The following is a 57,671-nucleotide window of genomic DNA, read 5'->3' on the forward strand; positions in this document are numbered from 1 at the left end:
CGCGTTGTGACCGGGTCAGTGGAGGCGCATTATAGGGCCTTATCCGAAGCTGACAAGCCCTGATTTGCAATTTTCAAATCAACCGACGCTTTTTTGCTCAGCAGCGCCATCCAGCGTCAGTTTTTCGAGCGTTTTAAACCCATAACGCTGCAAAACGGGCGATAGCTGAGCCGTCTGAGGGGTAAACGCTATACAAAAAGCGAGGTTATCTTCGCTGGATTTAGCATCCGGCGCTTCGTGCTCCAGCAGCCAGGCGGTACGACGCGCAATTGCCGCACCGGAATCCACCAGCCGGGTACCTTCCGGCAGTACACTCAGGAGCTCTTCCTGAAGCAGCGGGAAATGAGTACAGCCTAATACCACCGTATCTGGTGGCTCCGGCATACGCAGCCACGGGCGCAAAATTCGCCGTAGCTCATCCAGGCTCACCGCTTCGCCATGCAGCTTGGCTTCCGCCAGTTCCACCAGTTCCGAAGAGCCCAGCATCTCAATACGGCATTCGGTTGCGAAGCGATCAATTAATTCGCGGGTATAAGGGCGACGAACCGTACCTTTTGTCGCCAGTAACCCGACAATGCCGTTCGCCGTCAGCCGGGCGGCAGGTTTAATCGCCGGCACCACGCCAACGACAGGGAATTCAAATTTCTCACGCAGGGCGGGAAGTGAAACGGTGCTGGCCGTATTACAGGCGATCACCGCCAGCGCCAGCGGATAGCGCGCCTGTACCGCGGTGACGATAGCTACAACGCGTTCGACAATAAACGCTTCGCTTTTTTCGCCGTACGGAAACGCCACATTATCAAACGCATAGATATAGTGCAGATCCGGCAGCAAATGCCGGACCTCATCATAAACGGACAACCCACCAACCCCGGAATCAAATACCAGGACAGTGGGGCGAGCCTCAGAAGGTGTAGCTGCCAGACAAGGTGTATTCCCGTCCTGCAGTTTGGTAGCCATAAACGGTCTCGTAGTCTTTATCGAACAGGTTAGCTATTTTACCACGAACCGTCAGGTGAGAGGTGACCGGATATGACACGGCAACATCCCACAAACTGACTCCGCCCAATTTTACGCGCCAGGAGGCAAAGGTATTCGGATCGTAGGCGGTATCATAGCGTGTCCCCAGATACCGGTAGGCCAGATTCCAGTCAAGATCCCATACCTGCCAGTCCAGTTGATATTTCACCTGCTGCTTAGAGCGGCGGTTGAGTATCTGATTGGTTTTCGCATTGCGAGGATTGACATAATCATACGAGATCTGGTGGCTCAAAATGCCAGTATCAAACTGTGCCGTCGCCTCAATCCCTTCGATACGCGCCTTGCTGACATTGTAATAGCGGAAAGTGCGCGGATCGCTGTCAATAAGCTGGCTAATGTCATTACGGTAAGCGGAAACATGCCAGTTAACCGGCCCGCTTAACCCTTCCACGCCCCCTTCCCACTGTTTACTCTCCTCCGGTTTTAGGGAGGGATTACCATAAGTCGCGCTATGGATCTGGCTCATGGTTGGCGCTTTATAGGCGGTGCCATAAGATCCCACCAGACGATAACCATCAATAAATTCCCACCCGGCGCTGGTCTGCCAGGTGTTATGGCGGCCAAAGTTCGAATTATCATCGCTGCGCGCGGCGGCTTCGAGGGTGACGCGATTAAACTGCTGCATCGCAGAAAGGAATACGCCGGTATTGCGCTGCTCATAGCCTTCCGTCAGGTAACCGGTACCTGGCTGCGTGGTCTGCTTTTGCCAGTCTAACCCAGCGCCAATATTTCCATGCCCGACAGTGAAGGTATTCAGCCACTGAGTGGTGTACTGTTTAACATCATCCATCGTGGCGGAATCAGCATAACGTCCTTTACGCGGGTCGTAATTGATATCCTTACTACGGCCATAGCCCGCAACCAGATGCGACTGATAAAACCCCTGGCTGAAGCGTAATCCCGTATCCCAGTTCTGGCTGTAAACCTGGCGGGTATCCGGCCGACCAATCACATTAAAGCCCTGGTAACTATCGTAGCCGTCATAGCCAGTACGGTTATCATAGCCAAACCCACGGAAAAAGCCGCTCAGGTTATCAGTGATCTGCTGTTCCACAGCGCCATACAGCGATTTGCTCATAAAGCCATCGCGGTCGGGCTGACGGGGTACATCCTGAGCTGCGATATCGAAGCCTCTGGTATAGGTGTAATTACCCGCAAGCGTGACTTTGGTGCCACTGAACTGTTGCTGAACCGAGCCTTCATAATTTTGGTAACCATTGCTCCCGAAACCCGCGGTAATTTCCGCTCCGGGCTGACTGCGACCGGTAATGATGTTCACCACGCCGCCAATAGCGTCGGAGCCATACAGAGCGGATCGCGGACCGCGGATATATTCGATGCGTTGGACCAGTGACGTGGGGATCTGGCTCAGGTCCGGCGCATTGCTGATACCAGCATTATTGAGGGGAATACCGTCGATCAGCACCAGAACGTGTCGGGACTCTGTTCCACGGATAAACATTGATGTCGTAGCCCCAAGGCCGCCGCTTTGCGCAATATCGACGCCGGGTAATCGTGTCAGCACTTCCGCCACACTTTTCACCTGCCAACGCGCAATATCTTCACGGGTCACGACGGAAGTCGATGCCAGAACCGTATTTATCGGTTGCTGAACGCGATTTGCCGTTACTACCAGGGTTTCCTGGCCATCCTGGGCCCAGCCGGAAAACGCCGTTACGGACAACACCGTAAACAGCGGGAGTTTCTTGTTGATCATTATGTAAGCATCCGCTTAATCAAAGGATGCCGCAGGGCCACCCGATAGCACGCGATAGATGGACCAGATGCGACGTGTCTCCGGCAGGTCTTCGGGCTCGGGGGTTTTGAAACGGACAGTGACTTCCCGCTCTGAATAAGCAGTGTCTGCATAATGCGACCATCCACCTTCCCTTACCGCTGCGCGTCAGCTCCAGATTCACACTGGATTCCCTTTTCACTCACAGGAGGCCGGAAACGCCATGCTACCTTTGGTTACCAATAGAAGTCCAGACTGCTATGTGACGTTATTCACACGTTGAAGCTGGACATCATGGCGCTATTCCCTACAATCCCCGCGTAATGTGCCACCATCCAGGAACGAGTCATGACTCCCGAACATCTCCCGACTGAACAATACGAAGCGCAGCTGGCTGAAAAAGTGGTGCGTCTGCAAAGTATGATGACGCCTTTTAGCGCGCCAGTACCGGAGGTGTTTCGTTCCCCGGTCAGCCACTACCGAATGCGCGCTGAATTTCGAATCTGGCATGACGGCGACGATCTGTACCATATTATTTTCGATCAGCAGACCAAAAGCCGTATCCGGGTAGACAGCTTCCCGGCCGCCAGCGATCTGATCAATGCCCTGATGCCGGCTATTCTCAACGGCGTTCGCGGCAACCGCGCGCTGCGCCAAAAGCTCTTTCAAATTGACTACCTGACCACCATGAGTAATCAGGCAGTGGTATCGCTGCTCTACCACCGCAAACTGGACGATGAGTGGCGCGAACAGGCGGCGACCCTGCGGGATGCGCTGCGCGATCGGGGCTTCAATATTCACCTGATTGGCCGGGCAACCAAAACCAAAATAGAACTCGATCGGGACTATATCGACGAGCGCCTGCCGGTCGCGGGAAAAGAGATGATCTATCGCCAGGTGGAGAACAGCTTTACCCAGCCCAATGCGGCAATGAACATCCGGATGCTCGAGTGGGCGCAGGATGTCACCCAAGAGTCAACCGGCGATCTGCTGGAACTGTACTGCGGAAACGGCAACTTCTCCCTGGCGCTGGCCGGCAATTTTAACCGGGTACTGGCTACCGAAATCGCCAAACCGTCCGTGGCGGCGGCCCAGTATAATATCGCCGCTAACCATATTGATAACGTGCAAATCATTCGCATGTCGGCCGAAGAGTTTACCCAGGCGATGAACGGCGTACGGGAATTTCACCGTCTCAGGGGGATTGATCTGAAAGGCTACCAGTGCGAAACGATTTTTGTCGATCCGCCGCGCAGTGGACTGGATGACGATACGCTGCGGATGGTTCAGACGTACCCGCGCATTCTGTACATTTCCTGCAATCCGCAGACCCTGTGCGAAAATCTGCAAACCCTGGCGCAGACACATCGGGTGGAGCGCCTGGCGTTGTTCGACCAGTTCCCCTATACCCACCATATGGAGTGCGGCGTACTGCTGACCCGCCGCTAACAACGCATCAGGGCGCCGATAGCGCCCTGACAGTTTATTCCGCCGCTTCGACCCCGGCTGCCTTTCGGGCGCGGAGCTTAACGCCAATCCAGAGCACCAGAATGACCGACAGCACGGACGGCAGGAAATTCGAGCCGATTTCCGGATATTCGGCCCGCACCACGGCGCTGTACAGCACGACGCCCAGCACAAAGCAGGCAGCGGCAATCGCCGGTAACCCCAGCGGCATGGTACGGTTCTGGTAACGCTGATGCAGGCAATACACCGCCAGCACCAGCGCGATAATAGGGAAGACAGAAAAAGAGACCATGGAACTGAATAGCGCAGAAAAAGAGGCATTCACCGACAACCCGGCAACAAATGCCAGTAGCAGGGTACCTCGCTCCTGAATCGTTTGTTTCATCATTAGTTATCCTTCACTTCTCGGGTATATGTGACATCGCCATTTTTTCCTGCTCACGGCGATACCAGTAATAAGCTCCTTTGGAGATCATCCGGAGCTGTAAAACTAACCGCTCTTCTAACAGGCGGCGTTGTTCCGCATCAACATCCAGTGCTTCCGCGCCGGCGCTGAAAACAATTGTGACCATGGCCTCGGCCTGCGCTTCAGTGAAGCTGCGCGGCATACTATTTTCCAGTTCCAGATAGTCGGCCAGTTCGGCGATAAAGTGCTGAATTTCACGGGCCACCGCGGCGCGGAACGCCGCAGAAGTCCCGGAGCGCTCCCGCAACAACAGCCGAAACGCATTGGGATTATTGCCGATGAACTCCATGAACGTGGACACCGAGGTGCGAATCACACTGCCTCCGCGGGCAATACGCTGGCGGGCCTGGCGCATCAACTGGCGCAGCATCAGTCCGCTTTCGTCCACCATGGTCAGCCCCAACTCGTCGACGTCACGGAAGTGGCGATAAAAAGAGGTTGGAGCGATACCCGCTTCCCGGGCCACTTCGCGTAAACTCAGGCTGGCAAAACTCCGTTCAGCACTCAACTGGCTGAACGCGGCCTCCACTAATGAACGCCGGGTTCTCTCTTTTTGTTGCGCTCTAACACCCATCATTTTGCCTGAATCCTTCCAACAGTAACCGGCACTATATCAGAAAATAAAGTTATCCGGTTCAGACTGGATTGTGAATGATTGTTTACAGAAGAAACCTCGCATCGTACTGCAAAACGCACAGAGAGAATTGGGTTATTTCAGCAAAGAATGTTACTATCCTGTTGCTTTTATGTATAAGAACAGGTCAGCCTTACCATGCCACATTCCTACGATTATGACGCTATAGTGATTGGTTCTGGTCCCGGAGGCGAAGGTGCCGCCATGGGGCTGGTAAAACAGGGAGCCCGGGTAGCCGTGATTGAGCGCTACCATAATGTCGGCGGCGGATGTACCCACTGGGGTACCATCCCTTCCAAAGCGCTCCGCCACGCCGTCAGCCGTATTATCGAGTTCAATCAGAACCCGCTCTATAGCGACCACACCCGACTTCTCCGCTCCTCTTTCGCCGACATTCTTAACCACGCCGAAAATGTCATTAACCAGCAGACCAACATGCGCCAGGGTTTCTATGAGCGTAACCACTGCGAAATTCTGCAGGGCGACGCCCATTTCCTGGACGAACATACGCTGGCGCTGGAATGCCATGATGGTACGGTAGAAACCGTCACGGCGGAGAAATTCGTTATCGCCTGCGGTTCACGCCCTTATCACCCGACGGATGTCGATTTTACTCATCCGCGCATTTATGACAGTGACTCCATTCTCAGCCTGCATCATGAGCCCCGCCACGTCATCATTTATGGCGCAGGGGTCATCGGCTGCGAATACGCCTCTATTTTCCGCGGTATGGACGTCAAGGTTGATCTGATCAACACCCGCGACAGGCTACTGGCGTTCCTCGATCAGGAGATGTCAGACTCCCTTTCCTACCACTTCTGGAACAGCGGCGTGGTCATTCGCCACAACGAAGAGTATGAAAAGATTGAAGGGGTTGAGAATGGCGTTATCGTCCATCTGAAATCCGGTAAGAAGGTGAAAGCCGACTGCCTGCTGTACGCTAATGGCCGTACCGGCAACACCGACTCGCTGGCGCTGGAGAACATCGGCCTGGAGGCCGACGGACGCGGGCAGCTCAAGGTCAACAGCATGTACCAGACTGCCTTGCCGCACGTTTACGCCGTGGGGGATGTGATCGGTTACCCGAGCCTGGCGTCCGCCGCCTACGATCAGGGACGTATTGCCGCCCAGGCGATGATCAAAGGTGAAGCCAGCGCCCACCTGATCGAAGATATTCCGACCGGTATTTATACCATTCCGGAAATCAGTTCAGTGGGCAAAACCGAGCAGCAACTTACTGCCATGAAAGTGCCTTATGAGGTCGGCCGCGCGCAGTTTAAACACCTGGCCAGGGCGCAAATCGTCGGGATGAATGTGGGGACGCTGAAGATACTCTTTCACCGGGATACGAAAGAGATTCTGGGGATCCACTGCTTTGGCGAGCGGGCCGCGGAGATTATTCACATCGGCCAGGCAATCATGGAACAGAAAGGTGGTGGCAACACTATTGAGTACTTCGTCAACACCACCTTCAACTACCCGACGATGGCGGAAGCCTATCGGGTAGCGGCGCTTAACGGGTTAAATCGCCTTTTTTAACGGGGCATCAAAGTGGCCGTCCATTTCACTACGGATGGCCTCAGCCAGTTGCTCGTAGCGGCTGCGCAGCGGTGAACCGGGACGATACACCAGGCCAACGGTACGCCGCGGCTCCGGCTTATAGCACGGCAGATAGACAACGCCATCACGCTTACGCTCCTGAGGCACCGCCAGCGCGGGCAACAGCGTGATGCCGCTGCCGGCGGCGACCATGTTGCGCAGGGTTTCCAGACTGGTGGCCCGGAAGTGGGTGTCTTCATCAGCGCCGGCTTCGAAACAGAACCCCATCGCCTGATCGCGCAGACAGTGACCATCTTCCAGCATCAGCAGCTTTTCCCCCGCCAGATCGGACATCGGGACCCGGTCCCGATCGGCCCACGGGTGATCTTCATAGATTGCCAGCATCATCGGTTCATCAAACAGCGGCACCTCAATAAAAGCTTCGCTCTCTTTGACCAGCGCCAGAATGGCGCAGTCCAGCTTACCGCTGTCGAGCTGGGCCAGCAGTTGATGGGTCTGCGCTTCATGGAGATACATTTCCAGCTTCGGGAATGTCTGGTGCAGCATGGGAATAATATGGGGTAACAGATAGGGTCCCACGGTTGGGATCAGGCCGATATGCAGCGGCCCCGACATGGCTTCGCCCTGCTGGCTTGCCATCTCTTTGAGTACTTTTACTTCACGCAGCACCGTGCGCGCCTGATCTACCAGCAGCAGACCCGCCTGAGTGAAAAGCACTTTACGACTGGTTCTTTCCAGCAGCATCACGCCCAGTTCATCTTCCAGTTTGCGAATCTGGCCGCTGAGTGTTGGCTGACTGACATGACAGGCATCCGCAGCACGACGGAAGTGACGATGTTCAGCAAGCGCCACCAGGTATTCAAGATCACGAATATTCATTATTCATCCTCCGGCGCCATGATAGTTCATGGCGATAGATAGAATAGCAACCAACGATTATCCCTATCAAGTCCGGATATGCATAATAGCACTCAACGGCGGAGGGATTTCCCAATAACCCCTGGAAACCTTCGCTAAGAGAATCTCTCTAAACCTGACTGAATTACTAAAGCCAACGTGAACTTTTAGCGGACATTATGTCCGCTCTTTTTTTATCTACGGTAAACGCTCTGGCGGCGCTTTATGACGTTATACCAGACGCTGCTTTGCATCGGCAATCGCCCGGGCAACCTGATCCGGCGCCACGCCGCCTTTTGCCGCACGTTTTTCAAGGCAGGATTCCAGTGACAGTACCGGGTAAACATCCTCACCGATCGCGTTACTGAATTTTTGCAGACTACTCAGCGCCAGCGCTTCCAGCGCTTTACCCTGACGAATCGCCTCAACGACGGCTTCCCCAACGATGTGGTGCGCTTCGCGGAAAGGTACGCCTTTCGCCACCAGATAATCCGCCAGCTCAGTGGCATTCGCATACCCCTGTTGAGCCGCTTCCTGGCAGCGCGGACGCTTCACCTGAATACCATCCAGCACCAGGGCCGCCATATGCAGGCAGTCCAGCCAGGTATCCAGCGCATCGAACAACCCTTCTTTATCTTCCTGCATATCCTTGTTGTAGGCCAGCGGCAGACCTTTCAGGGTCATCATCATGCCGGTTAATGCCCCCTGAACACGGCCGCATTTACCGCGAATCAGCTCCAGCGCATCGGGATTTTTCTTCTGCGGCATCAGCGAAGAACCGGATGTAACCCGGTCAGACAGCTCCACAAAGCCCGCCTCTCCGGAGTTGAAGAAGATTAGATCTTCCGCAAAGCGCGACAAGTGCACCATGCCGATAGACGCGTCCGACAGCAATTCCAGCACATGGTCGCGATCCGAAACGCTGTCCAGACTGTTGCGGGTGGCACAAGCGAATCCCAGCCAACCGGCGAGTTGCTCGCGGTCAATTTCATAGGCGGTACCCGCCAGCGCCCCGCTGCCCAGCGGACTGACATCCAGACGCTGTAGCGTATCCTGCAGACGGCTTTCATCCCGGGCCAGCATCTCAACATAGGCCAGGCACCAGTGGGCGAAAGTCACCGGCTGGGCGCGCTGTAGATGAGTATAGCCGGGCATCACCGCATCCTGATTATTCTCTGCGGTCTCCACCAGCGCCTGCTGTAGCTGACGGGTCGCACTCAGCAACTCGCTAATCTGCGCTTTACACCACAATTTCAGATCGGTAGCGACCTGGTCATTGCGGCTGCGCCCGGTGTGCAGTTTTTTCCCCAACTGGCCGACTTTGTCAATCAGTTTGCCTTCCACCCAGCTATGGATATCTTCCGCATCGCTTTCAAGAATCGCCTGCGGGTTAGTCCGTACTTCTTCGAGCAGTATATTCAGCGCCTGCTCCAGTTGCTGCTGCTCTTGCGCACTGAGCACCCCAACGGTAACCAACGCTTTGGACCAGGCGACAGAACCGACAATGTCCTGCTCAGCCAGCCGATAGTCGAAGCGTAATGAATCGTTGAACTGTTTAAAACGCTGATCCGCCGCCTGAGTAAAACGCCCACCCCAAAGTGCCATAGTCATGCTCCATAAAAATCAATGTAGTGATAAAAAAGCCCCCCGCTTCGCGCCGTGTCATTGCATACGAAGTGGGGGGATAACACAAGTCAGTATTATCAGTCCTTTCAGGAACGCTCCGGCTCCTGAGCCAGAATCCGGGTGCCGATAGCCACACCGTTAAACAGCGAAGGTAACTGTTCCGCATGGCGCCACGAAGCGATATCCACCGGACGTCCCAGGGTGCGGGCGGCATCCAGCGCCGCATTCACTTTGACCACCATGCCGTCGGTGATAATGCCCTGGGCGATCAATTGTTCCGCCTTCGCCGCCGTCATTTCCGCAATACGCTGGCCTTTACCATCGAGAATACCGCTCACATCGGAAAGCAAAATCAAGTCCGCCCCCAGCGTCGCCGCCAGCGCGGTCGCCGCCTGATCGGCGTTCACATTCATTAACTGCCCCTCATCGGTCACCCCGATGGAGCTCACCACCGGCAAGAAACCGCCTTCCAGCAGCATCGTTATCAACTTCGCCGATCCCGGTTTCGCCAGCCCGACGTGACCAAGCTCTTCATCCAGTTGCGTCACCTTCACGCTGTCGCCATCGCCGAGGAACAGACCAACCGCATCAATATGGTGTTTTTTCGCCCAGGCAAGCAACGTTTTATTTGCCGTCCCCGCCAGCGCGCCGGTAATGATGTCAATCTGATCGGCGGGGGTAACGCGCAGGCCGTTTTTCTTCTGCACCGGCAGGGCAAGCTTTTTCATCAACTCATCCACTAAGCAGCCGCCGCCATGCACAATCACCAGCGGACGCTGGTGAGACTGGCGATAATCAACCAGCGCGCCAAACAGACGCTCCAGCGCCTCTTCGCTATCGAGCAATACGCCGCCTAATTTAATAATTAACGGGTTCATCATCTCACCTGATTGTTAAATAAGGGACTGGGTTTCAGCAAAGCCGAAACGAATATTCATACACTGGATAGCCTGGGCGGCAGCGCCTTTCAGCAGGTTATCCTCAGTGGCGACCACGATCAGGTGTTCATCCTGAACCGCAAAGCCGATATCGCAGAATGGCAGACCGACGACGTTTTTCAGCGCCGGAACCCCTTTGTCATACAGGCGTACCAGCGGCTTATCGGCGTATGCCTGCTGATAAACATCCGCCACCTGCTCCCGGGTAACGCCCGGCTTCAGGCGGCAGGTAATGGTTTCGAGGATACCGCGCGGGAAATTACCGAGGTGCGGGGTAAAAATCACCTGTGCCCCAAGATGGCTGGCGATTTCCGGCTGATGGCGGTGCGTAAACACGCCATACGGCTGCAGGCTCACCTCGCAAAAACTGTTGGACAGCGCCGCCTTACGCCCGGCGCCGCTTACGCCGCTGGTAGCGTTGATCACCGGCCACTGGCTCAGATCCAGCAGACCGCCGTCGATTAGCGGCTTCAGAGAAAGCTGCGCCGCCGTCGGGTAACAGCCGGGCACCGCGACCAGTTGCGCCTCTTTCAACGCGCCGCTTTGCCACTCCGCCAGGCCATATACCGCCTGCTCAAGCAGATCGGCGTGCTGATGAGTAAACCCATAATAACGCTGATAAAACTCCGGATTATTCACCCGGTACGCGCCGGACAAATCAAATACGACGCAACCTGCCGCCAGGCACTGCGGCGCCAGATCGTGACTCACTTCGTGGGCTGTCGCCAGAAACACCACATCCACACCCCGGGCGAATTCGCTGATATCAGACATCGGCTGTAGCGGCAGATCGACAATGCCTTTCAACTGTGGATGGAGATCGGAAATCAATTTTCCTGCATCTGCACTTTGCGCGGAGACCGTTAAAGCGGTTATGTTCATATGAGGATGGCGATTCACATAGGCCGCAAGCTCTGCGCCGGTATAGCCGCTGGCACCCACAATCAGCGTGTTCAACATCGGGGCTGTCTACCTCTTAGTGTCATAAATTTGCCCAGGGCGGGCGTGCTGCCTCACCCATGTAAGCCGGCGAGGTGATAAATCCCGGAATTCAACGATTCCCTTTCGCTCAGCGTTATTGTATTTTTATTCACAATAATTGCATGAATATTGATACTATCCAACCTAAGGCATGTCAACAGTGAAGATGAAATTACCGCCTTTTATCGAGATTTATCGCGCGTTAATTGCAACCCCGTCCATCAGCGCCACCGACAGCGCGCTGGACCAGAGTAATGCGTCGTTAATCAATTTACTGGCTGGCTGGTTCCGCGACCTCGGTTTTAACGTCGAAGTACAGCCGGTACCAGGCACCAACAACAAATTTAATATGCTGGCCAGCACCGGCCAGGGCGATGGCGGTCTGCTGCTGGCGGGTCATACCGATACCGTACCTTTCGACGACGGGCGCTGGACCCGGGATCCTTTTACCCTGACGGAGCATGACAACAAGCTGTATGGTCTGGGCACCGCCGACATGAAGGGCTTTTTCGCCTTTATCCTTGATGCCCTGCGCGATGTTGACGTCAGTACTCTGAAAAAGCCGCTGTATATCCTCGCCACGGCGGATGAGGAGACCAGTATGGCGGGTGCGCGCTATTTCGCACAAACCGCACATATTCGCCCGGACTGCGCCATCATTGGCGAACCCACTTCCCTGCAGCCGGTGCGGGCCCACAAAGGACATATGTCGAACGCGATTCGCGTAATGGGGCAGTCCGGCCATTCCAGCGATCCTGAGCGCGGCGTTAATGCCATTGAAGTGATCCATGAAGCCATCGGCCATATCCTGGCGCTACGCGACGATCTCAAGACCCGCTACCATCATGATGCTTTCACCGTGCCGTATCCCACTCTTAACCTCGGGCATATCCACGGCGGCGACGCGGTCAACCGTATTTGCGCCTGCTGCGAACTGCACATGGATATTCGGCCGCTGCCGGGGATGACATTAGACGATCTTAACGGTTTGCTCAGCGATGCGCTGGCGCCGGTCAGCGAGCGCTGGCCAGGGAGACTGACCGTATCCGAGCTTAATCCGGCTATTCCGGGCTATGAGTGCCCCATCGATCACCACCTGGTGGCAGTGGTGGAAAAACTGCTCGGCACCCGAACCGAGGTGGTGAACTACTGTACCGAAGCGCCTTTTATCCAGACGCTGTGCCCGACGCTGGTACTGGGACCGGGCTCCATCAATCAGGCCCACCAGCCGGATGAATATCTCGAGACCCGGTTTATTAAACCCACTCGCGAGCTGATCACCCAGGTGGTTCGCCATTTCTGTTGGCATTAACAACACGTTTTCAGGGAGAGGCAACCTCTCCCCTTCTCCCTCGCAGTGTGCATTTCTATAAGAAATTCTTATCAGGCAGGCTGGCAATTAAATTTAGTAAATTCCCGCCGTTTACTCGTTTGCTGAAGCGATTTCGCAACATTTGACGAATGGGATCTAACGTGGCTTTATAAAAGACGGTGTTGAGCCCGCATGGGCGAAATTAAGTAAAAAATGAGATTGGGTGTCTGGGGTCATATGAACGAACAATATTCCGCTTTGCGAAGTAATGTCAGTATGCTCGGCAAGTTGCTCGGGGATACCATCAGGGATACGCTGGGAGAAAACATCCTTGACCGCGTAGAAACTATCCGTAAGTTGTCGAAATCCTCACGTGCTGGCAATGAAGCGAATCGTCAGGAGTTGCTCACCACATTACAAAATCTGTCCAACGATGAGCTGCTACCTGTAGCCCGTGCGTTCAGCCAGTTTCTGAATCTGGCCAACACCGCTGAACAGTACCATACCATTTCCTCCCACGGCGAAGCCGCCAGCAACCCGGAAGTCATCGCCCGTACGCTGAGAAGATTAAAAGACCAGCCGAATATCACGGAGGCCGACATCCAGCGCGCGCTGGAATCACTGTCGCTGGAGTTGGTGCTGACGGCCCACCCCACGGAAATTACCCGCCGCACCCTGATCCACAAAATGGTCGAGGTCAATAACTGCCTGAAGCAGTTAGACCACAAAGACATCGCTGACTATGAGCGCCACCAGATCATGCGCCGTCTGCGTCAGTTAATCGCCCAATCCTGGCATACGGACGAGATCCGTAAGCACCGCCCCTCCCCGGTGGATGAAGCCAAATGGGGCTTCGCCGTGGTGGAGAATAGCCTGTGGGAAGGGGTACCCAGCTACCTGCGTGAGCTCAACGAACAACTGGAAGAGCAGCTCGGCTATAAGCTGCCGGTCGACTTTGTCCCGGTGCGTTTTACCTCGTGGATGGGCGGCGATCGCGACGGCAACCCGAATGTAACGGCGGACGTCACACGCCATGTGCTGCTACTGAGCCGCTGGAAAGCCACGGACCTGTTCCTGAAAGATATTCAATTGCTGGTATCCGAACTTTCCATGGTGGAATGTACCGAAGAATTCCGTAACCGGGTGGGCGAAGAAGGGGAGTCGGAACCCTATCGCTACCTGCTCAAACAGATACGCACTCAGTTGATGACCACCCAGGCCTGGCTGGAAGCGCGCCTGAAGGGCCAGAAACTGCCGAAGCCGGAAGGGCTACTGACGCATAACGCCCAGTTGTGGGAGCCGCTTCACGCCTGTTACCAGTCGCTGGTGGCCTGCGGTATGGGCATTATCGCCAATGGCGAACTGCTTGATACCCTGCGGCGGGTAAAATGTTTCGGCGTACCGCTGGTGCGCATTGATATTCGCCAGGAAAGTACCCGCCATACCGAAGCGCTGGGCGAAATGACCCGCTATCTGGGTATCGGCGATTACGAAAGTTGGTCAGAAGCGGACAAACAGGCGTTCCTGATCCGCGAACTGAACTCAAAACGCCCGCTGCTGCCGCGCCACTGGGAGCCGAGCGAAGAGACCCGCGAAGTGCTGGATACCTGCCAGGCCATCGCTGAAGCGCCGCAGGGGTCCATCGCCGCCTATGTGATTTCAATGGCTAAAACACCGTCCGACGTGCTGGCGGTGCATTTGTTGCTGAAAGAGGCCGGTGTCGGCTTTGCTCTGCCGGTAGCTCCGCTGTTCGAAACGCTGGATGACCTGAACAACGCCAACGACGTGATGACCCAGTTGCTGAGCATCGACTGGTACCGCGGCTTTATCCAGGGTAAGCAGATGGTGATGATCGGCTATTCCGACTCCGCCAAAGACGCCGGCGTTATGGCCGCCTCCTGGGCGCAGTATCAGGCACAGGATGCGCTGATCAAAACCTGCGAAAAGGCCGGCATTGCGCTGACATTGTTCCACGGCCGCGGCGGTTCCATCGGTCGCGGCGGCGCGCCGGCACACGCGGCGCTGCTCTCCCAGCCGCCGGGTAGCCTGAAAGGCGGCCTGCGCGTAACGGAGCAGGGGGAGATGATCCGCTTTAAATATGGCCTGCCGGAAGTCACCGTCAGCAGCCTGTCGCTGTATACCGGGGCGATTCTGGAAGCCAACCTGCTGCCGCCGCCTGAGCCGAAAGCCGAATGGCGCCATATCATGGATGAGCTCTCCGCGCTGTCCTGCGAGATGTACCGCGGTTATGTGCGGGAAAATAAAGATTTCGTCCCCTACTTCCGCTCTGCGACACCGGAGCTGGAATTGGGCAAACTGCCGCTGGGTTCGCGTCCGGCGAAACGACGCCCGAATGGCGGCGTCGAGTCACTGCGCGCCATTCCGTGGATCTTCGCCTGGACCCAGAACCGCCTGATGCTGCCTGCCTGGCTTGGCGCCGGCGCCGCACTGCAAAAAGTGGTGGATGACGGCAAACAGGACAAGCTGGAGACCATGTGTCGCGACTGGCCGTTCTTTTCCACACGCCTGGGGATGCTGGAGATGGTATTCGCCAAAACCGACCTGTGGCTGGCGGAATACTACGATCAGCGCCTGGTCGATAAAGCGCTGTGGGGCCTGGGTCTGGAGCTGCGCAAACAGCTGGAAGCGGACATTAAACTGGTGCTGGATATCTCCAATGATGCCCACCTGATGGCCGATCTGCCGTGGATCGCCGAATCCATCATGCTGCGCAACATCTACACCGATCCGCTCAACGTTCTGCAGGCCGAACTGCTGCACCGCTCCCGCCAACTGGAGGATGCCGGTAAAGAACCGGATCCGCAGGTTGAACAGGCGCTGATGGTGACTATCGCCGGCGTGGCGGCGGGTATGCGTAATACTGGTTAATTTTATCAGTGCTTCCCGCTGATAGCGGGAAGCACTCTTCCTCCACAATACATGCTGTCACCATCAAACTGTTTTCGGATCCTCAAATAAGACAAAAATATTCATCAGATTTTTTCCGATTATTTCCAAAATAAATTCCCTCCATTTATTTCTCCTCCATAAAAAATCTCATTAATATGCCGCCAGCCGGAAAATAAGAATAAGCACAATAGATAATTCTTTTTACTCCTTCGAGAATTCCGTTTTGAAATAAATAAAAACAAGGAAAAGTTGCAATGAATAAAAAGCTGCTATTATTGCTGTCTGTTCTGTGTCTGGCGGCCTGTTCCTCCGGTGGAGGCGGCGGAGACGATGATACGCCGCAATCCCCAGCGCCTTCCGAAAACAGCCAGGAAAATAACCAGGAAGAGAGCAATCCGCCGTCGCCGGAAACACCTGTCGAAGCGCCGGCCAGTAAAGCGACGCTGGGCTCTGTTTCAGGATATACCTATATTTCTCCGGACGGTAAGGAATACACCTTGCGCGGCGGCGGTATCTCCGCTGGCGGAACCACCACCATGGCCTCAGGCGCCACTAAAACCAGCTGGTGCTGTGGACGAATGAGCTACACCAACTACGGTACCTGGTCCAACAGCGATACCAACCAGCATGGGGTGTTCTATACCGGTGAAGCAACGGCGGCCAGCAGCGTCCCGACTCAGGGAACGGCCACGTATACCGGTACCGGTATGCGTAATGGCGCATCCAGCGTCGCTTCTTTCAATGTTGATTTCGCGGCCAGAACGATCAACGGCAATATTGATGCCGCAGAAAATTTCGGCAGCGCTATCGCGATGCAGGGCTCACTGAATGGCGGTGGTTTCAGCGGCAGTGCGGAAACTGACGGTCAGACGGGCACCTTTACCGGTCATTTCTACGGCCCGCAGGCCCAGGAACTCGGTGGCATGGCGGAGTTCGCAGATAACGCCAAAAGCGCCTCTTTCGGCGCAGCAGCGAACTAACCCTACCAGGGCGGCCTCCCGGAGGTCGCCCCTCTCCCTCTCTGAATCGTAGCCTGATACATGCCCCTGATACGTAGTCTTCCGCTGTCCTTATCCCTGGCGCTGTATGCCTCCGGAATCCTGGCCCAGCCCCCGGAATCATCGCTGATACCGGCCTCTCCGGAGCTGGAATCGCTGACACCATCCGATCGCCGCGCCACAACGCCATCTTCACCGCCGCGGATCACCCAGGCAATGCTCAGACACGATCCGGCGCTCTCGGCAGCCATTCTTGACCAGGCGGTTAACGATGGGCAGTGGCAGGTCGTCAAAGAAGTGTTGCCCATCTACGAACGCACGTCTGGCGCGGATAGCACGCTGGTGCTTTTTGCCCGCGGGGGGCTGGCGCGCAGTGAAAACAATCTCTCTCAGGCCATTGCCAATTACCGCAGGATCCTTGCCACGACGCCACACTTCACCCGCGTCCGACTGGAACTGGCGAGAGCCTTATTTGACGATCGTCAGTATCAGAGCGCCGCCTGGCATTTCAGCAAGACGCGCAGCGAAAATCCCCCCGCCGGGGTATTAGAGAATATCGACCACTATCTGGCCCTTATTAATCAGCGTACTGGCTGTAACGGTAATTTCGCCATCAGTTACCTGAAAGATAACAATATTAATAATGCCTCGGACGGTAAATATATCCGTATCGGGAATCGTACCCTGATTCGCGACAAAGCATCTTATCCACAAAAAGGCGAAGGCGTTTTCGTCTCCGCAACGTTATTAAGAGATGTTCAGTTGTATGGCAGACACAGCCTGCGCTTCAAAGCCGCCGCTGAGGGCAAAATCTGGTGGGATAACCACGATTATAATGACATTACTTCGCGAATTTATTCGGGCTGGCTGTGGCAGAATAACCAACAGCAAATAACATTGTTACCGTTTTATGAAAAACGCTGGTACGGCTCCAGCGCCTACACTTCAGGAGCTGGCGTACGCGCTGAATATAAATATTTACCGACGCCTGACTGGCAAACCAGCAACACCCTCGAATACCAGAAACTGGATTATGACAACGCCAGCTACGATTATCTGCGCGGCCACTCGACCCTGTTTTCCAGCACCTTGTCCCACGCATTCAGTGCGCGCTTTTCCGCATTTACCGGCGTCGATATCGGCCAGCAGGATACCCGCTCGGCGGGTGAAACTTACTGGCGCTATGGGATGAGAACAGGTTTTGAGTCTCAGTTGCCCTGGAAAATATCACTGGCCACAATGGTCGGTATCTCAAAAAAGCAGTATCAGGGGGAAAATGATATTTTTCGCAAGAAAAGGGCGGATGATGAAGCGGTCTATATCCTGTCGCTGTGGCATCGTGATCTGCATGTTATGGGGGTAATGCCAAAACTCAATTACATCTATAAGCGCGTCACCAGTAATATCGATTATTATCAGTACAGTGAAAACAGCGTTTATTTAACCTTCGATCGCCAATTCTGAAGCCTCGCTCTGTCTCACCCTCTCCGGACGAGTCAGCCATCGCCACATTTTTCCCGGCGCAGGGTGAAGTGTGTATACTCGTCACACCCGGAGTAGCGCGATACACTCCGCGGTGATGGGAAATGCGCAGTTTCATCCAGGGACTGCGCAATGATCATATCTCCGGGCGTGCGTTTTCCTGGTAAGGAGTCACTATGAAAAATGACATCCATTCTGTCATTTCCGGGCTTATCGAGGGCTCAACGGCGCTGAAAAGGATTTTCTTTACCCCCTCCTCCGGTCCGGCGCCGGAACTGGCCTATCAGGTCGATTTCCCGCGTCTGGAAATCTTGCTGGAGGGTGAGCTGGAAGATCACTTGAAGCCCGATGCGCCTGTACGCCTGCGCCGCGGAGATACCCTCTTTGTGCCCGCCCGCGGCTGGAACCATCCCCACTGGGATACCCCGGCCACCACGCTGAGTATCCTGTTCGGTAAACAGCAGTTAGGTTTTAGCCTGCTGCACTGGGACGGCGAGCGTTTCCATAACCTGAGTAAGCAGCATGTCGCCCGGCGCGGCCCGCGCACCGGCTCTTTCCTGCTCCAGGCATTAAGCGAATTAAGCATGCAGCCACAGGAGCAACAAACCGCGCGCTTTATCGTCGCCAGCCTGCTGAGCCACTGCGCCGACCTGCTGGGCAGCCAGATTCAGACCGCTTCGCGCAGCCAGGCCTTATTTGAAGCCGTACGAGCATATATTGACGAAAATTATATGCAGCCCCTCACCCGGGAGTCCGTAGCCCAGGCGTTTTACATCTCCCCTAACTACCTGTCCCATCTGTTTCAGAAGGCCGGAGCGATGGGCTTTAATGAATATCTGAATCACACCCGCCTGGAGCAGGCTAAGGCGTTACTCAAAGGCTATGACATGAAAGTGAAAGAGGTAGCGCACGCCTGCGGGTTTGTCGACAGTAACTACTTCTGCCGGCTGTTTCGTAAAAATACCGAACGTTCGCCATCCGAATACCGTCGCCAGTACCACAGCCAGCTCACCGAAAAAGAACTTAGCTGAGGACAATATGGGTATGCTGCGGGGTCGACATCACCTTACGCACAGCGCTGATGGCCTTTTGCGGATCGCGCAGAAAAGCGTAAATGCCCGTCTGGACGCAGCGGGATGCCAGGAAACGCTCCGGGTTATCCAGTTCAATATCGGTAATCAGTAACACCGCATCCGCCCGGGCCACGTCTTCGGCGCTAATGGCGTTTTCAGTCCCCAGCGCGCCCTGGGTTTCAATCTTTACTTCCCAGCCCTCTTGCTGACACAACTTTTCCAGACGCTCCGCTGCCATATAAGTATGCGCCACACCGCTTACACAGGCGGTCACCGCCACCAGAAAACGTGTCATGATTGGCTCCTTCATCCGGCGCGCTAGCCGCCGATCGTTACCCGGTATCCGGCCGATTCAGCCATCAATCGCAGCGGAGAAATATCAGCTTCCTCCGGCGCGCTGACGCCCTTCATCGCCCACTCGCAGCCCAATAGTTCATATTTGGGCTCTCCGTACTGATGAAACGGTAGCAGATGAAGCTCCTTCAGCGCCAGTGGCGCCAGCACATCCAGCGCACGACGCAGATTTTCCTGCGACAGGGTATAACCGGGAATCAGCGGCAAACGAGGGATTACGCGAATCCCCTCATCAACCAGCAGCCGCAGGTTAGCCAGTACCCGCGGTAAATTCAGGTTTAGCACCGTCCTGGCCTGTTGCTCATCCATGATCTTCAGATCAAACAACACTTCATCGCACTGGCGGGCCAGCGGCAACAGTCGCGAGGCCGGCGCATCGCCCGCGGTTTCAATAGCGGTATCAATCCCCCACTGTTTCAGGCGCCCGAGGAAACGCGTGGCGAACGGCGCCTGCATCAATACCTCGCCGCCGGAAAGCGTAACGCCGCCGCCGGAAGAGCGGAAAAACACCTCATCCTTGAGCACCTCTTTTTCCAGCGCTTCGAGGGTGATATCGCGCCCGATACGTTCCATCGCCCCGGATGGGCACTCATCAGCATTTTTCAGACAGGGCGCACAGTGAAGGCACTTTGTTTTGCGCCTGACCGTTTCAATCGCGCCGGAGATCGATTCCGGATTAGCGCACCACGGGCAGCGGTGGGGGCAGCCTTTAAAAAACACCACGGTACGAATTCCCTGCCCGTCGTTCAGGGAATAGCGCTGAATATTGAAAATGCGCGCCATATCGGCGCGCTCGTCAATCACCTCACAGCTGATGCGCGGTGCGGCGGATGATGTCATCCTGAATCTCCTTCGAAAGCTCAACAAAGAAGGCGCTGTAACCCGCTACGCGCACCACCAGCCCGGCGTAATCCTGCGGACGTTGTTGAGCCTCACGCAGGGTTTCCGCATTGACCACGTTAAACTGGATGTGTTGCAGCTTCAGTTTGCTAAAAGCGTGCAGGAAATCCGCCAGCTTATTCAGCCCGCCGGGCCCTTCAAGGGTCGATGGGGTAAATTTTACGTTCAGTAGCGTACCGTTAGACAGCAGGTAGTTATCCAGCTTACTGACCGATTTGAGCACAGCGGTCGGCCCCTGACCATCCTGGCCCAGCATCGGCGACAGACCGCCGTCTGCCAGCTGTTCCCCGGCGAAGCGGCCGTCCGGCGTGGCACCGACCACCGCCCCTAGCGGTACGTGGGCCGATACGGTATACGATCCCGGCGTAAACTGACCGCCGCGCGGATTACGGTATTTTTCCACCTCTTTGCAGTAAAAGCGCAGCAGTTCGGCGCTGATATTGTCCACATCGTCGATATCGTTACCGTACTTTTCAAAACGGTTGATCAGCCGGGCGCGAATTTTCTCCCCTTCCGGCGTAGCGAAGTTGGCCTTCAGCACCGCCAGCAGCTCATCAAAACTCAGGCGCTGCTGATCGAACACCATCCCCTTCAGGGCATACAGTGAGTCGCTCAGGTTGGCGATGCCGATCCCCTGAACGCCGGAGAAGTTATAGCGCGCGCCGCCTTCGGTAATATCTTTACCGTGGTGCAGACAATCGCTAATAAACGAAGACAGCAGCGGCACCGGAGCCCAGTCGCGGTGTCCGATATCGCAGATATTGCTGCCTTCCACCATCAGGCGGATGTAGTGGCAGATTTTTTCGCGGATCTGTTCCAGCAGCCCGACATAGGTAATGTCGGCATTACCTTCGTTTTCCAGCATCACGATTTCCATTACCTTCAGCAGGTTGAACATCGCGATATCGTGCAGGCCGTAGGTTTTCCCGGGAATAGACAGCTCCACGCAGCCCACGACCGAATAGTCCCGGGCGTCTTCCAGAGACACGCCGCGGTTGAGGAACGCCGGCACCACCACTTCATCGTTAAAGATTTGCGGAATACCGGTGCCCAGACGAATAGTTTCCGCGGTTTTCAGCAGGAACGGACGGTCGATCAGCTCGTTAATCCGCACACCAAGGTTCGGCTGCGGCAGTTGTACGCTCTGGTAAGCGTCCAGACACAGGAAGGAGAGCACGTTCACCGCGCTGCGGCCATTCTCCATCAGTCCGCCGAGCAGCGCCGTATAACCGGTCGGGAAACCGGCAAAGTAGCGCGCGCTGCTGGTGGAGCGCAGCAGCACGATATCGTTGCATTTCACCCACAGGGATTCGAGCAACTCGCGCAGAAACGCCGGACGTTGCCCGCGGCTCAGCGACACCTGGTAAAACGGCAACATGTACTGGTCAAAACGCCCCAGCGACAGGGAGCTGGCGTTAGACTCATATTGCAGGATCACATTCATATACCAGAACAGCTGGCACGCCTGCCAGAAATCTTCCGGGCGCTGCTCAGCGTTATGGCGCGCAATCTCCGCCATGGTCTGCAACTCCCCGCGGCGCACAGGATCTTCACAGGCCGCGGCCTGGGCGTCGGCCAGCGCCGCATAGCGCAGAATATGACGTTGGGAGGCCTCCAGTACGATCAGTATCGCCTGGTAGAAATGGTTGTCGGGAGCGGTGCGAATGTGGTTTTTCATTTCCTCAATCAGCGCCGCCAGGCCATTGTTCAACAAGCGGGGATAATCGATGATGATATGCCCCTGCCCTTTATCGGTCTGATTAACGCTGAAAATCTGGGTACTGACCGCCGCTTTAACATCGTCGGTCATCTGACCGTTGATAAAATCCTTCATTGAGCGCTTTTCCCAGTACGGATACAGCGTCTGGCGGTAGATCTGTTTGTCTTCTTCACTGATCTCAAAGCGATCCTGAGGCCGGGTCGGGAACTGATCCAGCTCTTTAAGCAGCCAGTAGGGATCCATTTCCGGCGACATGATCCCGGCTCGCGGTTTCACGGTTCGGTTACCGGCGATCAGCTCATCGTCGCGAATCGTTATCTCAACCTTATCCAGAATATACGCTGTGGCCTTCGCCCGGCGCAGAATCACCGGTTCCCCTTCGGTTAGTTGATGACTTTCCGTGTACAGCAGCGCGCGTTCCAGGGAAATTTCCCGGGGCCGGGCAAACAGCGCATTCTTCAGACGTTGGATACGATTCGACATAGCAGGCTCCTTATTGTGAAATAACGGGCGCTCTGCGGCGCCCGGTGAAATCAGGCGTGTTGCGCCAGGTGAGCGTCAATCTTGTTCATGATCGCTTCGGCGCGCTTTACCGCATCGCTGATATTGACGCGCACGATGGTTTTCCCGGCGAAACGCTCTTCAAACTTAATGCCGATATCTTTGGTCAGTATCACCATGTCGGCGCTGGCGACATCTTCTGCCGTCAGCTCATTTTCCAGTCCAATAGAACCCTGAGTTTCTACTTTTACATCCCAGCCTTTCGCTTTCGCGGCGCTTTCCAGCGCTTCAGCCGCCATATAGGTATGAGCGACCCCGGACGGGCAGGCAGTTACAGCAACGATTTTAGTCATGACGGCGTCCTCTATGTAATCAGTTAATTTCAAAATCTAAATCAAGATCGTCTTCGTCTTTCACAGGCTTCTGCGCCTGTTTATTACGGGCCAGTGTTTTCAGTACGTTGACGCAAATCGCCGTGACTACAGCGCCGACGGCCAGCGCGATGATATACCCCAGTTTGCCCTCAACCACGGGCAGAACAATTAATCCGCCCCAGCCGGCATAGCACTGGGCGCCCAGCACTGCGGCGGTTACCGCGCCACATACCGAACCCAGCATGATGGAAGGGATCACCCGTAGCGGGTCGGCGGCGGCAAAAGGAATCGCGCCTTCGGTTACCCCCACGCAACCCATCACCAGCGCCGCTTTACCCGCTTCACGTTCTTCTGAGTTAAAGTTTTTACGGTTGATAAGCGTCGCCAGCCCCAGACCCAGCGGCGGTACCGCAATCCCTACTGCGGCGATGGCGACCACGGAGTAGACCCCCTGCGCCACGCAAATCAACATAAAGGCGTACGCCACTTTGTTAACCGGACCGCCCATGTCAAAGGCCAGCATCAGCCCCATCACGACGGCCAGCACAATGATGCTGCCCTGCTGCATACCCTGCAGCCACTGGGTAAGATTCTGTGTCAGCGCGCCAACCGGTTCCCCGAGTCCCCACATCATGATCCCGGCGGTAATAAACGTACCGATTATCGGGATCACAAAGATAGGCATCACCGAGCGCAACACCTTCGGCACCGGGATCTTCTTCAAGTAGTAGACGATGATGCCGCCAATCAGGCCGGCGATAATGGCGCCAAAAAACCCGGCGCCGAAGCTGTTGCCTACCCAGGCGCCGATAGCACAGGGGGCCAGCGCGGCACGCTCGGCAATCGAATAGCCGATATAGGCGGCGAGGAAGGGCACCATCAGCGTCAGACCTGCGACGCCGATATCAAACAGTTTCTTTAGATTGGGATCGCTGGCGGCATCCGGCACCGCGCCTTTGCCGTAAAGCATGACGGAAACCGCCAACAGAATTCCCCCGGAGACCACAAAGGGGATCATATGCGATACCCCGGTCATTAAATGCTGGCGTGTGTTTCTGAGTATTTGCACCAACTCTTTCATACCGTTTCTCCTGAGCGTGGGCCGCTCATGTCCGTAAAGTTGTTGTGGGGAAACAATAGGGAATCGCCGGGTGGGGAGACAGTGGAAAAAAACGCCATTTACTGGATTTTTGTAATACCAGAAGAAAAATGAGATCCGTTTCAAATCTTCGCCCCACTCCTGAAAAACCAGAACATAAGCCGTATTGCGTGAGGTACATCTCACTTTCCCGCAGATATTACATTTATCCAGTTTTTGGCAGATTTGTCACATAGCGCCCTGATGAACAACCCTCTTATGCTGTATCCCGTCATTGGTTTCGCTCAGGAGAGTCGTTATGGCCCTGGTAGTAAAATTTCACTGTGAGTTGCCTAACGGCGTTCACGCCCGCCCGGCAAGCCATGTTGAAACGCTGTGCAATACCTTTAATGCCAGCGTCGAGTGGCATAACCTCAGAACCGATCGCCGGGGCGATGCCAAAAGCGCGCTGGCGCTGATTGGCACTAACACCATTAAAGGCGATGAGTGCCATCTGATCGTCAGCGGCAGCGACGAAGAGCAGGCATTCGCCCGCCTGAGCGACTTTATTCGCAACGAATTCCCCCACTGCGATGAGCCGCTGCCGGAAGTCGCCAGCGCCGAACAGGAGCCAATCCCCGAATCCCTGGCGCGCCTCAACCCCACCCTGTTTCACGGCACGCCAGTCTGCGGTGGTAGCGCAGGGGGAATGCTGGTGGCGATCCGCTCTCTGGATCTGCACGATTTAGGCGAACTGCCCGCCACCCGCAGTGTGGAAGAAGAACAACAGGCGCTGGATAAAGGCTTACGTCAGCTGGTGAAGCATATTGAGCTGCAGTTAATGGCTAACGACGGCACCGCCAGCGCCATTCTGGAAGCCCATCGCTCGCTGGCCGGCGACAATTCGCTGCGCCAGCACCTGCTGGGCGGCGTACTGAAAGGCGAGAGCTGCGCCCGGGCGATAGTGAATAGCGCCGACCATTTTTGCGCCCAGTTCACCGCGTCGGAAAGCGCTTATCTTCAGGAACGTGCGCTGGACGTACGCGATGTCTGCTTCCAGTTACTCCAGCACATCTATGGCCATGAGAGTTTCCCGACGCCGGGCCAGTTACAGCAGCCGTCCATCTGCATGGCGGACGAACTCACTCCCAGTCAGTTCCTGGAACTGGATAAAACGCTGCTCAAAGGTCTGGCGCTGCGCAGCGGCGGCACCACTTCCCATACCGTGATTCTGGCCCGCTCGTTCAATATCCCGACGCTGGTGGGGGTCGATCTCGACGCACTGGCGCCGTGGCTCAACCAGCCGGTGCAAATTGACGGCAATGCCGGGCTTCTGGTGGTCAACATGAGCGAACCGGTCCAGCGCTATTATCGCCAGGAGGAGCGCGTTCAACAGGCGCTGCGCGCGCAGCAACAGGAGTGGATCGACCGGGAAGCGCGGACCGCTGACGGGATCCGCATGGAAGTCGCCGCCAATATCGCGCACTCCATTGAGGCCGTTGCGGCATTCGGCAACGGGGCGGAGGCCATCGGTCTGTTCCGCACCGAAATGCTGTATATGGACCGCGCCTGCGCACCCTCGGAAGATGAGCTGTACAACATTTACTGCCAGGCGCTGGAATCTTCCGCAGGACGCAGCATTATCGTGCGCACCATGGATATCGGCGGCGATAAGCCGGTGGATTATCTCCATATCCCGGCAGAGAATAACCCGTTCCTCGGCTACCGCGCCGTACGTATCTATCAGGAATATCTGGCGCTGTTCCACACCCAGTTGCGATCGATTCTGCGCGCCTCGGCGCACGGTTCGCTGAAGATAATGATCCCGATGATCTCCTCCATGGAGGAGATTCTGTGGGTGAAAGAGCAACTGGCGGAGGTCAAACAGTCGCTGCGCAGCCAGCGCATCCCGTTCGACGAACAGATCCCGCTGGGCATCATGCTGGAAGTGCCGTCAGTGATGTTCATCATCGATCAGTGCTGTGAAGAAATTGATTTCTTTAGTATCGGCAGTAATGACCTGACGCAATATCTTCTCGCCGTAGACCGCGATAATGCCAAAGTGACCCGCCACTACAACAGTCTGAATCCGGCATTTTTACGCGCTCTGGACTATGCGGTCCAGGCGGTGCATCGCCAGGGGAAATGGATCGGGCTATGCGGCGAACTGGGCGCCAAAGGCTCGGTGCTGCCGTTGCTGGTCGGCCTGGGACTGGACGAAATCAGCATGAGCGCGCCGTCGATTCCGGCCACCAAAGCGCGTCTGGCGCAACTGGACAGCCGGGCCTGTCGCCAGTTGCTCAACCAGGCGATGGCCTGCCGCACCTCGCTGGAGGTAGAGCACCTGCTGGCCCAGTTCCGTATGACGTCCCGGGATGCGCCGCTGATTACCGCTGCCTGCATCTCGCTGGATAACGACTGGCGTAGTAAAGAAGAGGTAATGAAAGGGATGACCGACAATCTGCTGCTCGCCGAACGCTGCCGTTATCCGCGTAAGCTGGAAGCAGATCTGTGGGCGCGTGAAGCGGTCTTCTCTACCGGGCTGGGTTTCAGCTTTGCCATTCCGCACAGCAAATCGGAGCATATTGAGCAGTCCACCATTAGCGTGGCGCGACTCCCGGCTCCGGTGCCGTGGGGGGACGAAGAGGCGCAATTCATCATTATGCTGACCCTGAATAAACACGCCGCCGGCGATCAACACATGCGTATTTTCTCGCGTCTGGCGCGGCGCATTATGCACGAAGCGTTTCGTAACGAACTGGTTAATGCCCGCGACAGTGGCGCTATCGCCGCCCTGCTGGAACGTGAACTCGAATTATAAGTTGAGAGGATAATGAGTATGGAATTGTATCTCGATACCGCTAACGTCGCTGAAGTCGAACGTCTGGCGCGCATTTTTCCCCTGAGCGGCGTGACCACTAACCCGAGCATTGTCGCCGCGGGTAAAGAAGTGATCTGGGATGTCCTGCCCCGCCTGCAGAAAGCCGTCGGCCCGCAAGGGAAGCTCTTCGCGCAGGTAATGAGCCGCGATGCGGACGGTATGGTGAAAGAGGCCCAGCGCCTTGAAAACACGATTCCCGGCATCGTGGTAAAAATTCCGGTCACCCCGGAAGGGCTGGCGGCTATCAAGCAGCTCAAAAAAATCGGTATTCCGACGCTGGGCACCGCCGTTTATAGCGCCGCGCAGGGCCTGCTGGCGGCGCTGGCGGGCGCGGAGTATGTCGCGCCGTACGTTAACCGCGTCGACGCCCAGGGCGGCGACGGTATTCGCATGGTGCAGGAACTGCAAAGTCTGCTGGAACTGCATGCGCCGGCCAGCAAAGTGCTGGCCGCCAGTTTCAAAACCCCGCGTCAGGCGCTGGACTGCCTGCTGGCTGGCTGTGAAGCCATCACGCTGCCGCTGGATGTGGCGCAACAATTCCTCGCTGCCCCTGCCGTTGAGGCCGCTGTAGTCAAGTTTGAACAAGACTGGCAAAACGCCTTCGGCAGCACCAACCTGTAACGCAAGGAGATCGTAAATGGATCGTATTATTCAGTCACCGGGTAAATACATTCAGGGCGCAGGAGTACTGGCACGTATTGGTGATTATCTGAAACCGCTGGCCGACCGCTACCTGGTGCTGGGAGATGATTTTGTCCTGGGGCTGGTTCAGGAAAAGGTGAAAGCCAGCTGTAGCGCGGCGGGCCTTAGTCTGGAAGTCGCCAGTTTTAAAGGCGAGTGCTCGCAGAATGAAATCGCCCGCCTGCGCGCGCTGGCGGAAAAAGCCGGCTGTTCCGCCGTGCTGGGTATCGGCGGCGGTAAAACGCTGGATACCGCCAAAGCACTGGCCCACTACATGAATATCCCGGTGGTGGTAGCGCCGACCATTGCGTCAACCGATGCGCCGTGCAGCGCGCTGTCGGTTATCTATACCGACAGCGGTGAGTTTGAAAGTTATCTGCTGTTACCGAGCAACCCGAACCGCGTGATTGTCGATACCGAAATTGTTGCCGGCGCGCCGGCGCGCCTGCTGGCGGCCGGGATCGGCGATGCGCTGGCTACCTGGTTTGAAGCCCGCGCCTGCGCGCGCAGCGGCGCGACGACCATGGCCGGCGGCGAATGCACCCGGGCTGCGCTGGCGCTGGCTGAACTGTGCTACAACACACTGATGGAAGAAGGCGAAAAAGCGATGATCGCCGCTCGCCAGCACGTAGTCACCGAGGCGCTGGAGAAAGTCGTGGAAGCCAACACCTTCCTGAGCGGCGTCGGCTTTGAAAGCGGCGGCCTGGCGGCAGCGCACGCGGTGCACAACGGCCTGACGGCGATTCCTGACGCCCACCACTATTTCCACGGCGAGAAGGTGGCCTTCGGTACGCTGGTACAACTGATACTGGAAAACGCCCCACTGGAAGAGCTGGACGATGTGGCAGCGCTGTGCCACACGGTGGGTCTGCCAATCACCCTGGCGGAGCTCGACATCACCCAGGATGTCGCGGCCAAAATGCGCATTGTGGCGCAGGCGGCCTGTGCCGAGGGAGAGACTATCCATAACATGCCCGGCGGCGTGACCGTGGATAAAGTGTATGCCGCAATCATGGTCGCCGATGAATATGGCCAGCGGCTGCTGGATCAATGGTCGTAAATAACAAAGGCCGGAGATATTCCGCTCAGTAAAACCATGAACCGGCCATCGGGCCGGTTCATTTTCGATTTAGTCCGCCCGCTTATGCCGGGCGCACGCCCAGAGTATGGCAGATGGCGTAGCTCATCTCCGCCCGGTTCAGGGTATAGAAATGGAAGTCTTTCACCCCTTCGCGGCTGAGGATTTTCACCATGTCCATAGCGATATTCGCCCCCACCAGCTTGCGGGTTTCCGCATCGTCATCCAGCCCGTCAAACTGAGCGCTCATCCATTTAGGCACCCGCACATTCGTCATCGTGGCGAACTTCTGCAGTTGCTTGTAATTACTGACCGGCAGAATGCCCGGCACAATTTCCACATCGATCCCCGTCGCCACGCAGCGATCGCGAAAACGCAAATAGCTTTCGACATCAAAGAAGAATTGGGTAATCGCCCGGCTGGCGCCGGCGTCAATTTTACGCTTCAGGTTGATCAAATCCGCCTGGGCGCTTTTGGCTTCCGGGTGTACTTCCGGATAGGCAGCAACGGAAATATCAAAGTCCGCCACTTCTTTAAGCAGCGCCACCAGATCGGAGGCGTACATATCCGGCTTTCCGCTACCCGGCGGCAGGTCGCCGCGCAGGGCGACAATATGGCGAATACCATTATTCCAGTAGTCCCGGGCGATAGCGCGCAGTTCATCGCGGGAGGCATCAATGCAGGTCAAATGCGGCGCCGCTTCCAGACCGGTACGCTCTTTAATGCCTTTAATGATGCTGTGGGTGCGATCCCGCTCGCCGGAGTTCGCGCCATAGGTCACCGACACAAATTTCGGCTTCAGGCTGCTCAAACGATCGATTGAGTTCCACAGGGTTTGCTCCATTTCACTGGTGCGCGGCGGGAAAAATTCAAAGGAGACGTTAATCTGGCCATGTACTTCCGCCAGGCTCTGATTCAGGGCTTCCCGCTGGTTGGCGTGAAAAAAGCTCATACCTTACCTCATCAATCGCTTTATCATTATGTTGGTGTTTGCGAACTTCTATACGTTTAGACGTCCAGATGTAAAAATGACGGAAAAGCGCACGGGCGTCAACTGAAAAAAGCGCCCCGGTAGTGAGGAATTTTCAGCGAAGGTGAATTTTCTTCATGATCATGGTGTAAAAAGAATACAGGCCAGCATTATGCTGGCCTGAAACACATCCGCTCTGATGGGCAATTACAATAACTGCGCCAGGCGGTTGAGATCCGACTGAATCGCCCCGGCGGTCACATCGCGCCCGGCGCCCGGCCCTCGGATCACCAGCGGGTTATCCCGGTACCAGCGGCTCTCAATAGCAAAGACATTATCGCAGGGCAGCAGTGAGGCCAGCGGATGTTCCGGACGCACCGCTTCCACGCCAACCCGCGCTTTACCATGGGCGTCAAAGCGCGCCACATAGCGCAACACCAGCCCCATCTCCTGCGCCGCTTCCAGACGCTGCACCATCTGCTCATTAAGGGCATCGCCGTTTTCAAAGAAATGGTCCACCGATCCCACTTCACAGCCGGCCGGCACCAGCGACTCCACCCGCACCTGATCCGGCTCGATGTCATAACCCGCCTCCCGGGCCAGAATCACCAGCTTACGCATCACATCCTGCCCGGAAAGATCTACCCGCGGATCGGGTTCGGTCAGCCCCTGCTGCCAGGCCTGGTCCACCAAATCGGTAAACGGTACCGAGCCATCAAACTGCAGAAACAGCCACGAGAGGGTGCCGGAAAAAATTCCGCTGACCGCCAGAATGCTGTCACCACTGTCGCGCAGATCGCGGACGGTATAATTCACCGGCAGCCCGGCGCCCACCGTAGCGTTATACAGCCAGCGACGACCGGTTTTAGCGAATGCGTCGCGAATCCGGCGGTATTTATCGCTACTACTGGCCCCGGCCAGCTTATTGGCGCTGATAACATGGAAGCCGTGGCTGGCAAAATCGAGATATTGATCGGCCAGTTGCTGGCTCGCCGTCACGTCCAGCACCACTAAATCATCGTAAGGATGGGCGCGCATCCACTGGAACAGAGTCTCTTCGTCCTGCTCCACCGCTTCATCGCCGAAAAACGCCAGCGCCCGGCTGGCGTCCAGCCCCTCATAGCTAAGCAGGCTGCGACGACTGTCCACAACCCCTGCCAGAACGAACTCAAACCCGGTGCGCGCGGAAATAATTTCCTGTTCGCGGGCAAACAGTTCCAGCCAGCGTGAACCAATATTGCCTTTGCCGAACAGCATCAGACCGATACGTTTTTCGGCCCGGAACAGCGACTGGTGTAACCCCTGGATCAGGCTTTCCGTTGGCCCGACGCGCAGTACCGCCACCAGACTGATCCCCTCCTCCGACTGCCAGACAAACTCCACCGGCTGGTCTTTCAGCTGTTGCCAGAAACGGTGGCTGTGCAGCGGATTGCGGCATACGCCGGCGCCCACCAGCGCCACCAGCGCCAGCCCTTCACGCAGGCGCAACTCCCCCGCCAGCCCGGCATCCTGCAAACGCTGGCGCGCGCTGTCCACAACTTCGGAGGTAAAACAGAGCTGCAGCAGATGGCGATCCTGATGTACCCCGATGGCCAGCGGACGCAGTTGCGAACGTTTCAGCAGGCCGTCGATTTCACGATGCGCCAGTTTAAAATCCTGATCCGTGGGTACCTGATATTCAATCAGGCACACATCGTCATGGCTGGTGACAATCCGCGCTCCGGTGCCGGAAGCCAGCACCCGCTCGATACGGGTGGAGCCCTGCTCCGGGTTATAGCTACAACGCAGTTGCAGATCGATATCGCTGCCGGATACCGGTTGCAGGGTGCGCGCATGCAGTACCGGCGCCGCCAGACGCGCCAGCTCGCTGGCTTCATCAAGCCGCAGCAGCGGTAGCAGACAGGCATCCTGCACTTTGCGCGGGTCGGCGCTGTATACCCCGGCCACATCGCTCCAGATAGTTACCCGGTTAACGCCCGCCAGCGCGCCAATTTGCGTCGCCGAATAATCAGAACCATTACGCCCCAGCAGCACCGTTTCCCCGGCGGCGTTGCGGCAGATGAACCCGGTCACGACGATACGTTTGCCCGGGTGCTGGGCTAACAGTTGCTGCAGTAGCGGATACGAAAGCCCTTCATCAACCTGCGGCTGGGCGGAACGCTCGGCGCATAAAAAGTCCCGGGCATCCAGCCAGGTCGCCGCCATTCCCTGCTGCTCCAGTACCGCCGCCATCAGGCGCGCAGACCAGATTTCGCCATGGCCGACCACTTCCGCATACACCGCGTCGGACATTTTGCCGTCCAGTAGCGCCGCCAGTCGCTCCAGATCGCTGATAAACCGTGATATCAGACGGTCAGCCTGCTCCGCCGGCAACAGGCCGCCGATCAAATCGCACTGGTAGCGGCGCAGCGCCTGCTGCACCTGATGCGCGGAAAGCCGGTCGCTCTGACTGAGTTTCAGCCAGCTAATCAACTGGTTAGTGGTACTGCCCGCCGCAGACACCACCATCAAATCTCCGGGCCGGGAGTAATCGGCCATAATCCCTGCCACACGCAGGTAACACTTCACATCGGCCAGGCTGCTGCCGCCAAATTTATGCAGTTGACGAGACGTCGCCCCTGCCGGCGCTGTAACACTCATGCTTACCCCTCGGCTGCGGCCCGGAACCCCTGGTCCAGGTCGGCAATTAAATCTTCACTATCTTCAATACCTGTCGAGATGCGCAGTAGCGTCTCGGAAATACCCGCGGCGGCGCGCGCCTCTGGCGCCATTCCGGCATGGGTCATGGTCGCCGCGTGGGAAATCAGACTCTCCACTCCACCCAGCGATTCCGCCAGGGTGAACAGTGACAAGCCGCTCAGAAAACGCCGCAGCGTCTGCTCATCGCCATCCAGTTCAAAGCTGAGCATGGCGCCAAAGCCTTTTTGCTGGCGGGCGGCAATCTCATGCCCCTGATTTTCCGGCAGCGAAGGATGATACAGCTTTTTGACCAGCGGTTGCGTTTTAAGGTAATCGACAATCGCCTGCGCGTTGCGCTGTGCCACTTCCATACGCGGAGACAGCGTACGCAGGCCGCGCAGCAGCAGGTAGCTGTCGAACGCGCTGCCGGTAACGCCGATATTGTTCGCCCACCAGGCCAGCTCCGTCACCATCTCCGGATCGCGGGCAACCACCACGCCGGCCACCACGTCGGAGTGGCCGTTGAGATATTTGGTACAGGAGTGCAGCACCATGTCAGCGCCCAACGCCAGCGGGTTTTGTAACGCCGGGCTAAGGAAGGTGTTGTCCACTACGCTAAGGGCGCCGGCCTCCCGGGCCAGATGGCAGATCTTCGCAATATCCACCACCCGCAACAGCGGATTGCTCGGACTTTCCACCAGCACCAGTTTTGGTTTTTCCGCCAGCGCCGCTCTCAGTGCAGCGTCATTGCCCTGATCGACAAACAGCACCCGGTAACAACCGCGTTTCGCCAGACTGTCGAACAGGCGATAGCTGCCGCCATAGCAGTCGTGGGGCGCCACCAGCACATCGCCAGGCTGCAGAAAAACGGTGGTCACCAGATGAATCGCCGACATACCGGTATTGGTCAGTACCGCTCCGGCGCCGCTCTCCAGCTCCGCCAGTGCCCGCTGCACCACGTCCCGGGTCGGGTTGCCGCGCCGGGAGTAATCGTGCGCCCGCGGTTCGTTAAAGCCGGTAAAATTATAGGTACTGGAAAGGTGAATCGGCGGAACAACGCAGCCGTACTGTTCGTCATCATTTAAACCGCTACGTACTGCGATGGTGGCCTGCTTACGCGTCATGGTCGGTGATTTCCTGGCTTGTCGGGTAAAAGTCTGACAACAGAGTAAACATTGAACTTATAGACGTCAATACATCTGGACATCTAAACTTCTTTGCGTATAGATTGAGCGAAACGTGAATAGCCGTTAAAATTATGCGTTTTAGGGCGGTAGCACAGCAACATCGTCGAATGGACGGTATATTCTACGCTGTATACTCCTGATTCATGACTGCTGCTACCGTGAAACATTACCGGGACAGCATTTTTTCAATAATGAGAGGATTAAAGGTATCCCATGGCTGAATGGAGCGGCGAATATATCAGCCCTTATGCTGAGCACGGTAAGAAGAGTGAGCAAGTCAAAAAAATTACGGTGTCCATTCCTCTGAAGGTGTTAAAGATCCTCACTGATGAACGCACCCGCCGCCAGGTCAACAACCTGCGGCACGCCACCAACAGTGAATTACTGTGCGAAGCATTTTTGCATGCGTTCACCGGGCAGCCATTGCCCAATGATGAAGACCTGCGCAAAGAGCGCAGCGATGAGATCCCCGAGGCGGCCAAAATTCTGATGCGTGAGCTGGGTATTGATCCGGATACCTGGGAATACTGAATAGCCGGCGGCGTCCCGCTGCCGGATACTGCGGAACAGGCTATCCGGCAGCCATTGACCAGACGCAAAAAAGGCGCCCTCAGGCGCCTTTTTCGTTCCGTGCAACTTATTTGCTGCCCGGGATGCTGAAACGCTTGTTAAAGCGGTCAACACGACCACCGGTAGCCACATCACGCTGTTTGCCGGTGTAGAACGGATGGCATTTGCTGCACACGTCCAGGTTCAGGTCGTGACCCACGGTAGAATGGGTTTTGATAACATTACCGCAGGAACAGGTTGCAGTAATTTCTACATAATTCGGGTGAATATCTTTTTTCATGGAAAACCTCGGTATAAGGCCGCGTCGCTCTTCCAGCCCTAACGCCAGACACCACGCGATGTTGATAAAGGGGTTTTTCAATGGCGAAATCGCGCATCAAAGGCGGCGAATCATACAGAAATTCATCGCCACATGCAAACTGATCCGCCATTTGATAGTGACACAGTGTACACTGTGTCGTCTTTTTTATCCGCCCGGAGCCTGAATGTCCGTTGCCCACGTCGCCCTGCCCGTCCCGCTGGACCGCACCTTTGACTACCTGATGCCGCAAGGCATGCAGGCCGCCGCAGGCTGTCGGGTACAGGTGCGGTTCGGCAATCGCAACATGGTCGGTATTGTGGTCAGCGTTGACGACCACAGCGAGTTGGCGCGCAGTGAACTGAAATCCCTGCGCGAAGTGCTGGACAGCCACTCGCTGTTCTCTCCCTCCCTGTGGCGTTTATTGCTCTGGGCCGCGGATTATTATCACCATCCCATTGGCGATGTGCTGTTCCACGCACTGCCCATTTTACTACGCCAGGGGAAACCGGCACACGCTGCGCCGCTGTGGTACTGGCACGCCACGGAACAGGGGCAGGCCGTCGACATTAATACCCTGCGTCGCGCGCCCAAACAGCAGCAGGCCCTGGCGGCGCTGCGCCAGAAACCCGTCTGGCGCCACCAGGTCAACGAGCTGGACCTGACCGATGGCGCGCTACAGGCGTTGCGCGCTAAAGGATTGTGCGATCTGCGTAGCGAACTGCCGGAAACCAGCGACTGGCGCGACAGATTTACCCTCAGCGGCGAACGGCTGCGTCTGAATACCGAACAGGCGATGGCGGTCGGCGCCATCCACAGCGAACTGGACAGTTTCTCCGCCTGGCTACTGGAAGGGGTTACCGGATCCGGGAAAACCGAAGTCTACCTCAGCATCCTGGAAAATGTCCTTTCCCGCGGCCGCCAGGCGCTGGTGCTGGTCCCGGAGATCGGCTTAACGCCGCAGACTATTGCCCGCTTCCGCGAACGCTTCAACGCGCCGGTGGAAGTATTGCATTCCGGGCTGAATGACAGCGAGCGGCTGGCCACCTGGCTGAAGGCGCGCAGCGGCGAAGCGGCGATTGTTATCGGCACCCGCTCCGCGCTGTTTACGCCGTTTAAAAACCTTGGCGTTATCGTCATTGACGAAGAGCATGACAGCTCTTACAAGCAGCAGGAAGGCTGGCGCTACCACGCCCGGGACCTGGCGGTCTGGCGCGCCCATAGTGAAAATCTGCCGATCATTCTCGGCTCAGCCACGCCGGCGCTGGAGACCCTGCATAACGTGCGGGTCGGTAAGTATCGCCGTCTGGCGCTAACCCGCCGGGCCGGTAATGCTAAACCCGCCGTTCAGCACGTTCTTGATTTGAAAGGCCAGCCGTTAAAAGCCGGTATGGCGCCAGCACTGATCGCCAGAATGCGCCAGCACCTGCAGGCGGACAATCAGGTGATCCTGTTTCTGAACCGACGCGGCTTTGCGCCGGCCCTGTTGTGCCACGACTGCGGCTGGATAGCCGAATGCCCACGCTGCGATCACTACTACACCTTTCATCAGGCCCAGCGCCACCTGCGCTGCCACCACTGCGACAGCCAGCGTCCGGTCCCCCCTCAGTGCCCACACTGCGGTTCAACGCACCTGGAACCAGTGGGGATGGGTACCGAACAGTTGGAGCAGCATCTCAGCGCCCTGTTTCCCGACACGGCGCTCTCGCGGATCGATCGCGATACCACCAGCCGGAAAGGGGCGCTGGAGCAACAGCTGGCGGAGGTTCATCGCGGCGGCGCGCGTATTTTGATCGGTACCCAGATGCTGGCTAAAGGGCACCATTTCCCGGATGTCACGCTGGTGGCGCTGCTGGATGTGGACGGCGCGCTGTTTTCCGCTGATTTTCGCGCCGCCGAACGTTTTGCCCAGCTGTACACTCAGGTTTCCGGCCGCGCCGGACGCGCGGGAAAAGCCGGAGAAGTCGTGCTCCAGACCCACCATCCGGAACACCCGCTGCTGCAGACGCTGATTTATCAGGGCTATGATGCGTTCGCTGAACAGGCGCTGGCGGAGCGCCAGAGCGTGATGTTGCCGCCCTGGAGCAGTCATGTGCTGATCCGCGCCGAGGATCATAACAATCAGCAGGCGCCGCTGTTCCTCCAGCAGTTGCGTAATTTACTGCTCGCCAGCCCGCGCGCCGACAGTCAGCTTTGGGTTATGGGTCCAGTCCCGGCACTGCAACCGCGCCGCGCTGGACGTTTTCGCTGGCAATTACTGTTACAGCACCCTTCCCGCCGCCATTTGCAGTTGTTGCTCAGGGACAGCCTGAAATTGATCAACACCCTGCCGGAGGCTCGGCGAGTAAAATGGTACCTGGATGTGGATCCCTCTGAAAGTTAACGTCCCCGGTTGCGTAATGCGAGACAGATCGAAAAACTTAGAGTAAGTCACATTTTCAATGAAATTTCTGTAACTGTGTTGCTCTATATCTGATAAGAATATTAAAAGAGCCGCACGTGCCCACGCCCGCAGAAGGTATGCGAGGAGATTGAAGTTGAAGCAAAAAAAGCAAATTGTCGCCGCCACGATGAAAGACGTGGCTATCAGGGCTAACGTGTCAACAGCCACGGTGTCCCGCGCACTGATGAATCCGGACAAAGTCTCCCAGGCTACCCGTAATCGGGTGGAGCAGGCGGCCATTGATGTCGGTTATTTACCCCATCTGATGGGCCGTAACGTCAAACGCAACGAATCGCGCACCATCCTGGTAATTGTCCCGGATATCTGCGATCCCTTTTTTAGTGAAATCATTCGCGGTATCGAAGTCACCGCCGCGAAGCAGGGCTACCTGATCCTGATCGGCGATTGCGCGCACCAGAATCAGCAGGAAAAGACATTCATCGATTTAATCATTACCAAGCAAATCGACGGTATGTTGCTGTTGGGATCGCGCCTGCCGTTTGACGCCGGGAAAGAAGAACAGCGTAATCTGCCGCCTATGGTGATGGCGAATGAGTTTGCCCCGGAGCTGGAGCTACCCACCGTTCATATCGATAACCTCACCGCCGCATTCAACGCCGTACACTACCTGCAGGAACTGGGGCACCAGCGCATCGCTTGTATCGCCGGCCCAGAGGAAATGCCGCTGTGCCACTACCGGTTACAGGGGTATGTCCAGGCGCTGCGTCGCAGCGGTATGCTGGTGGATCCGCACTATATCGCCCGCGGCGATTTTAGCTACGAGGCCGGAGCGGCGGCCATGGAGCAGCTTCTCAACCTGCCGGAGCCGCCCACCGCGGTGTTCTGCCACAGCGATGTGATGGCGCTGGGCGCGCTGTCGCTGGCCAAACGGCGCGGCCTGAAAGTCCCGAGCGATCTCTCGCTGGTGGGCTTTGACGATATCGCGCTATCGCAATTCTGCGACCCGCCGTTGACCACTGTCGCGCAGCCGCGTTTTCAGATTGGCAGCGAAGCCATGCTGCTGCTGCTCGATCAGATTAACGGTCAGGCGGTGAGCAGCGGCTCCCGATTGCTGGACTGTGAACTGGTGATCCGCGGGTCTACGCGCCCTTTACAGGGAAAATAAGCCGCTTTAAGACACCATAATCTGGTCAAAGGCCCGCCCCTTAAGTAACATGGCGGGCTGATACATAAAGACGACAGCGAAACGATAGTGGCACAACGAGATTATGTACGCCGCGGCCAATCGGCAGGGACGCGGCGGAAAAAGACCAATTCCCGCAACAAGAAGCAATCAAATCTGTCAGCTGTTTCGCCGGCAATGATTGGTATTGCCGCCGCCGTGCTGGTGGTCTTTATCGGTGGCCTGTGGTTCATTACGCACCATAAAAAAGAAGATGTCGAAACGCTGCCCGGCCAGAAGGTTACCGGCAACGGGCTGCCGCCCAAACCGGAGGAGCGCTGGCGTTATATTAAAGAGCTGGAAAGCCGCCAGCCCGGCGTGCGCAAGCCGACCGAACCTTCCGCCGGCGGTGAAATCGTGAACCAGAGCCAACTGACCAACGAACAGCGTCAGTTACTGGAACAGATGCAGGCGGATATGCGCCAACAGCCGACACAACTGAGCGAAGTGCCGTGGAATGAGCAGACGCCGGCCCAGCGCCAGCAAACCCTGCAACAGCGCCAGGCGCAGCAGCAGCAGCAGCAGCAGCAGATTAATAGTCAACAGCAACGCCAGACGGCACAGCAACAGCAAGTGTCCCAGCCGCGCGCGCAGTCCCGTCCCCAGGAAACCACGCGCCAGACAACGACAGCGCAAACGACCCAACAGCCCACGCCGCGCGCCGCGGCAAACACTCAGCAGCCATACCAGGATCTGTTGCAGACGCCGCCGCACACGACTGCCGCCGCCCAGCCTAAAGAGAGTAAAGCGGCGCCGGTCACCCGGGAAACAGAGCCGGCAAAGCCAGCGGCAGAGAAAAAAGACGAGCGTCGCTGGATGGTACAGTGCGGTTCGTTTAAAGGCGCCGCCCAGGCGGAAACCGTACGCGCCCAATTGGCATTCGAGGGTTTTGACTCGAAAATTACCACCAATAACGGCTGGAATCGCGTGGTGATCGGCCCCCTGAAAGGGAAAGAAAATGCCGACAGCACCATCAACCGCCTGAAAATGGCCGGTCACAGCAACTGTATTCGTCTCGCCGCCGGGGGTTGAAACCCCCGAAATCTCCCCCATCTATAATTGCATTCTGTCCTGCGGACGCCGCCCGACTCCTGAGTGAGCCCGGTCGGCCCGCAGGATCTCCGTTTTCGATTCTGCAAAAGGGGTCTGCTCGTGACAACAATAGTGAGTGTGCGCCGCAATGGCCAGGTAGTAATTGGTGGCGATGGTCAGGCCACGCTGGGCAATACGGTAATGAAAGGCAACGTGAAGAAAGTACGTCGTTTATATAACGATAAAGTGATCGCCGGTTTCGCGGGCGGCACCGCAGACGCCTTCACGCTTTTCGAACTCTTCGAACGTAAGCTGGAAATGCACCAGGGGCACCTGGTCAAGGCCGCCGTAGAGTTGGCTAAAGACTGGCGAACCGATCGTATGCTGCGTCGTCTGGAAGCGCTGCTGGCAGTAGCGGACGAAAACGCGTCGCTGATCATCACCGGTAACGGGGATGTCGTGCAGCCGGAAAACGATCTGATCGCCATCGGCTCAGGCGGGCCATACGCTCAGGCCGCCGCCCGCGCTCTGCTGGAAAACACCGAGCTGAGCGCCCGTGAAATTGTCGAGAAGTCGCTGGGTATTGCCGGAGATATCTGCATTTACACCAACCACTTCCTGACCATCGAAGAACTCTCCGCTAAAGCGTAAGGATCTCCCATGTCTGAAATGACTCCACGCGAAATCGTCAGTGAACTGAACAAACACATTATCGGCCAGGACGCGGCAAAGCGCTCCGTGGCTATCGCCCTGCGCAACCGCTGGCGCCGTATGCAGCTCGATGAAGAGCTGCGCCATGAAGTGACGCCGAAAAACATTCTGATGATCGGCCCGACCGGGGTGGGTAAAACAGAAATCGCCCGCCGCCTGGCAAAACTGGCCAATGCGCCGTTCATCAAGGTCGAAGCCACCAAATTTACCGAAGTGGGCTATGTGGGTAAGGAAGTGGATTCGATTATCCGCGATCTGACCGATGCCGCAGTCAAAATGGTGCGTATACAGTCCATCGAAAAAAACCGCTTCCGCGCCGAAGAGATGGCGGAAGAGCGGATTCTTGATGTGCTGATCCCACCGGCTAAAAACAACTGGGGCCAGGCGGAACAGCCGCAGGAACCTTCTGCCGCCCGCCAGTCTTTCCGCAAGAAACTGCGCGAAGGCCAGTTGGATGATAAAGAGATTGAAATCAATCTCGCCGCCGCGCCGATGGGCGTGGAAATCATGGCGCCTCCGGGTATGGAAGAGATGACCAGCCAGCTACAGTCAATGTTCCAGAACCTGGGCGGCCAGAAGCAAAAGCCGCGCAAGTTGAAGATCAAAGACGCCATGAAGCTACTGGTGGAAGAAGAAGCCGCAAAACTGGTGAATCCGGAAGAGCTAAAACAGCAGGCGATTGATGCTGTAGAACAGCACGGTATCGTCTTCATCGACGAAATCGACAAAATCTGTAAGCGCGGCAATGTGTCCGGTCCGGATGTGTCACGCGAAGGGGTGCAGCGCGACCTGCTGCCGCTGGTGGAAGGCTGCACGGTATCGACGAAACACGGCATGGTCAAAACCGACCACATTTTGTTTATCGCCTCCGGCGCTTTCCAGGTAGCCAGCCCGTCCGATCTGATCCCGGAACTGCAGGGCCGTCTGCCGATCCGCGTTGAGCTGCAGGCCCTGACCGCGCAGGATTTCGAACGTATTCTGACCGAGCCGAACGCCTCCGTGACCGTGCAATACAAAGCGCTAATGGCGACCGAAGGGGTGAATATCGAATTTACCGGGGATGGCATTAAGCGTATCGCCCAGGCCGCCTGGCAGGTTAATGAGAGTACCGAAAACATTGGCGCCCGCCGCCTGCATACGGTACTGGAGCGTCTGATGGAAGATATTTCCTACGATGCCAGCGATCTTAACGACCAGACGATCACCATTGACGCAAATTATGTAGGTAAACATCTGGATGAGCTGGTTGCAGATGAAGATCTGAGCCGTTTTATCCTATAATCGCGATCAATGCATTTTCATCACTACCGATGGGGGCTGCAATGCCCCCATTTTTATTGTTGGCGATAATAATGACTGATTCGCAATCGATTAGTGCGACCCAGGCCTGGCTGGAGAGCCTGCGCCCCCGCACATTACCCCTGGCATTTGCCTCCACGGTGGTTGGTTCCGCTCTGGCGTGGTGGCAGGACCTTTTCAACCCGGCTATCGCTCTGATGGCGCTGTTGACTGCCGGATTACTACAGATCCTCTCAAATCTGGCCAATGACTATGGCGATGCGGTAAAAGGCAGCGATAAACCGGATCGCCTTGGCCCGCTGCGCGGTATGCAGAAGGGGGCTATCACCCAGACGCAAATGAAGCGGGCGCTGATTATCACTGTCGCGCTGATTTGCCTGTCAGGGCTGATTCTGGTGGCCCTCGCCTGCCACACCCTGGCGGATTTTCTCGGCTTCCTGCTGCTGGGGCTGCTGGCAATCATCGCCGCCATCACCTATACCGTCGGCACCCGTCCCTATGGCTACATGGGGCTGGGGGATATCTCGGTGCTGGTGTTTTTCGGCTGGCTGAGCGTGATCGGCACCTGGTATTTACAGGCCCATGCGCTGAATATCGCCATTTTCCTGCCGGCGACAGCCTGCGGACTACTGGCGGCGGCGGTGCTCAACATTAACAATCTGCGCGATATCGACAGCGATCGGGACAACGGCAAAAATACCCTGGCAGTGCGTCTGGGGCCGCGCGCCGCGCGCCGCTACCATGCCGGTTTACTGGCCGGATCGCTACTGTGTCTTGCCGCATTCAACCTGATCTGGCTGCAAAATCTGTGGGGCTGGCTATTTATTCTGGCGGCGCCGGTACTGGCCAGACAGGCTGGTTATGTCCTGCGCGAAAAGGAGCCTGTCGCGATGCGCCCGATGCTGGAGCGCACGGTGAAAGGCGCGCTGTTAGTTAACCTGCTGTTTGCGCTGGGAGTCGTCCTCAGCAAGCTGCCGTTTTAACTGACTAATATCAATTCGCCATTGATGATTTTGCCAACAATTCGCTTTCCGCGATATACTGACAACTCGTGCGGTAATGGAACGTAAATCCTATGAAATATGATACCTCCGAGCTTTGCGACATCTACCAGGAAGATGTCAACGTCGTGGAACCGCTGTTCTCCAACTTTGGCGGGCGGTCCTCATTTGGCGGGCAAATCATCACCGTGAAATGTTTCGAGGATAACGGCCTGCTGTATGAGCTGCTGGAAGAGAACGGCCGCGGGCGCATTTTGCTGGTAGACGGCGGTGGTTCCGTGCGCCGGGCGCTGGTGGATGCCGATCTGGCGCGCCTGGCGGTGCAGAATGAATGGGAAGGCATTGTGGTGTACGGCGCGGTACGCCAGGTGGATGATCTGGAGGAACTGGATATCGGTATCCAGGCGATTGCCGCGATCCCGGTCGGCGCCGCCGGCGAAGGTATTGGCGAAAGCGATATCCGGGTCAATTTTGGCGGCGTGACATTTTTCTCCGGCGATCACCTCTATGCCGATAATACCGGCATTATCCTCTCCGAAGATCCGCTCGATATTGAGTAATGCACTTCAGCGTAAGTTTCTGGCAGGCGGGATTTCCCCGCCTGTAGCATTTCTGCCCCTGGCGATGCCGAATGACCGGTATGCCTGCTTCCGAATACGAAAAAGGGCACCAGCGGCGCCCTCAGGGTACTGACAAAACCCGAAAAGTAACGCGCTCAGGCTTTGTGATGAAATGCGTAAATTACACTTCTTCCATTTTGCCCAGCAGCGCCTGCAAACGCTCCTGCCAGACATGATGCTGTTCTTTTAACTGCTGGTTTTCCCGCTCCAGCGCTTCGTGGTTGCCCTGGGACGCCTGAACTTCCTGCGCCAGGCTATTATTCTTCTCTTTCAGCTCTTCAATTTCCATCTGTAACAGAGTGATGGTATCAATCGCCTGCTGAACTTTTGCTTCCAGTTTTTCAAACACTTCAAATGACATGGTCATACCTCTCCTGAATTGCAAGGCGTTGATGGATAGCTATCCTCGTCCCGATGACCGGCGACGCCTTATGAATACGCGCGCACTACGCAGTACCTCGATTGTAAGAAGCGCGGCAGTCGGTGTCCAGCGCCAGACCTTGCTCTTTGCGGTTCTGGACACTTTTCGGCTTATGCTGAACCCGGCGCGTCGGGATACGACCGTGACGTTAAACCATTTGTTACATCAATGTGCGCTACCGCACAGTAACGTTTCTTTTCTGCGCCTCTTATTGCTCAAAAACGCTCACTTTTTTGACGCAACACACACATTTCAATTTCGATATTTCTCGTTTTTGCTCGTTAACGATAAATTAACACTATGCCTACATGGCATAAGGTGGCCGGGATGCCAAAACAATAATCGTTCATTTTGACTTCAGGACCCGACTATGAGTCAAACATCTAGCTTGAAAGGCCAGTGCATTGCCGAATTTATGGGCACCGGATTACTGATTTTTTTTGGCGTTGGCTGTGTAGCGGCATTGAAAGTTGCCGGCGCCAGCTTCGGCCAGTGGGAAATCAGTATCATCTGGGGGTTAGGAGTGGCGATGGCCATCTACCTGACCGCCGGCGTCTCCGGGGCGCATCTCAATCCGGCAGTGACTCTGGCATTATGGCTGTTTGCCAACTTTGAAGGGCGCAAAGTTGCCCCTTTTATCGTTTCTCAGTTCACAGGTGCGTTCTGCGCCGCAGCTTTAGTTTACGGGCTTTACTACAATCTTTTCCTGGACTACGAGCAGACTCATCACATGGTGCGCGGCAGTGTTGAAAGCATCGACCTTGCCGGGATCTTCTCGACCTACCCGAATGCTCATATCAATTTTGCGCAGGCATTCGCGGTCGAAGTGGTCATCACGGCGGTATTGATGGGTGTCATCATGGCGTTGACGGATGATGGTAACGGCATACCTCGCGGTCCACTGGCACCGTTGTTGATTGGATTACTGATCGCAGTGATCGGCGCCTCAATGGGACCACTGACCGGTTTCGCCATGAACCCGGCCCGTGACCTGGGGCCGAAGACATTTGCCTGGCTGGCGGGCTGGGGCGAAGTGGCATTTACCGGCGGGAAGCAGATTCCCTATTTTCTGGTACCGTTGTTCGCTCCCATCGTTGGCGCAGCGTTAGGGGCATTTGGTTACCGTAAGTTTATCGGCCGCCATCTGCCGGGAGTCGCTGCCAGCGTTCCGGACAACAACAGCGCCACGGCGCAACATAAAGCATCGCTGTAATCAACTTTCAGGACAAAATCATGACTACAGAAAAACAATACATTGTTGCACTCGATCAGGGCACGACCAGTTCCCGCGCCGTTGTCATGGATCACGACGCCAATATCGTCAGCGTTTCCCAGCGCGAATTCGAGCAAATTTATCCTAAGCCAGGCTGGGTAGAGCACGACCCCATGGAAATCTGGGCATCCCAGAGCTCCACCCTGGTCGAAGTGCTGGCCAAAGCGGACATTCGCTCCGACCAGATTGCTGCTATCGGCATCACCAACCAGCGCGAAACGACCATCGTCTGGGAGCGGGAGACCGGCAAACCCATCTATAACGCGATTGTCTGGCAGTGCCGCCGTACCGCGGAGATTTGCGAGCAGCTCAAACGCGACGGCATGGAGGAGTACGTCCGCCACGCGACCGGCCTGGTGATCGACCCCTATTTCTCCGGTACTAAAGTCAAATGGATCCTCGACCATGTCGAAGGCGCTCGTGAACGAGCAAAGCGCGGCGAGCTGCTGTTCGGTACCGTGGATACCTGGCTTATCTGGCGAATGACCCAGGGCCGGGTACACGTCACCGACTATACTAACGCCTCCCGCACCATGCTGTTCAATATCCACGAGCTCGACTGGGACGACAAAATGCTCGACGCGCTGGATGTCCCGCGCGCCATGCTGCCGGAGGTCCGGAAATCCTCCGAGGTGTACGGCCAGACCAATATCGGCGGCAAAGGCGGTACGCGTATTCCTATCGCCGGCATCGCCGGAGACCAGCAGGCGGCGCTGTTTGGCCAGCTGTGTGTCAAAGAAGGGATGGCCAAGAACACTTACGGCACCGGCTGCTTTATGCTGATGAACACCGGCGAAAAAGCGGTGGCGTCCAGCCACGGTCTGCTGACCACCATTGCCTGCGGCCCACGCGGCGAGGTGAACTACGCGCTGGAAGGAGCGGTATTTATGGCAGGCGCTTCCATTCAGTGGCTGCGCGATGAGATGAAGCTCATCAACGATGCCTTCGATTCTGAATACTTCGCTACCAAAGTGAAAGACACCAACGGTGTGTATGTCGTACCGGCCTTCACCGGCCTCGGCGCTCCCTACTGGGATCCCTATGCCCGCGGGGCGATTTTCGGTCTTACCCGTGGGGTAAACGCCAACCACATTATTCGCGCTACCCTCGAGTCTATTGCCTACCAGACCCGTGATGTGCTGGAAGCCATGCAGGCCGACTCCGGTATTCGTCTGCACGCGCTGCGGGTCGACGGCGGCGCAGTGGCCAACAACTTCCTGATGCAGTTCCAGTCGGATATTCTCGGTACCCGGGTGGAGCGGCCCGAAGTCCGGGAAGTTACCGCACTGGGCGCCGCCTATCTCGCCGGACTGGCGGTAGGTTTCTGGCAGAACCTCGATGAACTCAGCGAAAAGGCAACCATCGAACGCGAATTCCGCCCGGGAATCGAAACCACGGAGCGCAACTACCGCTACAGCGGCTGGAAAAAAGCCGTACAGCGCGCGCTGGCCTGGGAAGAGCACGATACGGAATAAACAGCCCGCGCCAGCCAGGGCCGGAAACGGCGTGTTCCGGCCTTCTCCCCCATTCAGCAGCCCCGTACGCGGGGCTTTTATCTCCACAATACCAGCAAGGACATCTCCCCGCTGCGCCCCTGTGCTACACTCGCTGGCAATTTCTTTCCTGAACGAGTGTGTTATGAGACGAGAACTTGCCATCGAATTTTCCCGCGTGACCGAAGCTGCCGCCCTCGCCGGCTACAAATGGCTGGGCCGCGGCGACAAAAATGCCGCCGACGGCGCCGCCGTTAACGCCATGCGCATTATGCTCAACCAGGTCAACATTGACGGGCAGATTGTCATCGGCGAAGGGGAGATCGATGAAGCGCCGATGCTGTATATCGGCGAAAAAGTCGGAACCGGTCACGGCGACGCGGTGGATATCGCCGTCGACCCGATTGAGGGTACCCGCATGACGGCGATGGGTCAGGCGAACGCGCTGGCCGTGCTGGCGGTGGGTGACAAAGGCTGCTTTCTCAATGCGCCCGACATGTATATGGAAAAACTGATCGTCGGCCCCGGCGCAAAGGGCGTTATCGATCTGAATCTGCCGCTGGAAGAAAACCTGCGGCGCATCGCGGCGGCGCTGTCCAAACCGCTATCGGAACTGACCGTCACGATCCTCGCTAAACCGCGCCATGACGCGGCGATTGCGCAAATGCAGAAGTTGGGAGTGCGGGTATTCGCGATTCCTGACGGCGATGTCGCGGCGTCGATCCTCACCTGTATGCCGGACAGCGAAGTGGATGTCCTGTACGGTATCGGCGGCGCCCCGGAAGGGGTAGTGTCCGCCGCGGTGATCCGCGCCCTGGACGGCGACATGCAGGGACGTCTGCTGGCCCGCCATCAGGTAAAAGGCGACAGCGAAGAGAACCGCCGTCTCGGCGAACAGGAGCTGGCGCGCTGTACGGAGATGGGCATTCAGGCCGGCCAGGTCCTGGCGCTGTCCGAAATGGCGCGCAGCGATAATGTGATTTTTTCCGCCACCGGCATCACCAAAGGCGATCTGCTGGAAGGCATCAGCCGCCAGGGCAACATGGCGACCACGGAAACGCTGTTGATTCGCGGTAAATCCCGGACTATCCGGCGCATAAAATCCATTCACTACCTGGACCGCAAAGACGCCAACGTCCAGACTCATATCCTGTAACCCGCTGATTTGTCCGTTCGAGCTTTCCAGCCCCGCCGGGCTGGAAATGTTCACTGCAGCCAGCGAAGATAGCACCAGACATAATAACAGCACAGGAGACTTGCTATGGCGGACTGGGTCACCGGCAAAGTTACCGGCATACGGCACTGGACCGATACGCTCTTTTCCCTGACGGTGAATGCCCCCGTGGCGCCGTTTACCGCTGGCCAGTTCACAAAACTGGCGCTGGAGATCGACGGCGAACGGGTACAGCGCGCCTATTCGTACGTCAACGCGCCGGGCAATCCCGGGCTGGAGTTCTACCTGGTCACCGTACCCGACGGCAGGCTTAGCCCGCGGCTTCATGCTCTACAACCGGGCGACGAGGTGATGGTGGTCAATGACGCCGCCGGTTTCTTTGTGCTTAACGAAGTCCCGGACAGCGACACTCTGTGGATGCTGGCTACCGGTACCGCGCTGGGACCTTATTTGTCGATCCTGCAGGCGGGTCTCGACCTGGAGCGCTTTAACCATCTGGTGCTGGTACACGCAGTACGCTATGCCAGCGATCTCAGCTATCTCCCGCTGATGCACCGCCTGGCGGAGCGCTATGCCGGGAAACTGCGCATTCAGACCGTGGTGAGCCGGGAAAAGGCGCCTGGCGCGCTGAGCGGGCGAATTCCGGCGTTGATCGACAGCGGCGAGCTGGAAAAAGCCGTGGGACTACCAATGAGCGCTGCGGACAGCCATGTGATGCTGTGCGGCAATCCGCAGATGGTGCGCGATACGCAGCAGTTGTTGAAAGAAAATCGCCATATGGCTAAACACCTGCGCCGCCGGCCTGGCCATATCACCGCCGAAAACTACTGGTAATTAGCGGTATTTCACCGCGCTGGTCTCCTTACCGTATTTATTCTCCCCCTGGGTGCCGACAAACGCGCCCAGGTCGAGCAACATCATCACCAGAATCAGCGTCGGGACAAAGCGGCCCAGCGCCCACTGCCAGACCCCTTCCAGCATGTCCCAGTTTCCGGCCAGCAGCATCCATGCCAGAATCATCAGCAGCGCCCAGGCGCCGGACTTACCGCGATCGTGCAGGCGTTTCACCGCCACCGCCGCCGTCGGCCACAGCAGGCATACCAGCATAAAAGCCGCGGTTTGCATATTCAGCCAGTCGTTACCCGCAAGAGTAAAAAGCACCACCATCGCCACCAGCCATACCACAATCCAGCTCCAGAAATCCCGACGCCCGATGCGCCCCCGGAACGAAAACAGCCACTGTTGTAGGGTCATAAAAGCTATCCACAGAAGATGATGGCGTAGTGTACCCTGGCGGGCGCCATTTTTGACAAGCTGGTCGAATGCCGTTTTAATCGCAACAGGAAAACGAGTAACCGGAAGCACGTACTGATGAAATTACCACTTTCTGCGCTGGTGCTCCTGACACTGCCGCTGTCACCCGTCATGGCGGCTCAGGGAACGGGAACCCCGGTGCCGACAGCGCCCTATCTGCTGCCTGGCGCGCCCACTTTCGATATGTCGATCAGCGGGTTTCGGGAAAAATTCAATCTGACCAATCCCTCACTGCCGCTTAACGAGTTTCGCGCCATTGAGTCCAGCCCGGATAAAGCCAGCCTGACCCGGGCGGCCAGCAAGATCAATGAAAACCTCTATGCCTCTGCCGCCCTGGAACGCGGCACGCTGAAAATCAGAAGTATCCAGCTCACCTGGTTACCAATTCAGGGGCCGGAGCAAAAAGCCGCGAAGGCCAAAGCGCTGGATTACATGGCTGCGCTAATCGAGCTGTTTACCCCCACCCTCTCCCAGGCCCAAAGCCAGGAAAAACTCAACGCGCTGCTGGGAGCAGGCAAGAGCAAGCGCTACTACACCCAAAACGACGGGGCGATACGCTATGTTGTGGCGGATAACGGCGAAAAAGGGCTGACCTTCGCAGTTGAACCGATTAAGCTGACGCTATCTGAGACGCTGGAAGCCGGTAATAAATGATAAAAAGCAAAGCCTTTCGGCGACTGACTCTCTATACTGTTTCACAGACCATGCTGCCCAGACCGGCAGCGTATTTATTTGCTTACCGCGTGGAGAATTAAAATGCGACATCCTTTAGTGATGGGTAACTGGAAACTCAACGGCAGCAAACACATGGTTAACGAGCTGGTCGCTAACCTGCGTAAAGAGCTGTCCGCCGTCGTGGGCTGCGATGTAGCTATCGCCCCGCCGCTGATGTATGTAGACCTGGCCCGTCAGGCGGCGGCCGGCAGCCACATCAAGCTGGGCGCCCAGGACGTTGACCTGAACCTGTCCGGCGCTTACACCGGTGAAATCTCCGCTGAAATGCTCAAAGATGTCGGCGCCAAATACATCATCATCGGCCACTCTGAGCGTCGCACCTACCACGGCGAATCCGATGAGCTGATCGCTAAAAAATTCGCGGTACTGAAAGAGCAGGGCCTGATTCCGGTACTGTGCATCGGTGAAACCGAAGCGGAAAACGAAGCCGGTAAAACCGAAGAAGTGTGCGCCCGCCAGATTGACGCAGTACTGAAAACCCAGGGCGCCAGCGCTTTTGAAGGCGTAGTTATCGCCTATGAGCCGGTATGGGCTATCGGCACCGGCAAATCCGCGACCCCGGCTCAGGCTCAGGCGGTACATAAATTTATCCGCGACCATATCGCTAAAGTCGACGCCAACGTCGCCAGCCAGGTGATCATTCAGTACGGCGGCTCCGTAAATGCCTCTAACGCCGCAGAGCTGTTCGGCCAGCCGGACATCGACGGCGCGCTGGTAGGCGGCGCGTCCCTGAAAGCGGACGCTTTTGCCACTATCGTGAAAGCCGCGGCGGAAGCGAAAAAAGCGTAAGCGGCGCTTTTCCTTATTTCGTTATCTGGCGATATCTGGACGTTCAGCAACGAAATGAGGTTCATCATCAATCAGAAACGGCCCTGACGGGCCGTTTTTTTTGGTAAACAATAAATTAAAACGCATTATAACTGACCAAGCAGGCGGAACCAGCCATAGTCGAGGGGCAGTAGTACCAGCCAGGTAATGACCGCCAGCGCCAGACATAGCGCCACGCCCGCTCTGGGCGGCACCTTGCCCAGCGCCATCGCTACCACAATCGGCGACGCCTGATACGGCAGCAGCGGGGTTGAATAACCCAACACCTGAATCATGATAACCGACAGCAGCGGGAACCCGCTGGCCTGTGAAAAACTGTCCGCCATAGTGGTATACAGGGCCGGTACGCCATTAGCGGTCATAATAAAGTTCATTGCCGTGGTGATCGCCGCCAGAGCCGTGAAGCTGGTAAACGGTCGTTCGCTGTCCAGCGGCATCACCGAAAGCAGTATATCCCCCATCGCTTTGCCAAGCCCGGTTTGGGTGACTGTGCCCGCCAGACCGAGGATCCCCGCCACATAAATGCAGGTGCGAATATTAACGCCGCTGGCAAACTCCTCCCCGGAGATAAACCCGACGCGCGGCAGCAAAGTCACGACCGCTGCCGCCAGACCTACCCATGCCGGGCCGATACCATGCCAGCTACCGCTCACCCACAGCGCCAGCACCACCGCCAGCATCCATGCGAGGCGCTTTTCATCACCGCTCATCGGCGGCAGCGGCGTGAGATCCTGCGGGGGCCGGGGTTTGCCGGGAAACATACGGCAGATCAGAACAATAAGAATCAGGCTCTTGGCGATCCCCAGCACCGGCGTATGCAACAGCAGGTAGGGCAAATAGTTAAGATGAATTCCCCACGACCCTTCCGCCGCGCCGCTCATCACCAGGTTTGGCACATTCGCCGGCAGGATAGTGGCAGAAAGCTGGAATGTCCCGAACCCTACCGCCAGCGCCAGTCCATACCAGCTACGGGTCCCTTCTTCGATGCCCGCCCGCTGCGCCATCGCCAGCACAATCGGCATCAGCAGCGCGATGCGCCCCATGTTAGAAGGCATCACAAAAGCCAGCGCATAGCTGAGCAGCACCACGCTCGCCACCATCTGCCACCAGCTATCGGTTAAACGGGCGGAAATCCCGCGGGCGACGCGGTCGGCAAGGCCTGTCTTGCGGATCGCCACGCCGAGAATAAAGCCACTGAACACCAGCCAGAATGCCGATGAGGCGAAACCGCCGAAAATGGTTTCCGGCGGCGCAATGCCGGTCACCATCGCCAGCGTGAAAAACAGCAGCGCGGTGATAAATTCCGGCAACAGCGACGTTGCCCAGAGCACAACCGTCGCCAGTACAATCAGTGAAGGAAGAAACAGCGGGTGAGATAACCAGAACGACATACCTGTCTCCTGTTGTTTTTCAGGTCAGTCTACGGCGCGCATAAAGTTAAGTAAATGTTAATACGTTGGCTTTTCAGGCGACATCCATTGCTTAAAGCGATTTGACCGCCCGGAACCGCGGCCAGCCAGTCGCATCCGGCGCAGCGCTAAGACAGACGTTTTTCCCGATATAACACCGGGACAGCGATCAGCGAGCCGCCAGTAGTTTACAGTCGTGATCCTGAAGCTCTTCCGCAGAGGCACGGTTTAACTTCAGCAGGTTACGTTCTGTCGCCAGTAAAACGAACGAACCGTCCGCCTGGCGCGCCATTGCCATCCCGAAACGCCCCATATGCTCGCGGGCGCCAGGGACTTCTTCAGCCAGCATCAGGAACGGGCTGCGCTGCGCCAGTTCCGCCTGCGTCACCCGGCGCGCCAGGTAAGTGTGATCGCGCAGACGTCCCGGCAGCGGCAGCCACTGACTGCTGATGCGCGCGCTATTGACGTTGAGCAACTGGCGAATATCCGCCCGCAGGCAGGAAATATGAATATGGAAATGGTTCTGGGTACGCCCGGTACGGGAATTAATCGCCAGCGATACCACATCATCCGGCACCGGTGCGCCACGGCGCTCGCTCATGAAATGACGCGCCTGCCACGCCTGCCAGAAAAAATCGGTGGTGCGTGGATTCAGCAGCGCCGGACTTTCTATGCCCTTGACTTTCCAGGTTGGCAGCAACAGATACTGTAGCGGCCCGTTGCGATCTTTAAGTACCGCATAGCCAGCCCGCAGGTTGACCTCCGCGCAGGGATCGGGAGTGTCGCTCTGCAACTGATGGGGCACACACTGCTCAAGCACGATCTGGCGCAGCGCATCCGGATTTCCTGACCGCAACCAAATCCACAGCCCCGCTGCCGCCAGCGCGAGAATGATAATAATGGTGACAATGACGCGCCATGCCGTTCTCATAGTGATGCCCCGCGGTAGACGAAGGCAGCAGGGTACCGTAAAACCGCGAACAATCAAGGGCTCAGCGCCGGCTTTACGTTTCTGCGCCCTGCCAGGCGCCGGACAATATCATCCCTGACGCTGCGCCTTCTTCAACACCCGCGCCATACTGACGGGAAAGAAGTCATTCACATCCACGCCAACGTTAATCGCCCGCGGCCCGAGCACGCTCAGGCGCCGAAATTGCTGCGGATCTTTCCCGGCATTGTGCACGTGGCCGTAAAGGTGGATGGCGTCGCGGAAAAAACCCTGCCACTCAAGGATCGGATAGTGAAACAGCACCAGCTTCTGTTTCTGATAATCCAGCACATAATAGTCTTTCACCCACTCAAAGGCGGAGACGTCAAAATCGGGGTCATCAAGAAATTTATCATGGTTGCCGCGAACCAGGTATTTCCTGCCATTAAGGCGCCGCAGGATCTGGTTAGCGTCTTTGCCGGTGCCGCGGAATAAAAAATCGCCGAGAATATACACCTCATCCTGCGGAGTCACACAGGCATTCCAGTTGTGGATTAGCGTGTCATTCATATGGCGCACGCTTTCGAAGGGACGGTCGCACAAATTAATGATACTGGAGTGGCAAAAATGGGTATCGGAAGTGAAAAAAATCATCGTCTTACTGCCTGTACAAAAAACTAACGGCTGATTATTGCACACGGCGACCGGGGATGCTGTTTTTTTGCGCAGACGGCAGGTGAATTTGGAGTAACCATCAGTGGCTGGCAGGCAGGAAAACGACCGGGGTTAATCATGACATAGCGGCCCCGCAGGGCCGCCAGCGAGATCAGCGCTTGCTGATCTCATCAAAAGTACCGCCGTTAGAGAAGTGCTCTTTCTGGGCCTTAGTCCAGCCGCCGAAGACTTCATCAATTGTGAACAGCTTCAGTTTCGGGAACTCGCCGGCATATTTAGCCGCCACCTGCGGATCGCGCGGACGATAGAAATTCTTCGCCGCAATCTCCTGGCCCTGCGCAGAATAAAGGTATTTCAGGTAGGCTTCCGCCACGGACCGGGTATCCTTTTTCTCTACGACTTTATCCACGACCGCCACCGTCGGCTCTGCAAGGATCGACTCGCTGGGGGTGACAATCTCAAACTTATCTTTACCCAGTTCATTAGTCGCCAGCAGCGCTTCGTTTTCCCAGGCGATCAGCACATCGCCAATACCGCGCTCAACAAAGGTATTCGTCGCACCACGGGCGCCGGAATCAAGTACCTCGACATTCTTGAACAGCGCTTTGACAAACTCCTGAGCCTTCGCCTGGTCGCCGTTATTATGGTGCAGGGCATAACCCCAGGCGGCAAGGTAGTTCCAGCGGGCGCCGCCGGAGCTCTTCGGATTTGGCGTAATCACCGACACGCCCGGCTTAACCAGATCGTTCCAGTCATGAATCTGTTTGGGGTTTCCCTTACGTACCAGGAAAACAATGGTGGAGGTATAAGGCGCGGAGTTATCCGGCAGGCGGGTTATCCAGTTTTTATCAATCCGCCCGCGCTCGGCGATCGCATCAACATCATACGCCAGCGCCAGGGTGACGACATCCGCATCAATCCCATTAATCACTGAGGTCGCCTGCTTACCGGAGCCACCATGAGACTGGCGTATAACGACATTATCACCGGTTTCCTGCTTCCAGTAAGCGCTGAACGCTTTGTTATATTGATCGTACAGCTCACGCGTTGGATCGTAAGAGACGTTAAGTAACTGAATATCCTTTGCCACAACGCTCGTCGAGGCCAGTAACAGCGCCAGCCCAATATGCCACTTTTTCATCGCACGCTCTCTTCTCATTAAGTTGTGATGAATTGAGCCTGCCAGAAACTAAATCGATTACTAAAGAATAAAAAAAAATTGGCTATAACTAAAACAAATATAGACACGCCGGGTAAGAGGGGGGACGTCGGACCATACCGGGGTCTCTGCCGCGCCACGTCGCCCGGCCTGTTCCGGCCATAAAAAAGCCGGGGGAATCCCCGGCTTAGTGACTGAACAAACTGAATTAATAGAGCTTTTTCGCGCAATCCAGCCAGTCGCCTTTAAACGGGCGCTTCATGTTCTCAATGGCATCAATAATGTCGTGATGAACCAGTTTTTCATTCTGGATACCCACGCAGCGGCCGCCATAACCCTGCAGCAGAAGCTCAATGGCATAAGCTCCCATACGGGAAGCCAGAATACGGTCATAAGGCACTGGCGAGCCGCCGCGCTGAATATGCCCCAGAACGGTTGCGCGGGTTTCACGACCGGTTTCTCGCTCAATGAAATCCGACAGTTCGTGCACATCGCACACATGTTCGGTGATCGCCACAATCGCGTGCTTTTTCCCTTTCGCGATGCCGGCTTTAATTTCAGCCACCAGGTCGTCACGGTTGAATTCCACTTCCGGCACCACGACGAACTCACAACCGCCGGCAATCGCCGCCGCCAGGGTCAGATCGCCGCAGTAGCGTCCCATCACTTCCACAATCGAGATACGCTGGTGAGAGGAGGAGGTATCACGCAGGCGGTCAATCGCCTCAACAACGGTACCCAGCGCGGTGAAGTAACCGATGGTGTAGTCAGTGCCCTTGATGTCGTTATCAATAGTGCCTGGCAACCCTACGCACGGAAAGCCCATTTCAGTCAGACGCTTGGCGCCGAGATAAGAACCGTCGCCGCCGATGACCACCAGCGCATCCAGGCCGCGCTTTTTCATGTTCTCGATGGCAACGGAGCGGATATGTTCTTCGCGAAATTCCGGGAAACGAGCCGATCCCAGGAAAGTACCACCACGGTTAATCATGTCGGATACGCTGTAGCGGTCCAGGTTGACCATGCGATCTTCGTAAAGCCCCAGGTAGCCGTCATAAACACCGCACACTTCCAGGCCTTCACTCAGCGCAGCGCGCACAACGCCGCGAATCGCAGCGTTCATGCCTGGCGCGTCACCACCACTCGTCAAAACACCGATTTTCTTAATCATGACTACCTCTGAACTTTGAATGCAAAATTAATCTGTTGCCGGAAACCGCCGCGGAGATACCGGATCTTTCGACTATGCTGTCCATAGTATATCAATAGCTTCGTGCTGAATTGATTCAGGTCAGTCCATATGGTGGATATTTAAACAAAAAATGCCCACGCTCCTGACACATGAACAACATAAAAACCGGGTTACTGCCTGCTCTTATAGTCGCTCCGGAACCACTGAGCTGGGATCCTGGTGAATAATGACATCCGAGCCGGGAAAACGTTGCAGGATCGCCTGCTCCACCTGTTCAGCAATCTGGTGCGCCTGAACAAGCGGTAAACCATCGTCCATTTCCAGGTGAATCTGAATAAAGCGGGTCGGCCCTGACTGCCGCGTTCTGATATCGTGCGCGCCGCATACCCCCGGCCAGGTAGTGGCAATATCAACTATCGCCTGACGCTCTTCATCCGGTAGCGCTCTGTCGAGTAACGACTGTATGGCCTCATATGCCATACGCAGCGCGCTATATAAAATATAGATGCCAATGCCGAGCGCAAATATCGAATCCGCCCGATGCCACCCATACCACGACAGCGCCAGAGCAATAAGAATGGCGCCGTTCATCATAACATCAGACTGATAATGGAGCATATCCGCCCTGACGGCCTGACTACGTGTTTTTCTGACCACCCAGCGCTGAAACGTTACCAGAACTACCGTACTGAGCAAGGCAATAATAGTAACAATGATCCCCACCCCCGGTTGGTTCATCGGTTCCGGGCGCGCCAGATGTTGAATGCTGGTTAAAAACAGGAACAGCGCCGAGCCGGAAATAAACATACTCTGCGCCAGAGCGGCCAGCGATTCCGCTTTACCATGACCAAACGCGTGTTCCTTATCGGCAGGCTGCAGGGAATAGCGTACCACCAGTAAATTGGTCAGCGAGGCGGCAATATCCACCAGGGAATCCACCAGCGCCGCCAGAATACTGACCGACCCGGTCAGCCACCAGGCAAAAATCTTTATCAGCAGCAGCAAAGTCGCCACCGTGGTGGCCGCGACCGCAGCCCGCTTCACTAAACGCCCATATTGTTGATCCATAACCACTCCGCAAATAAATCGGCGCAAGTATAACGGATAGCCATTCAGATTTTAGGCAAAAATTCGCCATCGCGAGCAGGAAAAGCCAGGCCACGCTTCCCTTCGCGCATCTCAACGGAGACAGGAAGCCGTCCACATTACGTCCATATAAATCAGTAAACGTGGCTGAGACGTCGTAGTCAGGCGGGCACGAAAATGAGTAATTAACTGTTTTTTAAGGAAATCATTAAAACTGAAGATAAAAAAAACCCCCACATCATGTGGGGGAAGACAGGGATGGTGTCTATGGCAAGGAAAACAGGGTTTGTTACTGGTTACTGGTGCTACACATCAACGGTTACCACTGCTGCTGATAAGCTGCAGCGATGATCCTCTCTGGACATCCGCCAGTTCACGTAGCTCATTCATACGCTGCTGGTGTCTGTCTTTTAAAACCGCTTGTTGCTCGGGCGTTAGCAGGCGATACATCTGATTGCGCACCCGGGCCATTTCGACCTGGCGGGCAACCTGCTCCTGCGCTATTTTCTCTGCCTGAGCGCGTATAGCGGTTTCATCAAATTTATCTGCAATGATCAGGCGATGCATGTGCTCAAGTTCGCTAACATTAACAGAAGGACTATCATGTCGAGCTCGTTGCATCAGATCCCGCATTTGCTGGCGCTGCTGTTCAGTTAAACTGATGCCATCAAACATATGGCTTTGTGCAGTGCCTTGCTGTACAGCTCCATCGGTCTGATGCCAGTTAACGCCCGTCATGCTGTCAGCAGCCTGGCTGGCAATTGCGCCAAACGCTAGCGTCGATGCCACAATGGCGGCGGTAACATTACGCATCACTTAACTCCTGAAAACTTGTGTGCTGCGATTCAACGAGAGCCAGTCTACGAATTCGGCTGCAAACATGCGTCAGGGGGTGTAAAACAACGTAAAGTCATGGATTAGCCGACCTGGATGACGTAATTTCTGCCTCGGAGGTAACGCAATAATGAACAAAATCCTATTAGTTGATGATGACCGGGAGCTCACTTCACTGCTGAAGGAACTGCTCGACATGGAAGGATTCGACGTTGTGGTCGCGCATGACGGAGAACAGGCGCTCGATCGGCTGGATGACAGTATCGACCTGTTGCTACTGGATATTATGATGCCGAAGAAAAATGGCATTGATACGTTAAAAGAATTACGTCAGACCTATCAGACTCCGGTGATCATGTTAACCGCCCGGGGCAGCGAGCTGGATCGCGTTCTGGGCCTGGAACTGGGCGCGGATGACTATTTACCCAAACCGTTCAACGATCGGGAGCTGGTAGCCCGTATTCGCGCTA

Annotated in this window: 51 protein-coding genes and 1 riboswitch (1 of these 52 running past the window's edge); of the genes, 25 read left to right on the plus strand and 26 right to left on the minus strand. The window is 56.4% G+C overall.

What is annotated here, in order from left to right; genetic code table 11:
• Nucleotides 1-78: 78 nt before the first annotated feature.
• Both murI and btuB read right to left on the minus strand, forming a co-directional pair.
• Nucleotides 79-960, minus strand: coding sequence for a glutamate racemase (murI, locus tag AQ981_RS20595; protein WP_058913639.1), 882 nt, complete (start codon nucleotides 958-960; stop codon nucleotides 79-81).
• Complete coding sequence (gene btuB / locus AQ981_RS20600; RefSeq protein WP_058913720.1) at nucleotides 905-2,755, minus strand: TonB-dependent vitamin B12 receptor BtuB; 1,851 nt, start codon at nucleotides 2,753-2,755, stop codon at nucleotides 905-907. The genes murI and btuB overlap by 56 nt, the downstream gene beginning before the upstream one ends.
• Before the next feature lie 68 nt (nucleotides 2,756-2,823).
• A riboswitch (cobalamin riboswitch) is annotated at nucleotides 2,824-3,008 on the minus strand.
• A gap of 116 nt (nucleotides 3,009-3,124) precedes the next feature.
• On the opposite strand from btuB, the gene trmA reads away from it, so the two are divergent.
• Nucleotides 3,125-4,225, plus strand: coding sequence for a tRNA (uridine(54)-C5)-methyltransferase TrmA (trmA, locus tag AQ981_RS20605; protein ID WP_058913640.1), 1,101 nt, complete (start codon nucleotides 3,125-3,127; stop codon nucleotides 4,223-4,225).
• A 34-nt stretch (nucleotides 4,226-4,259) separates the two neighbouring features.
• Here the strand turns inward: trmA and AQ981_RS20610 are convergent, their stop codons facing one another.
• A complete protein-coding gene (locus AQ981_RS20610; RefSeq protein WP_058913721.1) occupies nucleotides 4,260-4,628 on the minus strand; it encodes a YijD family membrane protein in 369 nt (122 codons plus the stop codon).
• Between the two features lie 13 nt (nucleotides 4,629-4,641).
• Nucleotides 4,642-5,283, minus strand: coding sequence for an HTH-type transcriptional repressor FabR (gene fabR / locus AQ981_RS20615; protein WP_058913641.1), 642 nt, complete (start codon nucleotides 5,281-5,283; stop codon nucleotides 4,642-4,644).
• A 198-nt stretch (nucleotides 5,284-5,481) separates the two neighbouring features.
• Between fabR and sthA the strand changes: the two genes are divergently transcribed.
• On the plus strand, nucleotides 5,482-6,882 hold the full coding sequence (sthA, locus tag AQ981_RS20620; protein WP_058913642.1) for a Si-specific NAD(P)(+) transhydrogenase: 1,401 nt from the start codon (nucleotides 5,482-5,484) through the stop codon (nucleotides 6,880-6,882).
• On the opposite strand, the gene oxyR is transcribed toward sthA, so the two are convergent.
• The 4 genes from oxyR to argC all read right to left on the minus strand — a co-directional run bounded on the left by oxyR (nucleotide 6,865) and on the right by argC (nucleotide 11,324).
• Nucleotides 6,865-7,782, minus strand: coding sequence for a DNA-binding transcriptional regulator OxyR (gene oxyR / locus AQ981_RS20625; protein WP_058913643.1), 918 nt, complete (start codon nucleotides 7,780-7,782; stop codon nucleotides 6,865-6,867). The two genes, sthA and oxyR, sit on opposite strands and share 18 nt — an antisense overlap.
• Nucleotides 7,783-8,031: 249 nt before the next feature.
• A complete protein-coding gene (gene argH, locus AQ981_RS20630; protein WP_058913644.1) occupies nucleotides 8,032-9,405 on the minus strand; it encodes an argininosuccinate lyase in 1,374 nt (457 codons plus the stop codon).
• 107 nt (nucleotides 9,406-9,512) lie between these two features.
• Nucleotides 9,513-10,307 carry an acetylglutamate kinase gene (argB, locus tag AQ981_RS27390; protein WP_121500702.1) on the minus strand — a complete coding sequence of 265 codons (795 nt, stop codon included), beginning with the start codon at nucleotides 10,305-10,307 and terminating at the stop codon, nucleotides 9,513-9,515.
• A gap of 12 nt (nucleotides 10,308-10,319) precedes the next feature.
• Complete coding sequence (argC, locus tag AQ981_RS27395; RefSeq protein WP_058913646.1) at nucleotides 10,320-11,324, minus strand: N-acetyl-gamma-glutamyl-phosphate reductase; 1,005 nt, start codon at nucleotides 11,322-11,324, stop codon at nucleotides 10,320-10,322.
• Nucleotides 11,325-11,505: 181 nt separating this feature from the next.
• On the opposite strand from argC, the gene argE reads away from it, so the two are divergent.
• The 5 genes from argE to AQ981_RS20665 all read left to right on the plus strand — a co-directional run bounded on the left by argE (nucleotide 11,506) and on the right by AQ981_RS20665 (nucleotide 19,078).
• Nucleotides 11,506-12,657 (plus strand): acetylornithine deacetylase, encoded by a 1,152-nt coding sequence (gene argE, locus AQ981_RS20645; protein ID WP_058913647.1) that lies wholly within the window; start codon nucleotides 11,506-11,508, stop codon nucleotides 12,655-12,657.
• Nucleotides 12,658-12,894: 237 nt separating this feature from the next.
• Complete coding sequence (gene ppc, locus AQ981_RS20650; RefSeq protein ID WP_058913648.1) at nucleotides 12,895-15,546, plus strand: phosphoenolpyruvate carboxylase; 2,652 nt, start codon at nucleotides 12,895-12,897, stop codon at nucleotides 15,544-15,546.
• A 275-nt stretch (nucleotides 15,547-15,821) separates the two neighbouring features.
• Nucleotides 15,822-16,547: a Slam-dependent surface lipoprotein gene (locus tag AQ981_RS20655; protein ID WP_058913649.1), complete on the plus strand. Its 726-nt coding sequence runs from the start codon at nucleotides 15,822-15,824 to the stop codon at nucleotides 16,545-16,547.
• Between the two features lie 60 nt (nucleotides 16,548-16,607).
• Nucleotides 16,608-18,029 carry a porin family protein gene (locus tag AQ981_RS20660; protein ID WP_058913650.1) on the plus strand — a complete coding sequence of 474 codons (1,422 nt, stop codon included), beginning with the start codon at nucleotides 16,608-16,610 and terminating at the stop codon, nucleotides 18,027-18,029.
• A 194-nt stretch (nucleotides 18,030-18,223) separates the two neighbouring features.
• Nucleotides 18,224-19,078, plus strand: a complete 855-nt coding sequence (locus AQ981_RS20665) for a helix-turn-helix transcriptional regulator (RefSeq protein ID WP_058913651.1) — start codon at nucleotides 18,224-18,226, stop codon at nucleotides 19,076-19,078.
• Here AQ981_RS20665 and AQ981_RS20670 read toward each other — a convergent pair.
• Genes AQ981_RS20670 through AQ981_RS20690 form a run of 5 tightly spaced genes read right to left on the minus strand, consistent with a single transcriptional unit; the run spans nucleotide 19,071 to nucleotide 24,050 of the window.
• Nucleotides 19,071-19,415, minus strand: a complete 345-nt coding sequence (locus AQ981_RS20670; RefSeq protein ID WP_121500703.1) for a PTS fructose-like transporter subunit IIB — start codon at nucleotides 19,413-19,415, stop codon at nucleotides 19,071-19,073. The genes AQ981_RS20665 and AQ981_RS20670 overlap by 8 nt on opposite strands.
• Nucleotides 19,416-19,438: 23 nt before the next feature.
• Nucleotides 19,439-20,314: a [formate-C-acetyltransferase]-activating enzyme gene (locus AQ981_RS20675; protein WP_058913653.1), complete on the minus strand. Its 876-nt coding sequence runs from the start codon at nucleotides 20,312-20,314 to the stop codon at nucleotides 19,439-19,441.
• Entirely contained in the window at nucleotides 20,280-22,577 is a 2,298-nt protein-coding gene (locus tag AQ981_RS20680) for a formate C-acetyltransferase (protein WP_058913654.1), read from the minus strand. The genes AQ981_RS20675 and AQ981_RS20680 overlap by 35 nt, the downstream gene beginning before the upstream one ends.
• 50 nt (nucleotides 22,578-22,627) lie before the next feature.
• A complete protein-coding gene (locus AQ981_RS20685) occupies nucleotides 22,628-22,948 on the minus strand; it encodes a PTS fructose-like transporter subunit IIB (protein ID WP_058913655.1) in 321 nt (106 codons plus the stop codon).
• A 19-nt stretch (nucleotides 22,949-22,967) separates the two neighbouring features.
• Nucleotides 22,968-24,050, minus strand: coding sequence for a PTS fructose transporter subunit EIIC (locus tag AQ981_RS20690; protein WP_058913656.1), 1,083 nt, complete (start codon nucleotides 24,048-24,050; stop codon nucleotides 22,968-22,970).
• A gap of 316 nt (nucleotides 24,051-24,366) precedes the next feature.
• On the opposite strand from AQ981_RS20690, the gene ptsP reads away from it, so the two are divergent.
• The 3 genes from ptsP to gldA are packed head-to-tail and all read left to right on the plus strand — an operon-like array spanning nucleotide 24,367 to nucleotide 28,669.
• Nucleotides 24,367-26,868: a phosphoenolpyruvate--protein phosphotransferase gene (gene ptsP, locus AQ981_RS20695; RefSeq protein WP_058913657.1), complete on the plus strand. Its 2,502-nt coding sequence runs from the start codon at nucleotides 24,367-24,369 to the stop codon at nucleotides 26,866-26,868.
• A gap of 18 nt (nucleotides 26,869-26,886) precedes the next feature.
• Entirely contained in the window at nucleotides 26,887-27,549 is a 663-nt protein-coding gene (gene fsa / locus AQ981_RS20700; protein ID WP_058913658.1) for a fructose-6-phosphate aldolase, read from the plus strand.
• Between the two features lie 16 nt (nucleotides 27,550-27,565).
• Complete coding sequence (gldA, locus tag AQ981_RS20705) at nucleotides 27,566-28,669, plus strand: bifunctional L-1,2-propanediol dehydrogenase/glycerol dehydrogenase (protein ID WP_058913659.1); 1,104 nt, start codon at nucleotides 27,566-27,568, stop codon at nucleotides 28,667-28,669.
• Nucleotides 28,670-28,751: 82 nt separating this feature from the next.
• On the opposite strand, the gene metF is transcribed toward gldA, so the two are convergent.
• From metF to metB, 3 genes are all read right to left on the minus strand, one after another.
• Nucleotides 28,752-29,639, minus strand: a complete 888-nt coding sequence (gene metF / locus AQ981_RS20710; RefSeq protein ID WP_058913660.1) for a methylenetetrahydrofolate reductase — start codon at nucleotides 29,637-29,639, stop codon at nucleotides 28,752-28,754.
• A 225-nt stretch (nucleotides 29,640-29,864) separates the two neighbouring features.
• Nucleotides 29,865-32,297 (minus strand): bifunctional aspartate kinase/homoserine dehydrogenase II, encoded by a 2,433-nt coding sequence (locus AQ981_RS20715; protein WP_058913661.1) that lies wholly within the window; start codon nucleotides 32,295-32,297, stop codon nucleotides 29,865-29,867.
• A gap of 2 nt (nucleotides 32,298-32,299) precedes the next feature.
• On the minus strand, nucleotides 32,300-33,460 hold the full coding sequence (gene metB / locus AQ981_RS20720) for a cystathionine gamma-synthase (protein ID WP_058913662.1): 1,161 nt from the start codon (nucleotides 33,458-33,460) through the stop codon (nucleotides 32,300-32,302).
• A gap of 276 nt (nucleotides 33,461-33,736) precedes the next feature.
• On the opposite strand from metB, the gene metJ reads away from it, so the two are divergent.
• The gene (gene metJ, locus AQ981_RS20725) at nucleotides 33,737-34,054 is read left to right on the plus strand and encodes a met regulon transcriptional regulator MetJ (RefSeq protein WP_058913663.1); all 318 of its coding nucleotides are present in this window, start codon (nucleotides 33,737-33,739) and stop codon (nucleotides 34,052-34,054) included.
• A 106-nt stretch (nucleotides 34,055-34,160) separates the two neighbouring features.
• Here metJ and rpmE read toward each other — a convergent pair whose 3' ends face one another.
• The gene (rpmE, locus tag AQ981_RS20730) at nucleotides 34,161-34,373 is read right to left on the minus strand and encodes a 50S ribosomal protein L31 (protein WP_058913664.1); all 213 of its coding nucleotides are present in this window, start codon (nucleotides 34,371-34,373) and stop codon (nucleotides 34,161-34,163) included.
• Between the two features lie 205 nt (nucleotides 34,374-34,578).
• On the opposite strand from rpmE, the gene priA reads away from it, so the two are divergent.
• From priA to rraA, 7 genes are all read left to right on the plus strand, one after another.
• Nucleotides 34,579-36,774 (plus strand): primosomal protein N', encoded by a 2,196-nt coding sequence (gene priA / locus AQ981_RS20735; RefSeq protein ID WP_058913665.1) that lies wholly within the window; start codon nucleotides 34,579-34,581, stop codon nucleotides 36,772-36,774.
• Between the two features lie 154 nt (nucleotides 36,775-36,928).
• Nucleotides 36,929-37,960, plus strand: a complete 1,032-nt coding sequence (cytR, locus tag AQ981_RS20740; RefSeq protein ID WP_058913666.1) for a DNA-binding transcriptional regulator CytR — start codon at nucleotides 36,929-36,931, stop codon at nucleotides 37,958-37,960.
• 87 nt (nucleotides 37,961-38,047) lie between these two features.
• Nucleotides 38,048-39,049 (plus strand): cell division protein FtsN, encoded by a 1,002-nt coding sequence (gene ftsN, locus AQ981_RS20745; protein WP_071608973.1) that lies wholly within the window; start codon nucleotides 38,048-38,050, stop codon nucleotides 39,047-39,049.
• 120 nt (nucleotides 39,050-39,169) lie between these two features.
• Complete coding sequence (gene hslV / locus AQ981_RS20750) at nucleotides 39,170-39,700, plus strand: ATP-dependent protease subunit HslV (RefSeq protein ID WP_058913667.1); 531 nt, start codon at nucleotides 39,170-39,172, stop codon at nucleotides 39,698-39,700.
• A gap of 9 nt (nucleotides 39,701-39,709) precedes the next feature.
• Nucleotides 39,710-41,041: an HslU--HslV peptidase ATPase subunit gene (hslU, locus tag AQ981_RS20755; protein ID WP_058913668.1), complete on the plus strand. Its 1,332-nt coding sequence runs from the start codon at nucleotides 39,710-39,712 to the stop codon at nucleotides 41,039-41,041.
• 71 nt (nucleotides 41,042-41,112) lie between these two features.
• On the plus strand, nucleotides 41,113-42,042 hold the full coding sequence (menA, locus tag AQ981_RS20760) for a 1,4-dihydroxy-2-naphthoate polyprenyltransferase (RefSeq protein WP_071608974.1): 930 nt from the start codon (nucleotides 41,113-41,115) through the stop codon (nucleotides 42,040-42,042).
• 92 nt (nucleotides 42,043-42,134) lie between these two features.
• Nucleotides 42,135-42,620: a ribonuclease E activity regulator RraA gene (gene rraA / locus AQ981_RS20765; protein ID WP_058913669.1), complete on the plus strand. Its 486-nt coding sequence runs from the start codon at nucleotides 42,135-42,137 to the stop codon at nucleotides 42,618-42,620.
• Nucleotides 42,621-42,801: 181 nt separating this feature from the next.
• Here the strand turns inward: rraA and zapB are convergent, their stop codons facing one another.
• Entirely contained in the window at nucleotides 42,802-43,047 is a 246-nt protein-coding gene (gene zapB / locus AQ981_RS20770; RefSeq protein WP_161969182.1) for a septal ring assembly protein ZapB, read from the minus strand.
• Between the two features lie 424 nt (nucleotides 43,048-43,471).
• On the opposite strand from zapB, the gene AQ981_RS20775 reads away from it, so the two are divergent.
• From AQ981_RS20775 to fpr, 4 genes are all read left to right on the plus strand, one after another.
• On the plus strand, nucleotides 43,472-44,314 hold the full coding sequence (locus AQ981_RS20775) for an MIP/aquaporin family protein (RefSeq protein WP_058913670.1): 843 nt from the start codon (nucleotides 43,472-43,474) through the stop codon (nucleotides 44,312-44,314).
• A gap of 20 nt (nucleotides 44,315-44,334) precedes the next feature.
• Complete coding sequence (glpK, locus tag AQ981_RS20780) at nucleotides 44,335-45,849, plus strand: glycerol kinase GlpK (RefSeq protein ID WP_058913671.1); 1,515 nt, start codon at nucleotides 44,335-44,337, stop codon at nucleotides 45,847-45,849.
• 163 nt (nucleotides 45,850-46,012) lie between these two features.
• Nucleotides 46,013-47,023, plus strand: a complete 1,011-nt coding sequence (glpX, locus tag AQ981_RS20785) for a class II fructose-bisphosphatase (RefSeq protein WP_058913672.1) — start codon at nucleotides 46,013-46,015, stop codon at nucleotides 47,021-47,023.
• Nucleotides 47,024-47,128: 105 nt separating this feature from the next.
• A complete protein-coding gene (fpr, locus tag AQ981_RS20790; RefSeq protein ID WP_058913673.1) occupies nucleotides 47,129-47,875 on the plus strand; it encodes a ferredoxin--NADP(+) reductase in 747 nt (248 codons plus the stop codon).
• Here the strand turns inward: fpr and AQ981_RS20795 are convergent, their stop codons facing one another.
• Entirely contained in the window at nucleotides 47,876-48,295 is a 420-nt protein-coding gene (locus AQ981_RS20795; RefSeq protein WP_058913725.1) for a DUF805 domain-containing protein, read from the minus strand. It lies immediately after the preceding gene.
• A gap of 171 nt (nucleotides 48,296-48,466) precedes the next feature.
• Between AQ981_RS20795 and AQ981_RS20800 the strand changes: the two genes are divergently transcribed.
• Both AQ981_RS20800 and tpiA read left to right on the plus strand, forming a co-directional pair.
• A complete protein-coding gene (locus tag AQ981_RS20800) occupies nucleotides 48,467-49,009 on the plus strand; it encodes a DUF1454 family protein (protein ID WP_249226361.1) in 543 nt (180 codons plus the stop codon).
• Nucleotides 49,010-49,111: 102 nt separating this feature from the next.
• Nucleotides 49,112-49,879 (plus strand): triose-phosphate isomerase, encoded by a 768-nt coding sequence (gene tpiA, locus AQ981_RS20805; protein WP_058913675.1) that lies wholly within the window; start codon nucleotides 49,112-49,114, stop codon nucleotides 49,877-49,879.
• Nucleotides 49,880-50,004: 125 nt separating this feature from the next.
• Here tpiA and AQ981_RS20810 read toward each other — a convergent pair whose 3' ends face one another.
• The 7 genes from AQ981_RS20810 to cpxP all read right to left on the minus strand — a co-directional run bounded on the left by AQ981_RS20810 (nucleotide 50,005) and on the right by cpxP (nucleotide 57,180).
• Complete coding sequence (locus AQ981_RS20810; RefSeq protein ID WP_058913676.1) at nucleotides 50,005-51,309, minus strand: SLC13 family permease; 1,305 nt, start codon at nucleotides 51,307-51,309, stop codon at nucleotides 50,005-50,007.
• 187 nt (nucleotides 51,310-51,496) lie between these two features.
• Nucleotides 51,497-52,258 (minus strand): CDP-diacylglycerol diphosphatase, encoded by a 762-nt coding sequence (locus AQ981_RS20815; protein WP_058913677.1) that lies wholly within the window; start codon nucleotides 52,256-52,258, stop codon nucleotides 51,497-51,499.
• A gap of 108 nt (nucleotides 52,259-52,366) precedes the next feature.
• Nucleotides 52,367-52,909: a metallophosphoesterase gene (locus AQ981_RS20820; protein WP_058913678.1), complete on the minus strand. Its 543-nt coding sequence runs from the start codon at nucleotides 52,907-52,909 to the stop codon at nucleotides 52,367-52,369.
• Nucleotides 52,910-53,081: 172 nt separating this feature from the next.
• Complete coding sequence (locus AQ981_RS20825; RefSeq protein WP_058913679.1) at nucleotides 53,082-54,071, minus strand: sulfate ABC transporter substrate-binding protein; 990 nt, start codon at nucleotides 54,069-54,071, stop codon at nucleotides 53,082-53,084.
• Nucleotides 54,072-54,297: 226 nt separating this feature from the next.
• Nucleotides 54,298-55,260 (minus strand): 6-phosphofructokinase, encoded by a 963-nt coding sequence (gene pfkA, locus AQ981_RS20830; RefSeq protein WP_058913680.1) that lies wholly within the window; start codon nucleotides 55,258-55,260, stop codon nucleotides 54,298-54,300.
• A gap of 204 nt (nucleotides 55,261-55,464) precedes the next feature.
• Nucleotides 55,465-56,349, minus strand: coding sequence for a CDF family cation-efflux transporter FieF (gene fieF / locus AQ981_RS20835; RefSeq protein WP_058913681.1), 885 nt, complete (start codon nucleotides 56,347-56,349; stop codon nucleotides 55,465-55,467).
• Between the two features lie 330 nt (nucleotides 56,350-56,679).
• Nucleotides 56,680-57,180: a cell-envelope stress modulator CpxP gene (gene cpxP, locus AQ981_RS20840; protein ID WP_058913682.1), complete on the minus strand. Its 501-nt coding sequence runs from the start codon at nucleotides 57,178-57,180 to the stop codon at nucleotides 56,680-56,682.
• Between the two features lie 151 nt (nucleotides 57,181-57,331).
• Here cpxP and cpxR point away from each other — a divergent pair, with 151 nt between their 5' ends.
• A protein-coding gene (gene cpxR, locus AQ981_RS20845) for an envelope stress response regulator transcription factor CpxR (protein WP_058913683.1) crosses the window boundary here: on the plus strand, nucleotides 57,332-57,671 show its beginning. Its footprint extends 359 nt past the window's final position; 340 of the gene's 699 nt are visible here — the first part of the coding sequence; the start codon lies at nucleotides 57,332-57,334; its stop codon lies beyond the right edge, outside the window.

This window comes from Entomohabitans teleogrylli (assembly GCF_001484765.1).
Classification (GTDB): domain Bacteria; phylum Pseudomonadota; class Gammaproteobacteria; order Enterobacterales; family Enterobacteriaceae; genus Entomohabitans; species Entomohabitans teleogrylli.

Bases quoted from the DNA above. Each gene is read 5' to 3' on its own strand.
- murI (WP_058913639.1), bottom strand. From the start codon at position 960: ATGGCTACCAAACTGCAGGACGGGAATACACCTTGTCTGGCAGCTACA.
- trmA (WP_058913640.1), top strand. From the start codon at position 3,125: ATGACTCCCGAACATCTCCCGACTGAACAATACGAAGCGCAGCTGGCT.
- AQ981_RS20610 (WP_058913721.1), bottom strand. From the start codon at position 4,628: ATGAAACAAACGATTCAGGAGCGAGGTACCCTGCTACTGGCATTTGTT.
- fabR (WP_058913641.1), bottom strand. From the start codon at position 5,283: ATGGGTGTTAGAGCGCAACAAAAAGAGAGAACCCGGCGTTCATTAGTG.
- sthA (WP_058913642.1), top strand. From the start codon at position 5,482: ATGCCACATTCCTACGATTATGACGCTATAGTGATTGGTTCTGGTCCC.
- oxyR (WP_058913643.1), bottom strand. From the start codon at position 7,782: ATGAATATTCGTGATCTTGAATACCTGGTGGCGCTTGCTGAACATCGT.
- argH (WP_058913644.1), bottom strand. From the start codon at position 9,405: ATGGCACTTTGGGGTGGGCGTTTTACTCAGGCGGCGGATCAGCGTTTT.
- argB (WP_121500702.1), bottom strand. From the start codon at position 10,307: ATGATGAACCCGTTAATTATTAAATTAGGCGGCGTATTGCTCGATAGC.
- argC (WP_058913646.1), bottom strand. From the start codon at position 11,324: ATGTTGAACACGCTGATTGTGGGTGCCAGCGGCTATACCGGCGCAGAG.
- ppc (WP_058913648.1), top strand. From the start codon at position 12,895: ATGAACGAACAATATTCCGCTTTGCGAAGTAATGTCAGTATGCTCGGC.
- AQ981_RS20655 (WP_058913649.1), top strand. From the start codon at position 15,822: ATGAATAAAAAGCTGCTATTATTGCTGTCTGTTCTGTGTCTGGCGGCC.
- AQ981_RS20660 (WP_058913650.1), top strand. From the start codon at position 16,608: ATGCCCCTGATACGTAGTCTTCCGCTGTCCTTATCCCTGGCGCTGTAT.
- AQ981_RS20665 (WP_058913651.1), top strand. From the start codon at position 18,224: ATGAAAAATGACATCCATTCTGTCATTTCCGGGCTTATCGAGGGCTCA.
- AQ981_RS20670 (WP_121500703.1), bottom strand. From the start codon at position 19,415: ATGACACGTTTTCTGGTGGCGGTGACCGCCTGTGTAAGCGGTGTGGCG.
- AQ981_RS20675 (WP_058913653.1), bottom strand. From the start codon at position 20,314: ATGACATCATCCGCCGCACCGCGCATCAGCTGTGAGGTGATTGACGAG.
- AQ981_RS20680 (WP_058913654.1), bottom strand. From the start codon at position 22,577: ATGTCGAATCGTATCCAACGTCTGAAGAATGCGCTGTTTGCCCGGCCC.
- AQ981_RS20685 (WP_058913655.1), bottom strand. From the start codon at position 22,948: ATGACTAAAATCGTTGCTGTAACTGCCTGCCCGTCCGGGGTCGCTCAT.
- AQ981_RS20690 (WP_058913656.1), bottom strand. From the start codon at position 24,050: ATGAAAGAGTTGGTGCAAATACTCAGAAACACACGCCAGCATTTAATG.
- ptsP (WP_058913657.1), top strand. From the start codon at position 24,367: ATGGCCCTGGTAGTAAAATTTCACTGTGAGTTGCCTAACGGCGTTCAC.
- fsa (WP_058913658.1), top strand. From the start codon at position 26,887: ATGGAATTGTATCTCGATACCGCTAACGTCGCTGAAGTCGAACGTCTG.
- gldA (WP_058913659.1), top strand. From the start codon at position 27,566: ATGGATCGTATTATTCAGTCACCGGGTAAATACATTCAGGGCGCAGGA.
- metF (WP_058913660.1), bottom strand. From the start codon at position 29,639: ATGAGCTTTTTTCACGCCAACCAGCGGGAAGCCCTGAATCAGAGCCTG.
- AQ981_RS20715 (WP_058913661.1), bottom strand. From the start codon at position 32,297: ATGAGTGTTACAGCGCCGGCAGGGGCGACGTCTCGTCAACTGCATAAA.
- metB (WP_058913662.1), bottom strand. From the start codon at position 33,460: ATGACGCGTAAGCAGGCCACCATCGCAGTACGTAGCGGTTTAAATGAT.
- metJ (WP_058913663.1), top strand. From the start codon at position 33,737: ATGGCTGAATGGAGCGGCGAATATATCAGCCCTTATGCTGAGCACGGT.
- rpmE (WP_058913664.1), bottom strand. From the start codon at position 34,373: ATGAAAAAAGATATTCACCCGAATTATGTAGAAATTACTGCAACCTGT.
- priA (WP_058913665.1), top strand. From the start codon at position 34,579: ATGTCCGTTGCCCACGTCGCCCTGCCCGTCCCGCTGGACCGCACCTTT.
- hslU (WP_058913668.1), top strand. From the start codon at position 39,710: ATGTCTGAAATGACTCCACGCGAAATCGTCAGTGAACTGAACAAACAC.
- menA (WP_071608974.1), top strand. From the start codon at position 41,113: ATGACTGATTCGCAATCGATTAGTGCGACCCAGGCCTGGCTGGAGAGC.
- rraA (WP_058913669.1), top strand. From the start codon at position 42,135: ATGAAATATGATACCTCCGAGCTTTGCGACATCTACCAGGAAGATGTC.
- zapB (WP_161969182.1), bottom strand. From the start codon at position 43,047: ATGACCATGTCATTTGAAGTGTTTGAAAAACTGGAAGCAAAAGTTCAG.
- AQ981_RS20775 (WP_058913670.1), top strand. From the start codon at position 43,472: ATGAGTCAAACATCTAGCTTGAAAGGCCAGTGCATTGCCGAATTTATG.
- glpK (WP_058913671.1), top strand. From the start codon at position 44,335: ATGACTACAGAAAAACAATACATTGTTGCACTCGATCAGGGCACGACC.
- glpX (WP_058913672.1), top strand. From the start codon at position 46,013: ATGAGACGAGAACTTGCCATCGAATTTTCCCGCGTGACCGAAGCTGCC.
- fpr (WP_058913673.1), top strand. From the start codon at position 47,129: ATGGCGGACTGGGTCACCGGCAAAGTTACCGGCATACGGCACTGGACC.
- AQ981_RS20795 (WP_058913725.1), bottom strand. From the start codon at position 48,295: ATGACCCTACAACAGTGGCTGTTTTCGTTCCGGGGGCGCATCGGGCGT.
- AQ981_RS20800 (WP_249226361.1), top strand. From the start codon at position 48,467: ATGGCGGCTCAGGGAACGGGAACCCCGGTGCCGACAGCGCCCTATCTG.
- tpiA (WP_058913675.1), top strand. From the start codon at position 49,112: ATGCGACATCCTTTAGTGATGGGTAACTGGAAACTCAACGGCAGCAAA.
- AQ981_RS20810 (WP_058913676.1), bottom strand. From the start codon at position 51,309: ATGTCGTTCTGGTTATCTCACCCGCTGTTTCTTCCTTCACTGATTGTA.
- AQ981_RS20815 (WP_058913677.1), bottom strand. From the start codon at position 52,258: ATGAGAACGGCATGGCGCGTCATTGTCACCATTATTATCATTCTCGCG.
- AQ981_RS20820 (WP_058913678.1), bottom strand. From the start codon at position 52,909: ATGATTTTTTTCACTTCCGATACCCATTTTTGCCACTCCAGTATCATT.
- AQ981_RS20825 (WP_058913679.1), bottom strand. From the start codon at position 54,071: ATGAAAAAGTGGCATATTGGGCTGGCGCTGTTACTGGCCTCGACGAGC.
- pfkA (WP_058913680.1), bottom strand. From the start codon at position 55,260: ATGATTAAGAAAATCGGTGTTTTGACGAGTGGTGGTGACGCGCCAGGC.
- fieF (WP_058913681.1), bottom strand. From the start codon at position 56,349: ATGGATCAACAATATGGGCGTTTAGTGAAGCGGGCTGCGGTCGCGGCC.
- cpxP (WP_058913682.1), bottom strand. From the start codon at position 57,180: ATGCGTAATGTTACCGCCGCCATTGTGGCATCGACGCTAGCGTTTGGC.